Source organism: Fulvivirga maritima, from assembly GCF_021389955.1.
In the GTDB taxonomy this organism is placed as follows: Bacteria; Bacteroidota; Bacteroidia; order Cytophagales; family Cyclobacteriaceae; genus Fulvivirga; species Fulvivirga maritima.
In genome coordinates, this window is sequence record NZ_CP089980.1 from 4759651 (window position 1) to 4817321 (window position 57671).

At 38.5% G+C, this 57671-nt stretch carries 46 protein-coding genes (2 of these 46 only partly in view); 26 read left to right on the forward strand and 20 right to left on the reverse strand.

Translation table 11 applies throughout. The features are described 5' to 3' along the window. From hemN to LVD15_RS20065, 4 genes are all read left to right on the forward strand, one after another. A protein-coding gene (gene hemN / locus LVD15_RS20050; protein WP_233776989.1) for an oxygen-independent coproporphyrinogen III oxidase crosses the window boundary here: on the forward strand, positions 1-596 show its end. The gene continues 769 nt to the left of window position 1, outside the view; 596 of the gene's 1365 nt are visible here — the last part of the coding sequence; its start codon lies off the left edge, out of view; it ends in the stop codon at positions 594-596. A 462-nt stretch (positions 597-1058) separates the two neighbouring features. After that, entirely contained in the window at positions 1059-1799 is a 741-nt protein-coding gene (locus LVD15_RS20055; protein ID WP_233776990.1) for an SDR family oxidoreductase, read from the forward strand. Positions 1800-1820: 21 nt separating this feature from the next. After that, a complete protein-coding gene (locus LVD15_RS20060; RefSeq protein WP_233776991.1) occupies positions 1821-2735 on the forward strand; it encodes a helix-turn-helix domain-containing protein in 915 nt (304 codons plus the stop codon). Positions 2736-3114: 379 nt separating this feature from the next. Beyond that, the gene (locus LVD15_RS20065) at positions 3115-6633 is read left to right on the forward strand and encodes an amino acid adenylation domain-containing protein (RefSeq protein ID WP_233780991.1); all 3519 of its coding nucleotides are present in this window, start codon (positions 3115-3117) and stop codon (positions 6631-6633) included. 187 nt (positions 6634-6820) lie between these two features. Here LVD15_RS20065 and LVD15_RS20070 read toward each other — a convergent pair whose 3' ends face one another. After that, a complete protein-coding gene (locus LVD15_RS20070) occupies positions 6821-8305 on the reverse strand; it encodes a calcineurin-like phosphoesterase C-terminal domain-containing protein (RefSeq protein ID WP_233776992.1) in 1485 nt (494 codons plus the stop codon). Between the two features lie 341 nt (positions 8306-8646). Here LVD15_RS20070 and LVD15_RS20075 point away from each other — a divergent pair, with 341 nt between their 5' ends. From LVD15_RS20075 to LVD15_RS20115, 8 genes are all read left to right on the forward strand, one after another. Continuing rightward, the gene (locus LVD15_RS20075) at positions 8647-9504 is read left to right on the forward strand and encodes a universal stress protein (RefSeq protein ID WP_233776993.1); all 858 of its coding nucleotides are present in this window, start codon (positions 8647-8649) and stop codon (positions 9502-9504) included. Between the two features lie 104 nt (positions 9505-9608). Beyond that, entirely contained in the window at positions 9609-11759 is a 2151-nt protein-coding gene (ccoN, locus tag LVD15_RS20080) for a cytochrome-c oxidase, cbb3-type subunit I (protein ID WP_233776994.1), read from the forward strand. Between the two features lie 191 nt (positions 11760-11950). Further along, entirely contained in the window at positions 11951-12925 is a 975-nt protein-coding gene (locus LVD15_RS20090) for a cbb3-type cytochrome c oxidase N-terminal domain-containing protein (protein ID WP_233776996.1), read from the forward strand. Between the two features lie 17 nt (positions 12926-12942). Further along, complete coding sequence (gene ccoG, locus LVD15_RS20095; protein ID WP_306416739.1) at positions 12943-14268, forward strand: cytochrome c oxidase accessory protein CcoG; 1326 nt, start codon at positions 12943-12945, stop codon at positions 14266-14268. Positions 14269-14420: 152 nt separating this feature from the next. Beyond that, positions 14421-14855, forward strand: a complete 435-nt coding sequence (locus LVD15_RS20100) for a FixH family protein (protein WP_233776997.1) — start codon at positions 14421-14423, stop codon at positions 14853-14855. A gap of 26 nt (positions 14856-14881) precedes the next feature. Next, the gene (locus LVD15_RS20105; protein ID WP_233776998.1) at positions 14882-15571 is read left to right on the forward strand and encodes a sulfite exporter TauE/SafE family protein; all 690 of its coding nucleotides are present in this window, start codon (positions 14882-14884) and stop codon (positions 15569-15571) included. Between the two features lie 1163 nt (positions 15572-16734). After that, positions 16735-17607 (forward strand): helix-turn-helix domain-containing protein, encoded by an 873-nt coding sequence (locus LVD15_RS20110; protein WP_233776999.1) that lies wholly within the window; start codon positions 16735-16737, stop codon positions 17605-17607. Between the two features lie 63 nt (positions 17608-17670). Continuing rightward, positions 17671-18459, forward strand: coding sequence for an MBL fold metallo-hydrolase (locus tag LVD15_RS20115; RefSeq protein WP_233777000.1), 789 nt, complete (start codon positions 17671-17673; stop codon positions 18457-18459). Between the two features lie 20 nt (positions 18460-18479). Here LVD15_RS20115 and LVD15_RS20120 read toward each other — a convergent pair whose 3' ends face one another. Further along, a complete protein-coding gene (locus LVD15_RS20120) occupies positions 18480-19466 on the reverse strand; it encodes a helix-turn-helix domain-containing protein (protein WP_233777001.1) in 987 nt (328 codons plus the stop codon). Positions 19467-19707: 241 nt separating this feature from the next. Between LVD15_RS20120 and LVD15_RS20125 the strand changes: the two genes are divergently transcribed. The 3 genes from LVD15_RS20125 to LVD15_RS20135 are packed head-to-tail and all read left to right on the forward strand — an operon-like array spanning position 19708 to position 23381. Next, positions 19708-21291, forward strand: coding sequence for a S8 family peptidase (locus LVD15_RS20125; protein WP_233777002.1), 1584 nt, complete (start codon positions 19708-19710; stop codon positions 21289-21291). Between the two features lie 44 nt (positions 21292-21335). Beyond that, the gene (locus tag LVD15_RS20130) at positions 21336-22304 is read left to right on the forward strand and encodes a hypothetical protein (RefSeq protein WP_233777003.1); all 969 of its coding nucleotides are present in this window, start codon (positions 21336-21338) and stop codon (positions 22302-22304) included. Between the two features lie 30 nt (positions 22305-22334). After that, positions 22335-23381 (forward strand): hypothetical protein, encoded by a 1047-nt coding sequence (locus LVD15_RS20135; protein WP_233777004.1) that lies wholly within the window; start codon positions 22335-22337, stop codon positions 23379-23381. A 64-nt stretch (positions 23382-23445) separates the two neighbouring features. Here the strand turns inward: LVD15_RS20135 and LVD15_RS20140 are convergent, their stop codons facing one another. Genes LVD15_RS20140 through LVD15_RS20165 form a run of 6 tightly spaced genes read right to left on the reverse strand, consistent with a single transcriptional unit; the run spans position 23446 to position 31824 of the window. Then, positions 23446-24210 (reverse strand): LytR/AlgR family response regulator transcription factor, encoded by a 765-nt coding sequence (locus LVD15_RS20140; protein WP_233777005.1) that lies wholly within the window; start codon positions 24208-24210, stop codon positions 23446-23448. Continuing rightward, positions 24185-25225 carry a sensor histidine kinase gene (locus LVD15_RS20145; protein ID WP_233777006.1) on the reverse strand — a complete coding sequence of 347 codons (1041 nt, stop codon included), beginning with the start codon at positions 25223-25225 and terminating at the stop codon, positions 24185-24187. The genes LVD15_RS20140 and LVD15_RS20145 overlap by 26 nt, the downstream gene beginning before the upstream one ends. 16 nt (positions 25226-25241) lie before the next feature. Next, entirely contained in the window at positions 25242-26255 is a 1014-nt protein-coding gene (locus LVD15_RS20150) for a DUF6268 family outer membrane beta-barrel protein (RefSeq protein ID WP_233777007.1), read from the reverse strand. 29 nt (positions 26256-26284) lie between these two features. After that, positions 26285-29386: an efflux RND transporter permease subunit gene (locus tag LVD15_RS20155; protein WP_233777008.1), complete on the reverse strand. Its 3102-nt coding sequence runs from the start codon at positions 29384-29386 to the stop codon at positions 26285-26287. A gap of 10 nt (positions 29387-29396) precedes the next feature. Further along, positions 29397-30455 carry an efflux RND transporter periplasmic adaptor subunit gene (locus LVD15_RS20160; RefSeq protein ID WP_233777009.1) on the reverse strand — a complete coding sequence of 353 codons (1059 nt, stop codon included), beginning with the start codon at positions 30453-30455 and terminating at the stop codon, positions 29397-29399. Between the two features lie 7 nt (positions 30456-30462). Continuing rightward, positions 30463-31824 carry a TolC family protein gene (locus tag LVD15_RS20165; RefSeq protein WP_233777010.1) on the reverse strand — a complete coding sequence of 454 codons (1362 nt, stop codon included), beginning with the start codon at positions 31822-31824 and terminating at the stop codon, positions 30463-30465. Between the two features lie 281 nt (positions 31825-32105). On the opposite strand from LVD15_RS20165, the gene LVD15_RS20170 reads away from it, so the two are divergent. From LVD15_RS20170 to LVD15_RS20185, 4 genes are all read left to right on the forward strand, one after another. After that, positions 32106-33392: an acetyl-CoA hydrolase/transferase family protein gene (locus LVD15_RS20170; protein ID WP_233777011.1), complete on the forward strand. Its 1287-nt coding sequence runs from the start codon at positions 32106-32108 to the stop codon at positions 33390-33392. Positions 33393-33585: 193 nt separating this feature from the next. After that, on the forward strand, positions 33586-34140 hold the full coding sequence (locus tag LVD15_RS20175; protein ID WP_233777012.1) for a YceI family protein: 555 nt from the start codon (positions 33586-33588) through the stop codon (positions 34138-34140). A gap of 59 nt (positions 34141-34199) precedes the next feature. After that, positions 34200-35468, forward strand: coding sequence for a hypothetical protein (locus LVD15_RS20180; RefSeq protein ID WP_233777013.1), 1269 nt, complete (start codon positions 34200-34202; stop codon positions 35466-35468). Between the two features lie 126 nt (positions 35469-35594). Beyond that, positions 35595-37130, forward strand: a complete 1536-nt coding sequence (locus tag LVD15_RS20185; RefSeq protein WP_233777014.1) for a carboxylesterase/lipase family protein — start codon at positions 35595-35597, stop codon at positions 37128-37130. A 91-nt stretch (positions 37131-37221) separates the two neighbouring features. On the opposite strand, the gene LVD15_RS20190 is transcribed toward LVD15_RS20185, so the two are convergent. Both LVD15_RS20190 and LVD15_RS20195 read right to left on the reverse strand, forming a co-directional pair. After that, positions 37222-38754: a SulP family inorganic anion transporter gene (locus tag LVD15_RS20190; RefSeq protein ID WP_233777015.1), complete on the reverse strand. Its 1533-nt coding sequence runs from the start codon at positions 38752-38754 to the stop codon at positions 37222-37224. 321 nt (positions 38755-39075) lie between these two features. Then, on the reverse strand, positions 39076-40281 hold the full coding sequence (locus tag LVD15_RS20195; RefSeq protein ID WP_233776251.1) for an IS4 family transposase: 1206 nt from the start codon (positions 40279-40281) through the stop codon (positions 39076-39078). A gap of 293 nt (positions 40282-40574) precedes the next feature. Here LVD15_RS20195 and LVD15_RS20200 point away from each other — a divergent pair, with 293 nt between their 5' ends. From LVD15_RS20200 to LVD15_RS20210, 3 genes are all read left to right on the forward strand, one after another. Continuing rightward, a complete protein-coding gene (locus LVD15_RS20200; RefSeq protein ID WP_233777016.1) occupies positions 40575-41231 on the forward strand; it encodes an NUDIX hydrolase in 657 nt (218 codons plus the stop codon). Between the two features lie 101 nt (positions 41232-41332). Then, positions 41333-42697, forward strand: a complete 1365-nt coding sequence (locus LVD15_RS20205) for a sugar MFS transporter (protein WP_233777017.1) — start codon at positions 41333-41335, stop codon at positions 42695-42697. A gap of 11 nt (positions 42698-42708) precedes the next feature. Beyond that, positions 42709-43698 carry a type I phosphomannose isomerase catalytic subunit gene (locus LVD15_RS20210; RefSeq protein WP_233777018.1) on the forward strand — a complete coding sequence of 330 codons (990 nt, stop codon included), beginning with the start codon at positions 42709-42711 and terminating at the stop codon, positions 43696-43698. A gap of 68 nt (positions 43699-43766) precedes the next feature. Here LVD15_RS20210 and dapA read toward each other — a convergent pair whose 3' ends face one another. The 8 genes from dapA to LVD15_RS20250 all read right to left on the reverse strand — a co-directional run bounded on the left by dapA (position 43767) and on the right by LVD15_RS20250 (position 52845). After that, positions 43767-44654 (reverse strand): 4-hydroxy-tetrahydrodipicolinate synthase, encoded by an 888-nt coding sequence (gene dapA / locus LVD15_RS20215; protein ID WP_233777019.1) that lies wholly within the window; start codon positions 44652-44654, stop codon positions 43767-43769. Between the two features lie 7 nt (positions 44655-44661). Then, positions 44662-45174, reverse strand: a complete 513-nt coding sequence (locus LVD15_RS20220) for a DUF6913 domain-containing protein (RefSeq protein ID WP_233777020.1) — start codon at positions 45172-45174, stop codon at positions 44662-44664. A gap of 3 nt (positions 45175-45177) precedes the next feature. Next, a complete protein-coding gene (gene ligA / locus LVD15_RS20225) occupies positions 45178-47184 on the reverse strand; it encodes an NAD-dependent DNA ligase LigA (protein ID WP_233777021.1) in 2007 nt (668 codons plus the stop codon). Positions 47185-47287: 103 nt separating this feature from the next. Beyond that, the gene (locus LVD15_RS20230) at positions 47288-49159 is read right to left on the reverse strand and encodes a M1 family metallopeptidase (protein WP_233777022.1); all 1872 of its coding nucleotides are present in this window, start codon (positions 49157-49159) and stop codon (positions 47288-47290) included. 91 nt (positions 49160-49250) lie between these two features. Then, the gene (xseB, locus tag LVD15_RS20235) at positions 49251-49448 is read right to left on the reverse strand and encodes an exodeoxyribonuclease VII small subunit (RefSeq protein ID WP_233777023.1); all 198 of its coding nucleotides are present in this window, start codon (positions 49446-49448) and stop codon (positions 49251-49253) included. After that, a complete protein-coding gene (gene xseA / locus LVD15_RS20240; protein ID WP_233777024.1) occupies positions 49429-50682 on the reverse strand; it encodes an exodeoxyribonuclease VII large subunit in 1254 nt (417 codons plus the stop codon). The genes xseB and xseA overlap by 20 nt, the downstream gene beginning before the upstream one ends. Positions 50683-50770: 88 nt before the next feature. After that, positions 50771-51691 carry a universal stress protein gene (locus LVD15_RS20245; RefSeq protein ID WP_233777025.1) on the reverse strand — a complete coding sequence of 307 codons (921 nt, stop codon included), beginning with the start codon at positions 51689-51691 and terminating at the stop codon, positions 50771-50773. A gap of 71 nt (positions 51692-51762) precedes the next feature. Then, positions 51763-52845 carry an aminotransferase class V-fold PLP-dependent enzyme gene (locus LVD15_RS20250; protein ID WP_233777026.1) on the reverse strand — a complete coding sequence of 361 codons (1083 nt, stop codon included), beginning with the start codon at positions 52843-52845 and terminating at the stop codon, positions 51763-51765. Positions 52846-53052: 207 nt separating this feature from the next. Between LVD15_RS20250 and LVD15_RS20255 the strand changes: the two genes are divergently transcribed. Genes LVD15_RS20255 through LVD15_RS20265 form a run of 3 tightly spaced genes read left to right on the forward strand, consistent with a single transcriptional unit; the run spans position 53053 to position 55584 of the window. After that, positions 53053-53910, forward strand: coding sequence for a UDP-2,3-diacylglucosamine diphosphatase (locus LVD15_RS20255; RefSeq protein ID WP_233777027.1), 858 nt, complete (start codon positions 53053-53055; stop codon positions 53908-53910). Beyond that, complete coding sequence (locus LVD15_RS20260; RefSeq protein ID WP_233777028.1) at positions 53907-54905, forward strand: glycosyltransferase family protein; 999 nt, start codon at positions 53907-53909, stop codon at positions 54903-54905. The genes LVD15_RS20255 and LVD15_RS20260 overlap by 4 nt, the downstream gene beginning before the upstream one ends. Further along, the gene (locus LVD15_RS20265) at positions 54895-55584 is read left to right on the forward strand and encodes a response regulator transcription factor (RefSeq protein WP_233777029.1); all 690 of its coding nucleotides are present in this window, start codon (positions 54895-54897) and stop codon (positions 55582-55584) included. The genes LVD15_RS20260 and LVD15_RS20265 overlap by 11 nt, the downstream gene beginning before the upstream one ends. On the opposite strand, the gene LVD15_RS20270 is transcribed toward LVD15_RS20265, so the two are convergent. Both LVD15_RS20270 and pdxH read right to left on the reverse strand, forming a co-directional pair. Further along, complete coding sequence (locus LVD15_RS20270) at positions 55577-56845, reverse strand: glycosyltransferase family 2 protein (RefSeq protein ID WP_233777030.1); 1269 nt, start codon at positions 56843-56845, stop codon at positions 55577-55579. The genes LVD15_RS20265 and LVD15_RS20270 overlap by 8 nt on opposite strands. After that, on the reverse strand, positions 56818-57462 hold the full coding sequence (gene pdxH, locus LVD15_RS20275; protein WP_233777031.1) for a pyridoxamine 5'-phosphate oxidase: 645 nt from the start codon (positions 57460-57462) through the stop codon (positions 56818-56820). The genes LVD15_RS20270 and pdxH overlap by 28 nt, the downstream gene beginning before the upstream one ends. An 87-nt stretch (positions 57463-57549) precedes the next feature. Between pdxH and LVD15_RS20280 the strand changes: the two genes are divergently transcribed. Continuing rightward, a protein-coding gene (locus LVD15_RS20280) for a MiaE family protein (protein ID WP_233777032.1) crosses the window boundary here: on the forward strand, positions 57550-57671 show its 5' portion. Its footprint extends 463 nt past the window's final position; only the first 122 of its 585 coding nucleotides appear in the window; it begins with the start codon at positions 57550-57552; its stop codon lies beyond the right edge, outside the window.

The window sequence follows — 57671 nt, forward strand, 5'->3', positions numbered from 1 at the left end:
ATACAGAAGCAGATTTACCTGATAGTGGGGAGAAGAGGAAGTTATATGAATCAGGGAAGGCGCTTTTATTAAAGAACGGATATCATGATATAGGAATGGATCACTTTTCCTTACCAGGAGATGACCTGTACAAAGCCTATCAATTAAAAACATTACACAGAAATTTTATGGGCTATACAGCCAATCATACTGATCTTATGATTGGGCTGGGAGCAAGCGCTATTGGTGATGCCAGAACAGCGTACGCACAGAACGTAAAAACTGTGGAAGAATATAAAGAAATAGTGGCTCAAGGAGAACTGCCATTAGAAAAAGGACATTTCCTCACAGAAGAAGATATACTAGTGAAAGAGTATATTCTGAGCATAGCCTGTAAAGGTGAACTTTTCTGGGGATATAATCCTGATATTTTAGATTTCAATGCATTATTTCAGTTAAACGCTATGGCTAAAGAAGGCTTAATTAAGCTCTATGATAATGGCATGAGATTAACTGAACTGGGTATGGCCTTTTTAAGGAATATATGCGCTGTGTTTGATAAAAAACTTCAGGATAAAAAAGAGAACAATGTGCCTCTATTTAGTAAGGCTATTTAGTAGGAGTATTGTTTCATTACTTTTCTATTACAAGGTCGCCACACGGCGACCTTTTTTTATGCCTTGTCGTAGCTGAATCCTCTAAAACTATTCTCATACTTACAACCGTTTCGGGAGTTAACATTTTGTTCAAACGCATAAGAGAAATGACTTAATCTACTTCCTAACATCCAAGGGCATCTCAGCGGCAGGCGAGATGTATTTGGAATACCCACTGTTTATCTTCCATCTCTGTTGTTCTCACTGCTAAGCCACCATTATATGGTCTGTGAGATTCCGGCTCTTCACTTTGTTTCTGCTGGGATGACGGTAATAAAATTCGAAGAAATGATTACTACGAAAAAAGTAAATGCCTTGCAAAAATAAGCTCACTTGCACTTATAACTACAACATACACCAACCTGGCTACATTTCTATGGGGCACAACCTTCATGTTTGCACAAACAAAAAGGATAAATCATTATGCGAAACATTAAAAATCAGGTGATAGCAATTACAGGTGCAAGTGAAGGAATAGGTAAGGCAATAGCTTTAAAGCTGGCTGCTTATGGAGTTAAGGTAGCGCTAGGAGCCAGAAATGAACAAAGGCTAGGGCAAATTGTAGATGAGATTAACAGTAAGGGAGGAGATGCCATTTTTGTTAAAACCGATGTTACTCAGAAAGAGGATATGGCTCAATTAGTGAAAGAAGCAGTGAAGCATTTTTGCCGATTAGATGTTATTATAAATAATGCAGGAGTAGCCACTTTGAGCCTTATTGATGAGCTGGATTTGGATAATTGGGATAAGATGATTGACGTAAATATAAAAGGTGTTTTATATGGTATGGCAGCTGCTATACCTGTATTTAAGCATCAAAATGCTGGTCATATTATTAATATCATATCCACTTCAGGCATTAAAATTACACCTACACAAGGAGTGTATGCAGGTACTAAAAATGCTGTTCGCACTATTGCAGAGGCTTTCAGGCAAGAATCAGATGGAAGTATTCGCATAACGGGTATATCACCAGGCTATATCAATACTGACTTTGCTGCTAAAGGCGTGGCTACTGAAGAGCAAAAAGGAGAGATGAGAAAGGTGGTGAGTCAAATAGCCATTAGTCCTGAAGTTATTGCTGATGCTGTCATTTATGCCATCAGTCAGCCTAAAGAAGTAGAGGTAGGGGACATAGTTATTCGCCCATCGGTTCAAAATTGATAATTTTGAGTTTAGAGAAGTATGAAGGAGAAATCAGAAATACATTATTTTAAGAGTATATCGCAATTACTTCAAGAGTTGCAATTACCTGCTCCTAATCATCCGTTAATAGCATTGGTTAATTATAATGGGGTGAAAGTGCAACAGCTGGAAAGGGGTCGGAAAAATTGCATTGATTTTTATAAAATCTCATTTAAGCTCAGTTTTAAGGGGCAGACAAAATATGGCCGTGGATATTATGACTTTGAGGAAGGTGGATTGGCTTTTTTACAACCTCGCCAGATAGTTGCCTCTCCTGATAATCTGGGTGACTATGAAGGGTGGGCACTCTACTTCCATCCTGACTTTATTAGAAATTATGCTTTGGGTAAAATGATGAATAAATATGGTTTCTTTGCTTACGATGTTTCAGAAGCCTTGTTTTTGTCCGCTAAGGAAAAAGAGGTTATTTCAGATTTATTTAACTCCATAGCTAAAGAGCTAAGCGGTAATATAGATCAATACACTCAAGATGTATTGGTATCTCAGCTTGAATTGCTGTTAAACTACAGTAACCGGTTCTATAACAGGCAGTTTATTACACGCAAAACGGTTAATAATGATATAATCAATAAGCTGGATAAGTTGTTGGATAATTATTTTAATGCAGGAGAAGGGTTGCATAATGGAGTACCTTCAGTATTGCATATTAGTGAAGAGTTACAATTATCACAACGCTACCTTAGTGACATGATTAAGTCCTTAACCGGCCTTACCACACAGCAATATATTCAAAACAGTATGATCGAGAGGGCAAAGGATAAATTATCCACTACTAAGCTATCGGTGAGCCAAATAGCTTATGATTTAGGCTTTGAGCACTCTCAATCTTTCAGTAAACTTTTTAGGGCCAGTACACAACTCACCCCTCTACAATTCAGAAAGTCGTTTGATTAGTCTGACAATCTATAAAATATCGGGCCTGATTTTACCGTTCGAACTATAAATATAGGTAGGCTTAAATAACTAAAATCTTTTGAAATAAAGGGAGGTTACTAGGCCTATTTATAAATAGAGGTCGCATTTCATATATCCCATTGTCGGGATTTTTCTCTGTTTTACCGGATTTGTACTAATGGTGTGCAGCTTAGCTATATACCTTTGTATTAGTTGTTTAAGTCCATTTTCAATGGTTTGTCCATCTATTGTAAGCGTAAGAAATAACTAGTATTAAATAAAATTGGTATATCAGAAAAGAAAATTCTAATGAGTAAATCTGAATCGACCTAAGCCCAGTGTAACAAAACGAAAGATAGAAGATCATAGTGCTGAAAGCATTTGCTCACTATTACATCAGCAGGCAAGTCTAAATCCTGAGCGGATAGCTATTATTGATAGAGAAAAGCAAATTACTTTTAATCATCTTAAGGAAAGGGCCAATGCCGTATCGGGTGAACTTGCGTTTAGAGGATTAACTACTGGTGATTTGGTGGGAGTGTGCATGGACCGTAGCTGGGAGCTTGTAGCTAGTTTGTGGGGCGTATTAAAAGCTGGCTGTGCTTATGTACCGCTAGATCCTGCGTACCCTCACGAACGAGTACGTTATATGATGAGGCATTCTAAAGCACGGGCCGTAATAGTAGATGGAGAGGCTACGGCTGAGCTTTGTGACGAAGTGAGTGAACAGCTTTGGCTGAAGGATATAGGAGCAAATACTTTTGACAATGTTGTAGAACCTGCAGCAGATGATTTGGCTTATGTTATTTATACCTCAGGGTCTACAGGTGAGCCCAAAGGAGTGGCAATAGAGCATAGGAATGTAGTAGCTATGATTCAGGCTATGGCTGACCTTGTAGATGAAAAGGATCTTGATGGAGTGTTGGCAGCTACTTCTGTTTGTTTTGATCCTTCCGTAATGGAGATACTCGGTACCTTGTCATTAGGAGGAACTGTGGTGATGGCCAAAAACATGCTTGACCTACCTCAATTAGATTCTGCAAAGCAAGTAAAAAGCTGTGTGGTGGTGCCATCTGCAATACAGGCATTGATATCTACAGGATGGGTGCCGGAGAGCATTCGTACTATTATTTTTGGAAGCGAAGCGCTTAAACTTCCATTGGTAGAAAAGCTGTTTTCCTTAAAACCTGATATTCGAATTTTTAATGCCTATGGATCGACCGAAGATACAGTATTTTCCACTTCAATAAAGATAGAAGAAGGAATACAAGCAGTTACTATTGGTAAATCGGTGCCAAATTCCAGTTCTTATATTTTAGATGAAGCTATGAATTTAGTGCCTCAAGGTGAACCTGGTGAGCTGTATTTAGCGGGTAATAAATTGGCAAGAGGCTATTTATATGATGAGCCTCGTACACAAAAGAGGTTTATTAGTACAGAAAACTATCAACATATTTCGGCAAAAAGAATATATAAAACTGGCGACCTCTGTCGGAAATTAGCGAATGGAGAGATTGAATTTTTGGGCCGTGTGGACCAACAGGTGAAAATTAGAGGCTTTAGGGTGGAGTTGGAAGAAATAGAAACAGCCTTAGAAAATTTCACGGGAATAGATCTTGCCGCTGCAGTGGCAGTAGAAGGAGGGGCTGGGCAGAATATGCTGGTGGCTTACATAGTAAGTAAGGATAAGTCTATAACTGATGTAGATGTGAAAACATTTTTATCGCAAAGAATGCCCAAATATATGATTCCACAAAAGGTGGTTAGGTTAAATGAATTACCTCTGTTACCAAATGGAAAACTAGATCGGAATAAGCTTTCAAGTATAAAAAATGAAGGTGTTGAAGCGATAAATGCAGAAGTGTCAGAAAACGATTATAAAGGAAATCAAAATTCTCTAAATAATCAGAAATCGGCCATTTTTTCAATTATTCAGAAGGAAACAGTTGCTTTACTTAATATTACAGATGCCCATCTAGTCACTGAGAACCAATCATTCGATAGTTTGGGAATAGATTCTCTTACTACCTTCGAGCTTAGTAGCAGGCTTTCTAAAGCTTTAAATTTGCGTTTACCAGCTACTATTGTATTAGAGCATGCTACTCCGGCAGATTTGGTTGACTATATTTTAAGTCAAAAGGGTATAACCCAAGAGTTTCAACATAAAAATAACAATACAAAGGCACCAGATTCATTAACTGATTTTCAGGCTAATATACGATCAAGTCATCCTACTTTTCAGGCAGCTAAAGTGTCAGCGTGGTCAGCTACTGACAAAGGTAAGTTAGTGCAAGAGGTATTGCGCATGGTTAATGATCAGCGAAGAAACCCCTACAGCAAGGTGCTCAAAACAGGAAGTGCCACTCGGGGTTTGGTGAGCGATGCTTATAATGATGAAGAAAAAGAGGCCATAATATGGACTACCAACTTATATCTTGGGCTTAATAGAGATAAGGAAGTGATAAGTGCAGCCTCTAAGGCACTTCATAGCTTTGGCACTGGTATGGGTACTTCAGCCGCAGCCTCAGGCATGACAGATCTTCACCTGGAATTCGAACAAGAATTTGCTGAATTAACAGGCAAACCCTCGGCATGTCTTTTTCCTACAGGATATACGGCTAATGTGGGGGCTGTTGCAGGAATATTAGGTAGAAATGACGTGGTAATAATTGATCAGTTATTTCATGCCTCCATCGTTGATGGCGCCCGATTGTGTGGAGCTACTATCAGAACGTTTCAGCATAACAATGCTTCAGATTTGGAAGCGGTGATTAAATCAGAAGTATCTCCTTACCGATCAGTAATGGTTGTTTTGGAAGGGGTTTACAGTATGGGAGAGGGAGCTGCACCAGTAGCTGATATAGTGAGGGTAGCCAAGAAATATGGAGCACTTGTATTAGTAGATGAAGCTCATTCATTTGGCTTTTATGGTAAAGACGGAGCGGGTATCTGTGCCGCCCAAGGAATAACCGAGCAGGTAGATTTTATAATGACGACCCTAAGTAAAGCCATGGGTAGTATTGGTGGAGTGGTAGCCGCTTCACAAGAACATGTAGACCTTATCAAATCTTCATCGAGAGCATATATTTTTCAGGCTTCGGTGAGTCCGGCGGATATGGCTGCAGCGCTTACTTCTTTGCGAAGACTTCGCTCAGATAGTGCACTTAGGGATAGGCTTTGGGATACTACCAGGTATATGCGAAAGCGATTTGAAGCTGCAGGTTATGATCTTGGCACGGGAGATGGCCCTATAGTTACGCCACACTTTAGTGATAAGGATAAACTCTATGCCATTGTACAAGAGATGTATAAACGTGGGGTTCAGACTTCTGCAGTTACCTATCCTATCGTGGAAAGTGGTCGTGGTAGGTTGAGGTTTATTTGCTCTGCAGCACATACTAAAGAAGACGTTGACTTTACGTTACAGGCACTAATTGAAGCTGAGCATGAAGTAGACTTACAATTAGCTCAGAAAGAACCGATAGCGCTTGATGGTTCTGATGGAACTGAAAATCTGAAAGAATGGGGTAACTCTTTTAGTAACTATGTAAAAGATTGGATTAATAATCATTTGAAGTTAATTCCCAATCTGGCTGTTTCGGTTAATTATAAGGATGAAAGTGTGAGTATTTTGCTTAAAGACAATGAAGTACTTGTCACCAATCAAAGGAATGAGGATATTCCTCACTGTACCTTAAATTTAAAGGACCAAAATGCATTAACTAGCCTGAGTAATTCAGATGTTCAAGACTTATTGCAAAGTATAAGTAATGGCAATTGTGAATTAAAGGGGCAAGTGGAGCCTTTTGTTTGGTTCATTGCACGCCTGGTAGAGCATAAAAACAACATGTCTATTCTATGCGCACAGGAAGAGCTTAGTTATGCTGGTTGTAATTAGATACTGATTTAAGTTAATCAACTGAAAAAATAGGAGATGGTAAATGAGATGTTTTAAAACTCACTTACCATCTTTTTTTGTGTTTTCATCCACAGAACAGCAGCCTGTCTAAACACAGCATCCCATAGTCCGGAGATTACTTCGTCATATCTGCCTCGTAATCAATGGATAGGGAAGGTTATCATAATTACTCCCAGTCAAGTACTGATTGTCCTGTAGCGTCTAGACCAAGCTTACCTTCTTTGGCTCGTACTTTTATAAGGTAGCTTCCAGGTTCTAAGTCTGCAGGTATTTCGATTCTCCAGAGGTGATCACTTTTATCTTTAGGCTCCCACATTTTGGAGATTTTATCACTATCATATCTGCCATTTTGTTGTAATGTATAGGCTTTAGTTACCAATGGAGCCATGCCCTCGAATTTATGCATCGGCTGCCAGTTTTTTCCATCAAAGCTAATCTCTACTTTGGTGTTCTCGCTCCCAGCAAAAACATTGGCGTATATATACTCCTTTTCAAAACTATTAAAAACCGTATCCCAATCGTTATTTTCTGGTAGGGTAATGCTCATCTGGTAGTCAGCAGGTTTCCCTGAAGCCTTGTATTGAAAGGTTTCATTACTGGTGTTTAATAGCCAATATCCTTTAAGCGTACCATCGTTCATTATGGCTAGTGGTATGCCTCTTTCGTCATGAGGGCCGCTCCACCAAGAGCCGCAAACAGCACCAGCTACCAGTTCATGGATAGGCTCTTGTTCTGCTCTGTCAAAATATTTTTGATACTGCGTATGCGTATGTCCGGTTGCCACCATTACATGCTCATATTTATCAAATAGTTGTATTAGGCGATCTTTATCCTCCATTTGTTCTAGCGGCATATGCATAAATATGCGGACATGGCTATAGTTGGATTTAACCTGGCTTAGCAGGTTTTCTATGAAGGTAAACTGGTCATCATCAAGCTTTCCTTTGTAGCCTTTATTTTCTTGCGGGTATATATTGTTAAGTACTACCGCTAATTCAGTTCCAAATTCAAAAGCATAGTAGGAGGGACCAAAAGAGCTTTCAAAGGTATTATCTCTATAACTGATTTTTTCTGCATTGTAATCTTGGTCATGATTTCCCATTACATAGAATACGGGGGCGCCAATCAGCCCTAGGCTCTCTGCTAATGGTTCATGTAAGTTACTTTTATCAAAAGTGATATCTCCTAGCGGAATCACATACCCTAAATCTTTGCCTGCCAACTCATCTGTAACCAATTTGCTCATATGGTGTACATCATCTATATATTTTACCTGGGTATCTCCCAGTATGGCTACGGTCATATCCTGAGGTTCATTATGTGTATATAGAGGAAAATTGTATGATCCTGTGCCCACCGCGTTTTCAGGGATGTAGTTTTGTGGGCGGTGGTCTACCATGGGTGAGATATACTGTGTGGGCTTGATGATAAATATTTGATTACCATCTATATAAGATATTTTGTACTCTCCTTTATCATTAGTTTTTACAATGTCTTTTCCATTAGAAACCAAAACGCCTGCTAGTAGCTTTTCGCCTTTGTCCCATTGCTGGTTACGGTTTTCATCTACATAAACTTTACCTTTTATTGGTTTAGCCAAGCTGGTATTTATAAAGGCAATGATTGAAATTAGAACTACAAGATTCTTCATTATATAAAAGTGGTTATTCTTAGAAGGCCAATCTTAATTTAAAAAAATCTTCATAACGGAATTCTATAAGTTATTTTTATTTGAATTTTCTGAAATGCTCCAGATCAAAGGGCATGTTGCTCAATAACCCACAAAGATTAAGATATAAATAGAGTGTAACTGTCATGTGTAAGTTTTAAGAGATTAAAATGGATTGTTTGGCAGAAAGCATTTGTAATAACAAGCTTATGAAATTATATTAAGCTGACTTTAATCAGTAAGTGTTACTAATAGGAATCATTTCCATTAAAGCAGAATTTGGATTCTTTTGAAGCAAGGTTTTACTTCAAAAAAATACTGCCATGAAATCAAAGTTTAATACCATACTCGTGCCGGTTAATTTTTCAGATTATGCCGCGCATGCTATGGATTTAGCTATAGAAATAGCTAAAAGGAAAAATTCTAAGATATTACTATTACATGTAATAAATGTGCCTGATTATAGAGGTGTGGTAGAGGGTGTGAAGATAAACTTCCTTGATTCTGTTCGTTTTGTTACCTCACAGCACCTGGATGGGTTGGTATCAAAAGCTAAAGATCATGGAGTGGAAGCATCTCATACTATGGTAGCTGGCTTGCCAGGAGCAGAGATAGTAAAATTTGCCAGAGAAAAGCAGGTTAGTCTTATTGTGTTGGGTTCTAAAGACTACAAGCAAATGGATGAGATGCTGGGAGGTTCGGCTACTGAGCGTATTGTAAGGTATACGGATTGCCCTGTAATTACAGTTAAAGCCCCTATAGAACTCGCAACTGTAAATAACATCGTATTTGCCACAGACCTGAAGACAACCCATACTTTCATCACTTTTGAACTTAAGAAGCTGATAGAGCTCACCGGAGCTAAACTGCACATCTTAAAGGTTAATACCCGCGAAACCTGGATGCCTGATGTGGAGATAGAACGGCAGTTAAAAACCTTTAATGAGATCCATCGCTTTGAAAACTTCACCTTTAAAGTGTGTAACAGCGAGACTATTGAAGATGGTATAGTGCATTATTATGAAAAGGTAGGTGCCGAGGCGGTAGCCATGTCTATTCATAGTTTGTATCATCAGCCATCAAGAAGTAGTAACTATTTTATCACTGAAAAAGTATTGCAAAGTGGTCCGGGTATGCTCTGGACTTGTGCTAATGAAACATCAAGGAGCTGGGGCTCATAGAAAAAACTGACAAAAATCAATTTCTGGTTGAATCTACATCAATACAATGCAGATTGGGACCTAGTACTTTCGTATCGTCAAAATTTTGTAACAAAACTTCGCTTATGGAACTTGAGAAATTCAGCTATGATAATAAAATCGTGCGAGCGTTTATCATAGCTACTGTAGTTTTTGGACTGGTAGGAATGCTGGTGGGGCTTACGGCTGCCATTCAGCTTTTTTATCCCATTTTTAATTTTGATACTCCATATACTACATTTGGTCGTATCAGGCCTCTTCACACTAATGCAGTAATCTTTGCATTTGTGGGTAATGCTATGTTTGCAGGTATTTACTATTCCCTGCAGCGCTTGCTTAAAGCCCGCATGTTTTCAGATGCACTGAGCTGGATTAACTTTTGGGGCTGGCAATTGATAATTTTAGCAGCTGCTATATCATTGCCTTTAGGATTTACCACATCAAAAGAATATGCCGAGCTGGAATGGCCTATTGACATCGCCATTACCATTATTTGGGTGGTGTTCGGTATTAACATGATTGGTACTATTATTAAAAGAAGAGAAAAACACATGTATGTAGCCATTTGGTTCTACATTGCTACTTTCGTTACGGTAGCTGTGCTGCATGTTGTTAACTCTTTTGAGCTGCCTGTTGGCTTTATGAAAAGTTACAGCTGGTATGCAGGTGTTCAGGATGCTTTAGTACAATGGTGGTATGGTCACAATGCGGTGGCTTTCTTCCTTACTACTCCTTACCTGGGCCTCATGTATTACTACTTGCCTAAGGCAGCCAATAGACCTGTATACTCATACAAGTTGTCTATTATTCACTTTTGGTCGCTCATATTTATCTATATCTGGGCAGGACCTCACCACTTACTTTATACTTCATTGCCAGATTGGGCACAGTCATTAGGTACAGTTTTCTCAATTATGCTTATTGCTCCAAGTTGGGGAGGTATGTTAAATGGTTTACTTACTTTAAGAGGTGCTTGGGATAAAGTACGAGAAGATCCCGTTTTGAAATTTATGGTAGTAGCAGTTACCGCATATGGTATGGCTACTTTCGAAGGACCTATGCTTTCGCTTAAAAACGTAAATGCTATTGGCCACTTCACTGACTGGATTATTGCTCACGTACACATTGGAGGTTTAGGATGGAATGGTTTCCTTACTTTCGGTATGCTTTATTGGTTAGTACCTAAAATGTGGGGCACCAAGTTATTCTCTACTAAATTGGCTAACGTACACTTCTGGATAGGTACTTTAGGTATCATCTTCTATGCGTTACCATTATATGTAGCAGGTATCACTCAGAGTTTAATGTGGAAAGAATTTAACCCTGATGGATTCTTAGAATATAAAAACTTCCTTGAAACAGTAGTTCAGATTCTTCCTATGTACATGCTTAGAGCCGTAGGTGGAGGATTATACTTAATAGGTGCTATTATGATGACCTTTAACTTAATCCAAACTGCTAAGAAAGGTAGCTTTATTGCAAGCGAAGAAGCTGCTGCAGCTCCTTTAGAAAAGCACAAAGTACAAAAAGGTGGCCACTGGCACAGTGTATTAGAAAGAAAACCAGTTTTATTTACTGTACTTACCGCTGTAGCTATATTAATAGGTGGTATAATAGAAATGGTACCTACATTCTTAATTAAGAGTAACGTACCTACCATCAGCAGTGTGAAACCTTATTCACCTCTGGAGCTACAAGGTAGAGATTTATATATAAGAGAAGGTTGTGTAAGCTGTCACTCACAAATGGTAAGACCATTCCGTTCAGAAACAGAGCGTTATGGTGAATACTCAAAAGCAGGTGAATATGTTTATGATCACCCATTCCTGTGGGGATCTAAGAGAACAGGTCCTGATTTGCACAGAGTGGGAGGGAAATACCCTAACAGCTGGCACTATTACCACATGCTGGACCCTTCAGCAGTATCAGCCGGATCTATCATGCCTCCGTATCCTTGGTTATTTGAAAATACCATTGATAAGTCTACCACAGCAGATAAAATTAGTGCTATGCGTACACTTGGAGTGCCTTATGAAGAAGGTTATGAAGATATTGCTAACGACGTTTTAGATGAACAAGCTGAGCTTATAGCTAAGAGCTTGAAGGAGCAGGATGGCATAGAAGTAATGCCAGAGACTGAAATTGTGGCCCTTATTGCTTACTTACAGCGATTAGGTACTGACATTACCGTAAAAACGGAATCTCAATCATCAGAATTAGAAGAATCAAACGAGTAAGATTATGTTTAAGCACTATTTTGAACAAATACACAGCGTGGAGGTATGGCCTATTATATCATTATCCATATTCTTCATCTTCTTTCTCTGTCTTATCCTATGGGTAGTTAAAGCTGATAAAGGTTATATCAGTAAAATGAAACAGTTACCGGTAGACGATGCCACATTGTCAACTCCAAAATCTGAAAATTATGAGTAGAATTTTATATACATTAAAAAGACCATTGATCGCCATGATGCTGCTCCTTATAGGGCAGCAGGCATGGGCTCAAGAGAGTGCTTCTTCGGGTGGTACCACGTCTGTATACTTTTATATAGTTGTAGGGTTTGTTTTTGTTACAGCTCTAATTGTGTTAAGAGTAGCCATGATTATTCTCAGGTTGCTCAGGTTTATGGTGAAAGACCAAGCCAGAAAGCAGGCAGAAGCCCGCGGTGAAGTATTTGAAGAGCCAGTGAAGAAAGACTGGTGGAGTAAATTCCTTACTCAGGCTAATGATGCAGTGCCTATTGAGGAAGAAGAAGCTATTATTCTTGATCATAATTATGATGGCATCCGTGAGCTAGATAACCATTTACCACCATGGTGGAAAGGTATATTCTATGTGAGTATTGTATTTGCAATTAGTTATTTGGCTGTTTATCATGTGTTTGGTACTATGCCATTACCATCAGAGGAGTATGCTATAGAAATGAACGAAGCTCAGGAAGCTGCTTTGGCCAGACAGGCCAATATGCCTAAGAGCAATATAGATGAGACAAATGTGGAGCTGGTTACAGATCCTGCATTATTAAGCAAAGGAAAGCAAGTATTTATAAATAACTGTGCAGCCTGTCATAGAGAAGATGGTGGTGGAGGAATAGGTCCTAACCTTACAGATGAGTACTGGTTGCATGGTGGTGGTATACATAACATATTCGCTACTATAAAACATGGTGTTCCTGAAAAAGGTATGATCTCTTGGGAACCATTGCTTTCTCCTACTCAGATGCAGAACGTTGCTTCTTTTGTGATCAGTCTGGCAGGTTCAAATCCTGATAATGCTAAGGATCCTCAGGGAGAACTTTACGAATCTGGAGAAGAGGTAGAAACACAGGATAATGCTGTGGATTCTACTGCTGTTGAGGTAGACTCTGTAGCTGCCTCTACTGCACAAGCTGCTTTATAATTTAAATTTATTTAGAAATGAGTAAGCAGGCTAGTTTGGATAACCTCTATGAATATGATGAGGAGTTTAAAGATACCATTGCCACTGTAGATGCGCAAGGTAAGCGTGTATGGGTGTATCCTAAAAAGCCATCGGGCCACTATCATAATAGACGAATAGTAGTTACTGTAATATTGCTCAGTATACTATTTTCAGGCCCTTTTATTAGAATTAACGGAAGACCATTTCTATTACTTAATATTTTTGAGCGCAAGTTTGTAATCCTGGGCCAGGCTTTCTGGCCCCAGGATTTTTTCCTTTTAGCGCTTTTACTGATCACATTTTTCGTTTTTGTGATCTTGTTTACAGTAATTTTTGGTCGTGTATGGTGCGGATGGGCATGCCCTCAGACACTATTTTTAGAAATGGTATTTCGCAAAATAGAGTACTGGATAGATGGAGATGCCAATAAGCAAAGGAAGTTGAAAAAGGCTCCCTGGAATGCCGAGAAAATAAGAAAGAGAGTTCTTAAGCATGCTATTTTCATTATTATTTCTTTAATGATATCTCATACTGTGATGGCCTATCTAATAGGTATAGAGCAGGTGAAACAAATAGTAAGCCAGCCTCCATCAGAGCATTTGGCCGGTTTTATAGGGCTAATGGCTTTCACAGGCATATTTTATGGTGTGTTCTCATGGTTTAGAGAGCAAGCATGTGTTGCAGTTTGTCCTTATGGCAGGCTTCAGGGCGTGTTATTAGATAAAAAATCTATAGCTGTAATGTATGACTGGGTAAGAGGTGAGCCTAGAGGTAAGTTAAAGAAGAAACAGGAAGAAGCGCCTAAAGGTGATTGCATTGACTGTAAACTTTGTGTACATGCTTGTCCTACAGGCATCGATATCAGAAACGGCACTCAGCTAGAATGTGTGAACTGTACCGCTTGTATAGATGCTTGTAATGAAGTGATGCAGAAAGTGAATCTGCCTACAGGTTTAATTCGCTATTCTTCTTATGAGGCAGTAGAAAAGGGTAAGCAAAAGATCTTTACCAAAAGAGCAGCAGCTTATTCAGTGGTTTTGGTGCTATTATTGAGCTTTTTTGGTTTTTCTTTAGCCACCAGGTCAGAAATAGAAACTACAGTGTTGAAGGTGCCAGGACAGCTCTACCAGCGTACTGATGATGGTCATATTACCAACTTGTATAATATTCAGTTCGTCAATAAGACGTTCGAAGACATGACGCTTGAGTTAAAGGTGGAAGATGAACCTGATGCTGAAATCTCCAAAGTAGGAGCAGGAGATCAGTTAGTACCTTCCAATGGTCTTTCAGAAGGGGTGTATTTTTATAAAAATGCCATCTGAAAAGATAAAGTCAGCTAAGACTAACCTTACCATAGGCGTATATAAAGACGGAAAGCTGGTTGAGAAGACTGGTACCAAGTTTTTAGGTCCTGTAGGCAGGTCTAATTAGCTGAATAGATGATTTTAATGATCAGAAATAAAATTGTAAAATAATGAACTGGGGAACAAGAATAGTTATTGTATTTGTGTGCTTTGTAGCACTTATAGCTACTATGATTACCATTTGCATGAGGCAAGATGTAAGCTTGGTAGCGCAGGACTATTATGTGCAGGAAATTGCTTATCAGGATCAGATTGATCGTATTAAAAATGCGAGTAGTCTGGGCGGAGATCAGCTGTTAGTAGATTATGATAGGGGCAGTTCTGTATTATCATTAAATATTCCTAATAAAACTATTAGTAATGGTGAGATCCATTTTTTCAGACCATCAGATGCTTCTTTAGATAAGAAGTACATCATTAGGCTTGATGAAAGCGGAGCTCAAAATTTTGACCTTACGACCTTTAAAAAAGGTCTTTGGAAGGTTAAAATCAACTGGAATAGAGATGGTAAGGAATATTATGAGGAGCAAAGTATAGTTATTTAATTGACAAGATTTAACTGGGGAGACTGATGTTATCTGGATTTTTGGCAGGTTTTATAGGTAGTGTTCATTGTGCTGTTATGTGTGGACCTTTATCCATGGCAGTGAATGGTCAGCGTAATTTTTTGCAGCAATTCATCTATAATTCAGGCCGATTAACCACGTATGTTTTACTGGGTGTGACTTTTGGTTTATTAGGTCGTGGTTTATCTATTTTTGGCTGGCAGCAAGCGCTGTCAGTAGTGATGGGAATCGTAGTGATTATTTTTGCCCTGTTCCCCAGATATCAGCATAAGCTATTACAATCTCCTATGTATGGAAAAATAATTCAACCTCTGCGAAAAAATTTGCAGAAGGTTTTAAAGAGTAAAAACCCGTTCACTTATTTTGTTATAGGCATGTTGAACGGTCTTTTACCCTGTGGTCTGGTGTATATGGTTTTATCAGTAAGCGTAGCTACGGGTACAATACAGGGCGGAGCTTTAGTGATGTTGGGCTTTGGCCTGGGAACCTGGCCCATGATGTTCGGTATCACCAGACTACTTTCTTTTATTAAAAGTCAGAAAGCATTTTCTATTCAATATGTAATTCCCTCATTGGCACTCATCATGGGGGCGTTACTTATTCTAAGAGGCCTTTCTCTTAACATTCCTTATGTTAGCCCTGTAGTTTCTACCCTGGGGTTAGATTGGGGCATTCCAGGGTGTAGCATGCCATAGTTGCACAAAGGCTTATAATTTTTGGTTGTATTTTCTCCAACGACAAATCTTTTTTCATATACCTCCTACATTAACCATTGCCTTTTATATAGCTATTATTGGTTCCAACCACAACACTAGAATTAACACAATCTACTTCCTAAAATCCAGGGTCATTTCGACGAAAGGAGACATCTATGTATTCATCTAGCATAGGCTTTTCAAACATCTGCTGGCTTGGTTCATCCACAGTCTACATTCCATCGCTTGTGTTCTTTACTTTTTTACAATCGATCAAAAAAGTAACAAAAAACTCTTTCTTGCTGTGAGGTCTTCCGATCACAGAAGCATTTCATAGTCATGAACTGCCACTAAGGACTTGAGAAAAGCCTGTTTTTCAAACCTCTTTCACCTCACGACGGTACAGCAAGATGAAATCACGGGCGAGTCACATTGAGACCTAACATTGGTTTCAACCGCACCATTAGAATTGACATAATCTACTTCCTAAAATCCAGGGTCATTTCGACGAAAGGAGACATCTATGTATTCATCTAGCATAGGCTTTTCAAACATCTGCTGGCTTGGTTCATCCACAGTCTACATTCCATCGCTTGTGTTCTTTACTTTTTTACAATCGATCAAAAAAGTAACAAAAAACTCTTTCTTGCTGTGAGGTCTTCCGATCACAGAAGCATTTCATAGTCATGAACTGCCACTAAGGACTTGAGAAAAGCCTGTTTTTCAAACCTCTTTCACCTCACGACGGTACAGCAAGATGAAATCACGGGCGAGTCACATTGAGACCTAACATTGGTTTCAACCGCACCATTAGAATTGACATAATCTACTTCCTAAAATCCGGGGTCATTTCGACGAAAGGAGACATCTATGTATTCATCTGGCATATGCTTTTCAAACATCTGCTGGCTTGGTTAATCCACAGTCTACATTCTATAGCTAGTGTTCTTTACTTTTTTGCAATCGATCAAAAAAGTAACAAAAAACTCTTTCTTGCTGTGAGGTCTTCCGCTCATTGAAGCAATCCCGAGATTACTTCGTCATATCTTCCTACTAATCACCAGATGACGTAGCTGCTTCCCAAAAAATAGTGGTGCTTAATACCACTAACATTCCCGGCGTTTATTCGTAAGTGGTTATATGTCATTCTAATAATCATTCCTTTGAAAACCATCAGATTTACAAAAACGGCTTGTAGTGTTGATTTTCTGCTTAACGTACTGAGTGGAAAGGAGCTGGTTGAGAATTATGCAGAAAGGGATGCTTATTGCTCTGATTCTTTTGAGGTGTTGTTTTTCAATAAGGCGGCAGGCTCATTATTGGTTAATAATAAAGAATATCAGGTTACAGATAATACGCTTGTATTTCTTTCACCTTTTCAAAAAAGACAATGGAAATTGGAGCCTGATTCATCAGATTTCACCTTGCTAATCTTTCAGGAAGAGTTTTTAAATGAGTTCTTCTCAGATAAGTTATTTACTTACAGGTTATTATATTTCTATCAGCTGGAGCACCCTTGTATGCTTGGCGTAGATGTCAGAAGGATTATTAATTATCAGGAGCTGGTATCAGAGATTAAATCCGAATTGGTGAACGTTCGTCCGGATAGTCAGCATATTATCAGATCGCTGATTTATTACCTTCTTCAGAAAATCAATAGGAGGTATGCGCTTGAATATGGGCTGGCCATTGATGCTCCAGGTGATGATTATGCCTTCCAATTTAAAAAATTAATGGAGCAGCATATCTATAAAAAGCAGCGGCTTGCTGATTATACGGACCTCATGGGCATAAGCCGAATAACGCTTAATACATCAGTAAAAGCCAGGTTTAATGTCACAGCTTCTCATTTGCTAAAGCAGCGATTGTTTTTTGAAATCCAGAATTTACTTCTTTATTCTGATAAGTCTGTATCACAAATAGCACAGGAGCTAAATTTTTCTGAACCCAATCATCTTATGCGGTTTTTCAAAAAGCAATCAGGTATGACTACCAGTGAGTTTCTGCAAAGTTATCAAAATGGTATAGAGGCATAATATTTTGGTAGCAACCAGCAAGATAGGTTGATATAGCTTTGCTGTGAAACAAATATTAGAGCTATGTCCAATCATATAAAGATACAATTGGTAAGAAATGCCACGTTATTTATTCACTATGCTGGCCAGCGATTTTTAATAGATCCTATGATGGCAGATAAAGGGGCTTATTCAGGTTTCCCGGGAACAGAGCGTGCTGAGCTTAGGAATCCTCTAGTGTCATTACCATCACCGGTAGAAAATTGGCTTGATCCTGATGTAGTACTACTCACTCATTTGCATCCTGATCATTGGGATGTGGTAGCGTCACAGCGCTTGGCTAAGGGTTTGCCCATTTATACCCAAAATAAAGAAGATGCCCTAAAAATAAAAGAGGAAGATTTTAAGGATGTGAGTGTTTTAGAAAATGAAAATCAATTAGCGGAGGTGCAGTTGTTTAAGACGGCATGTCAGCATGGCTCTGATGAACTATTTGGAGTGCCAGAGCTGGCTGCGAGAATGGGAGAGGTGTCAGGTTATGTTTTAAAAAAGGCCAATGAAAAATCTATTTATGTAGTAGGAGATACCATTTGGATTGACGAGGTAGCAGACGTATTAAAAAGTCATCAGCCAGATATAGTGATTATGAATACCGGCAATGCACAGGTGAATGGTTTTGGTAATATTATCATGGGGAAAGAGGATGTGCTAAAAGTCCATAGGTTAGTGCCTCATGCTATTATTATAGCCATTCATATGGAAGCCATCAATCATTGTATATTGAGTAGAAAGGAGCTGAAGACATTTGTAGCTCAAAACGATCTTACAGAATATGTAATGATTCCTGATGATGGTGAGGTATTGGAGTTTTAACTCAGAAGGCTTCAGTCTCTTTACACTGTGAACTTGCTTACAGCTTCTACTTTATCTCTAAGCCTGTTAAAGAACCTTATGCGTTCTCTTTGATTGGTGCTACTAATGAGTGTGGCGGTAGATAGAAAATTTTCATGCATCTGAAGGGTTCTTTTACAGAAATTTTCATGCTGAGTGACCATGTTGTCTATTATGTTGTGTGCCTTATATACTGAAAGCTGGGTGTTTAGGTCCAATATAACCGTGTTATCGCCAATTAAGATGTCACTGTGATATAGGTAGTAGTTTTTTGTGCTGGTATCAGGTTCATTTCCAAATGTAAACTTACTGCCAGTGTCAGCCTGTTCTTCACAGTGGTCAATTAGTGATTGTAGTTTTTCCAGTAATACTAAAAAATCATTTTCATCAGAGAAAAATCCCGAATCATTATAAAACTGGATTTGATTAAGTGTACTGGTAAGCACACCGTCATTCCATAATTCTGAAGTGTTAATAGTATTGTAAGAACTAAGAATGTCTTCCGCCAGGCTTATGATTTCTTCGTTAATATTTTCAACACTAAACTTACTATTTCTTAATTGAGGAAGTTGGGCTACTGATTTTTCCCAGAAAAAGCCTTTAAAAGCAGAAAGCTCCGGTATTAATAGGTTGTAAAACAAGGGTAAATCTTTAGAAGAATAAAATAATCTGCAATCAGGTGTGTCTGACAAAGCACCCATTTCAGATTTTAAATTACGGAGATATTCTACATAATTAAACTCCAGGTCATTGTGCCAAACCGGTTGAAAATGGACTTTAGTAGAGTTTTTACAAATAAAAGAATCAATGGAAATGTTAAAATGATTGCAAATTTTAGATAGCTCATCAAGGTTGAGGTCAGTATCGCCTCGTAACCTTCTGTAAACGCTATCTGTGCTAACGGCCAATAAATCACATAATTCTGTTACTAATAAAGAATCATTTCTGGTTGATTTAAGGTGATCAAAGATATCCACCTGTATACTCATTATTGATTTTTAATAAAATAGGTTTAGGATTATTAATTATCACAAAATAGTCATTTATATGTTAATAACCATCTTGATATATAATATTATTAAGATTAAATAAATTGAATAAATGGAAATGGGAGTGGATTAAGTAAGGTGTGTATTTATTTTTCAATAAATATTAAAGGTTTCGTAACAATATTTGATTTTCGTAACTATCAATCTCTCAATATCTTGGGTTCATAATTAATCAACCATTATGAACTTATCTACCAAAATTCAATCGCTCCTTATTTTAGTTGGGGCGCTTTCTTTATGGAGTTGTGAAGATTCCATGATAGCAGAACCTGATCAAGCTCAGGTAATAGATCAGGTTTCAGGTATGACCTTTCCAAATATTGTGGTGGAGGCCAATAATCGAAAAGCCCTAACCATTGGGGAGATCAACAGTATAATACCTGCTTTGGCTACCGAAGAATCTCCCTGGAGAAACGTTAGCAATCACACTTTGTGGAGCGCGGTGAAAGCTGGTAAGGGTGTGGTGACTATAGGAGTAAAGTCAGTTGACAATTGGGCAAATTTGGCCGCAGAGTCTGGTTGGGATCAGTTGACCTATGCCAAGGAGTATACCAAGGCCTACCTGAATTATATTAATGAAAATGAATCATCAATCTCATTTGAATCATACGATGGCTTTCCCGTAATATGGGCTGAAATTACTGATTATGATATGCTGGCCAAACTCAGACAGCTACCTACAGTTCGGTACATAGAGCCTGATGGCTTTGATCTGGAAGCTAATGAAATGATCAATGCCCGTCAGGCTAGCAGTGGAAGTGGCTGTGCTGATGATGAGAATTATGCTAACCAGTCCGACCGTTATACCATACCTCCTGGTACTAATTATAAGGTTTCATGGCATCTATATACCCATAATATTCCTGCAGCATGGGATTACGCGGAAGGTGAAGATATCATGATTGGAGTGGTGGATACAGGCGTGGGAGAAGATCAGGCTCAACTTAGAGGCAACTTTGGTAGTGGCAGAACAGTGAAGCTTTCTCGCACTACAGAGGCTTTGCTAAAGAAAAACCGACATCCGTACGATGATTGTGGACATGGCACTTCTATGTCAGGCCAAATGACCGCGCCAAGAAACAGTATAGGTGCCATGGTAGGGATAGCTCCCAGAGCCGATTTGCATAGTGTGAAAATTGCCAATGGCGTAATAATAGAAACCACTAAAGAGCGCAAGGCTTTTGTAAAGGCAGTTAAAAAACTGGCCGATGATCCTGCTGTGAAAGTAATTAATATCTCTGTAGGCCGACTGAACGGTAGAGATGATATGAAAGATGCCCTGGACTATGCAGATAGCAAAGGAAAGTTGGTAGTATGTGCCGCTGGTAGTGTTTTAGGTCTTAAAATTTTCCCAGCTAGCTATAGCAAAACCATTGCCGCTACCGGAGTGGTATATGACCCTCAAGACGATCCTCAGGGTATAGACCTTGAAGTAATTAATTCTGATGGAGTACACAATGCCAAAGGCGACCATGTGGACTTTGCGGTCTATCTAAAAAGAAAATCTGATGGAGATTATGCGCTAGGTTTAAACAGAACCAATTATAAGTCTAAAAAGGCCTTAGGCTCATCTGCAGCTTCTGCTACAGTTTCTGGCATAGCAGCCCTTATTTGGTCAGCAAACCCAAGCCTAACTAAAGCGCAGGTAGTAAATATTATGAGAAATGCGGCCAGCTACAAAAGATACACTGGTGCACCAAGCAGTAATTACGGCTATGGAATCATTGATGCTGAGCTGGCGGTAATAGCCGCTGCCAGCTATTAACCCCGAATTTTAATCAACACTATAATTTACTTAAACCTTATTTTATGAAAAAAGTAACTCTTTTTTTCAGTGCTATGCTATTGCTCATAGCTAGCTGTTTTACCTCCTGTGAAGATGCTCAGGATATGGAAAAACCTTTAGATCAGCCAGTTAGTATGCAAAATGATCTTTTAGTATTTAAAACACATGCTGATTTCGAATCTACGTTGGATTATCTTAAAAACAATCAGGACAGGCTGAACCACTGGGAAGCACAGTTCAAAGGTTTTCTTTCTTTAAGGTCATCTTACTTAAAGTTTGAGGAACAATTGAGTCGTACTAATGATGATTCAGAAGTAGAAGAGCTGCTTGAGGCAAACAGGCATTTGTATTCAATAAGAACAGTAAATGATGAAACTGAATTATTGCCACTGGTAGATGATGAGCTAATAGCTACGCTATTTAATGCAGAGGGTTTAGTAGTAGTAGAAGGTAAGCTTATGAAACTTACTGATGATCAGTTGTTTGAAAAGGAACTGTCAGATAAATCCGATTTAAAATCTTCATTAATTGAATTTAAAAATGCTATTGAGTTAGGCAAGGCAGAGAAATCTCCGGTGGTGAAGACAATAGTTCAATACGATATTAAAACAGGGAGGCGAATAGAAACCTGTGAAAACAAGTATTCTAAAAAGAGGCTTAAAGGTGAAATCTTTAAAAATCAGGTGGGAGGATTATTTTCTTCTGTAGGGGCAAGAACCAAACATCAAAAGAAGAGATTGGGACTCTGGACTGCCGCTAAAACCAAACAAGTTAGATTAAAGATAGAGGGTGAATACTCTCAGGAGGCACTTGGCGACATTATATATGTGCCTATTTCTTATGACAAAACAGAAAGTGATGAAAACAAGATTTCTAAGACCTTCGAATTCTGTGTAAATGTCACCTGTACATTCGGTATCACTTATATGCAAAACCTACACTGGTGCAGGTGTGATGATGACGAAACAAGAACCTGCGAAACAGAAATATAATTTAATCAAATAGTCAACCTTAAATTTAAAATGATGAAAAATCAACCATTAAAGCTAATGGCTAACTGGGCCTGTATTGCCGCTATTTTGCTGGCTATGTTTATGATCTCTTGTGAGGATCAAGATGAACAAAACCTATCTGAAAACTTACAAGAAGTAAGTTATGCTATGTCGGATCAATATTCTGTAACCGTAAGATTAGATCCTAATCTGGTTCATAGCTCATATGCATTCAAAACGTTAGATGAACATGATGAGTATCTTAATAATCTTGAAGAAAGTAGTAACGGGGTTATAACTGTAAATAAGAAGATGTATGAAACCTTATCTCACTACTTTGATCCTTATCAGATTGCAGTAATTGATAATAACTACGAAATAGAAGTAGAAGGAGAGGTATATAAAGTAGATCATGAGGCTATTTACAAGAAGGTAGCTAATACCTGGGAGTTATACTTATTCTATGGAGAATCAGGCAAAGTAGATTTGGAAGAGACGGCTAAGGTGCATGAAAGTGCTAATAATCTGGAAATGTTAGCTAGTTATAACTTCAAAAGTCCTGTATCTAGAAGAATATATGAAAGGCAAGTACTAAATGTAAATAGTGGAAAGTTGGCAGATAGAGATGAAATTGAATATCCTTTAAGAAATCCAGATGGTAGTACTAAAAGAGTTCAATATAGAAAGGTAAATAATGGAACTATTTATTCAGCAGAAATTAGATGGAGGTGTTGGAATGAGTCTTACAATAAATGGGGCAAGAAGGCAAAAGGAGGTACTATTACAGAGATCAAAAGGATGGAAGAGGGAACAAGCGCAGTGTGGAGATCTTTAAGTAATGATGCTAAAATTGGAACTTATCTTATTAGTGGAATGGTAGAAGGAGTTGGAGGAAGAGTGACCGTTAAAGTAGACGGAGGAAAAGGTTCTTCCTCAGCATCGAATCGGTGGAGTGTTAGTAAGGATAAGGTTAAAAGAGAAAAGAATAAATCAGCTAAAAGTACACATAATGGAGAGGTTAGAGACAGTAGTACCGGCGAACTAGAAGTAGGAATGAGTGATATAAAATTGAATTAATCCCAAAAAATAATTCTAGTAAGAGGCTAACTCAAAGTATTATTTTGAGATGGCCTCTTATTTTTTAACCTCCACTTAACCACTTCAGAAAGAGTGGTGTCTTTTCTTTGCTAATGGTAATGCTCTCTTTTACAGGTACTTTTACATTTACCCATAACCTCCTTCCCAGGTGATTAGATACATCTATTATGCTCTCCCTATGAATGATAGACTGCCGGTTAGCTCTGAAAAACTCTGGGCCTAAGGTGTTTTCCAATTCCTCCAGGCTCTTTCTGGTAGTGTAGCTCTTTTTTTGAAAGGTGACCAGGCAAACGGCTCCCTCATGTAAATAAAAAACCGCTATATCTTTGGTTTTGACAGGTATGATTTTGTCCTGGTAATGCACTAAAATGGATGCGGGTAACTGTATACCTTGTTGGTTTTGAAATAACTCTAAGATAGAATGTGTGTCAATATTTTTAGCAGGACTCACCTCTGTAAGTCTGGAAAACTTGTCTAGTGCAGCTGAGACCGAAGCCACTGTGAAGGGCTTGAGCAGGTAATCTATGCCATTAGCTCTGAAAGCTTCCAGAGCATATTCATTATAAGCAGTGCAGAAAATGACCGGAGCGTTGATTTGGCATTTTTTAAATATATCAAAACTCAGCCCATCACCCAGTTGTATATCACTAAAAATTAAATCAGGCTCTTCATTATGCTGAAAGTATTCGATACCATCTTTTACAGATAAAATTTTGGCAGATATTTCCAGTGAGCTATCAATTTTAACAATAGTACTCGCCAGATCCTCAGCTGTTAATCTCTCATCTTCTATGATTACTATCTTCATCGGTTAATAATTTAATGCTTACCGAAAATTGTTTGCCATCATCATTAATAATTATTTCATCATTGCTAATCAGTTTATAGCGCTCAGAGAGGTTAAATAAACCAATCCCTGTAGAAGCCTCACTATATTGCTTAGGTTGGACATTGTTTGATACGGTTAAATATCCATTTTCTTCCTTTACAATGATTTCTAAAGGCGATTTTTCTGTAAACTCATTATGCTTCAGTGCATTTTCAAGTAATGTTTGTAAAGCAAAGTAAGGGATAAATTTACAATCCTTTACGTTATCATCCTGAAGAAAGAAAGTGTAAGTTAAAGCACTGCCAAACCTGAGTTTTTGCATTTCCATATACTCATGACAGAGTTTCAGTTCATTCGATAGCTTTACAATTTTAGAAGTAGGATTAGAAATAGATTCCCTAAGAAAATTAGCCAAATGTACCAGATAGGATTCTCCCTGCTCTGCATTGATTTTATAGAGAGATTTTACTGTGTTAAGTGAGTTGAATAAAAAGTGAGGATGAATCTGTTGTTTCAATAGCTGATTAGCCGTTTCTGATACCAGTGATTTTAATCTCAGGTTTTCCAACTCTGACAAGTGTTTCGATTTATTTAGATATACATATTTATAGAGAATTATAAATATAGTAGCCTCCAAATACCCTCCTAATGTAGATATGATAAACATTTTAATAGAAGACCAAAAATGGACTATATCAGGAAAGAGGTAAGAAAATATGAATGAGCAGAAATAGCTGACTAAAGGCGCCAGTAGATAAGCATACACATAAGTCCTTTTATTCTTTTTGGAAAAAGCATTATACCCATGACGAATGAAAATGACAGAAATTAATAATCCTACCAAAATTAAAGTACATATTCCTCGGCTGGTAAGGGCTATGGACTTATGCCATTCTATATCCGTAAGTATAAAAAATAAAGAGGTGATCAAATTAATCAGCAGAGTGGTGACTATGTTGATCTTTAATAGTTGCTTAAAAGAAGGCCGTTCCATTATTTAATCTACCTGTCTATTTAAAGAGTCCTTTCCAAAAGGGTAGGAAGGAAAGTTCAAATTTAACATAAGGAGTCATTTTTTGATGGTTTTTTATAAATGGATCTGAGATTTTGTTTTGCTCGAGTACTTTGGAAGAAAATACGGAGTTAATCCCACTGCTAAATGAAAATATCATTTTAGGGGTGATCAAGCGCTCATAAGTGAGGCCAGATTGTAGCTCTAATGAAGAATATAAAGATTCTTTAGGTAGAATGTTCTCTTCGAATTGGAGAAAAGCCAGGCTGCCAGAAAGTTTGTTGCTAAATGCAAGGGATGATTTGTCATTAAGCTGTTTTCTCAGATTAATTCCGCTAATACCTAGAGATAGCTCCAAAGAAGGGTCAAATGTATGTGAATACATTATAAAAGGTATAACCGGCGAAGGTGATGAAGGGTCTGAAGAGAGAACAAGGCCAACTGAAAAATGGCTCTTTTTAGTTCTTTTTATGCTTGATAAAAACAGGCCGGTAGCCATTAAACGATGTTGACCTGTTTCCGGATCTACTATACCTGATAGGTTGATATGAGAAACTAATGGTTTGCTGAAAATAGTGTCCATCCGGGATATTGTTAGTGCTCCCTTGGCTAGATACTTGTTAATATTTCTCTCTTCAAAATCTATCAGTGTATTATAGCTTTGAATATCATCTAGCATAAAAACCTGATGCTCACCGCCTACAGTAGCGGAGATCTTATTTTTTCCTACGCTAAAGAGGTGAAAAGAGGTTTGAGCAGAATAACGTTGAATTTGAATTTGTCCGTCTAGTAAAGGAGAATCATATAATTCAGAATCAAAGTTGTTTTTGGTAATTACCTCAGCAGAAAATGAGGCCTGCCTTAATGAAGGATTTTTAATGGACATTTTAGATAAATAGGCCATTTTAACCGAATCTTTGATATGTTGCATTTGATCAGCCTGTGCAGACTGACCAAATGCATTTATTTTTAATACTATACATAGTAGTATAATCAAGGTCGAAATTTTCATGTGATGTTGTGTTGTTGATGTTGAATTTCTTATTCCTCACTGGCTTTTGATCTTTGTATTCTGCCTTTGAGTTTATCAACTATGAAATACATACAAGGCACTACAAATAGGGTGAAGATCATGGAGCTGCTAAGCCCTCCGATAATTACCCAGGCCATGCCGTTTTTAATCTCAGCGCCGGCTCCGCTGGCTATAGCAATAGGTAGCATACCCAGTATCATAGCCAAAGTAGTCATGAGGATGGGTCTTAGTCTTTCTTTGCCGGCTTCTACTAATGCTTCAAACAGAGGTTTACCTTCAGCCTTGAGCTGGTTGGTAAAGTCCACTATCAGGATGGCATTTTTTGAAACTAATCCCAATAGCATAATTATACCTATTATTGAAAATATGTTTAATGTCTCCATGGTCAGGGCCAAGGCCAGTAGGGCACCTATCAGCGCTACAGGAATGGAGAAAAGCACCACAAAAGGATAGATTACACTTTCATATAAAGCCACCATAATCAGGTATACTAGCAGTATGGCTGAAATCAGCGCTAACCCTAAACTCCCGAAGGCATCTCCCTGGTTTTTAACATCGCCCAGGTAATCAATGGAGATACCAGCCGGAAGTTGTAAATCTTTCACCTTGGCCTTAATATCATTAGCTACGGAGCCCACAGGTCTGCCAATCACGTTCGAGTTTACAGTAATGGAACCCATTCTGTTACTTCTTTGTAGAACGCTCTCACCTAGAGTATACCTAACCTCGGCAAACTCACTGAGAACGAAGTTGGCACCTTCGTTATTGGTAAAAGATAAGTTTCTTACATCACTTATATCAGCCCTGTGTTGAGGCTCCATGCTAATGTTTATATCATACTCATTGCCTTCATCTTTTAATACATTTTGCTTATTTCCACTAAAGGCATTTTGTAGCGCAGCACCTACCTGGCTGGCATCAAGGCCTAAGAGTGTCATTTTATCTCTATTTAGGTTTACCTCTATTTCCTGCTTTTGGTCCTTTACGGAAAGCTTTACATACTGCGTGCCTGGCACATCAGCCACAATGGCCATTATTTCTTCGGCTGTTTTTCTTACATTTTCCAGGTTAGTGCCTAAAACGGCAATCTGAATAGGGATTTGGCTAGACCCTCCAGAAATAGAAACAGCAGATGAAGTGACCTTTACACCAGGTATTTCCTGTGTAAGTACCTGTTTCATTTTTAAACCAAACTCTTGAGATGACATATCTCTTTCACCTTCATCTACCAGTGATACGGTGAGCTCAGCCATGTTACTGTTGTTACTGGTACCCGCTACACTACCACTTACAAAACCAATGCTGGAGAATACCTTTTCTACTTCTTTTTGTTCGAGTATGATTTTCTCCGCTTGCTGAGTAATAGAGTTAGTCTGATAGATAGAAGCGGTGGGTTCTAATTCAAGGTTGATATTAAGTTCACCTTGATCTGATTCTGGTATAAAGGCAAACCCTATAAAACCCTTACCAACTAAAAACAGCGAAGCCACTATCAGAAGAAAAACCCCAGATAGGAGCCATCTCTTTTTATTGAGAATATAAGCCAAAGACTTACCATAGGCTTCTTTAGTGTCAGTAATGAAGTTTTCAAAACTCAGGTTTATTCTTCCCCAAAGGTTATCCTTTGAGAGGTGTTCCAGTTTGCCAAACCTGCTGGCGAGCATAGGTGTAACTGTAAATGAAACAAAAAGACTCATCAAAGTAGAAAATACCACCACCAGAGAGAACTCTTTCAAAATGGAGCCTATTATTCCACCACTGAGTGCTAGAGGAAGGAACACCACCACATCTACCAAGGTGATGGCCAGGGCGGTGAAACCTATTTCATTACGACCATCAAGCGCGGCTTTCATTCTTTTGGAACCCATTTCCATGTGTCTATAGATGTTTTCCAGTACCACAATGGAGTCATCTACCAAAATACCTACTACTAATGATAGTGCCATGAGGGTCATTAGGTTCAGTGAAAAATCAAAGAAGTAAATAGCTATGAAAGTGGGAATAATAGAGCAGGGGAGGGCTACCATTACAAATAAAGAACTTCTAAAACTATGCAGGAAGGCCAGCATTACAATACCCACTATAACTACAGCAAGGCCCAAATCTTCTATTACGGCATCAGCACTGGCCAGGGTATAAGTACTCTGGTCACTAGAGATTGAGAATGCTAACTCATCACCTTCATATTCCTGCTCCAGGTCTTTAAACTTTTCTTTTACCAGAGCACTTACATTTACGGCATTGGCATCACTCTGCTTAATAATTTGAATACCTACTGAAGGGAGTCCATTAATTTGGTTGAGAGCCGTAACATCTGCAGTGGCATCCATTACTTCAGCTACATCTTCCAGATAGATAACACTGCTGTTATTTCTATAAACGATTAATTTTCTGATCTGCTCTACATTGGTAAGGTTGGCATCATAGCGAATGGAAACTGCCCTGTTATCAGTTTCTATTTTACCTGCCGGAAATGACTGGTTAGCTTTGGTTATAGCCTGAGAAACCTGATCGATGTTAAGATGGTAGGCATTGAGCTTAGAAGGCGATACATTCACTTGTATTTGCCTTTCGCTACCACCAATAATATTTACAGTACCTACACCTTGCAGGTTTTGAAGTACTGGTTTAATCTCATTATCAATAAGGTCATATAATGATCGTGGTGTTCTGTTAGAGGTAATACCCGCTTTAATAACCGGAGTTTCGTCTAAATTTACTTTGGAGATCAAGGGCTTATCAGCATCTTCCGGTAAGTCGTTAGCTATCTGATCAGCCTTTCGTTGTATGTTACGCTCGGCTTCATCAAGATCAGCATTACTTTTAAGGTTTACTGATATTTGAGAAACGCCCTCTTGCGAGGTAGAGTTGATTTTATCAAGCCCTTCTACCGAAGAAAAGGCATCTTCCAGCTTTTTAGTTACCGAACTTTCTACCTCAGAAGCTGAAGCTCCGGGGTAGGTAGTGGTAACTGATACTGTATTAACCTGGATATTGGGTAGTAGGTTATAGTTTAGTTTAAAATACGTCACTAATCCGAAGAGTAGCAATACCGTAAATATTACCACTATGAGAAGTGGCCTTTTAATGGCAATTTCTGAAATAGACATAGTAGATGGGTTAGTTAGCTATTCGAACTTGGGTTCCGTCTTGTAAGTTGATTTGCCCTGTGGTAACTATGATGTCACCAGCTTGCAGCCCTTGTAGCACTTCTATATAGTCTTGCAAATCACGCCCGGTTTCGATTTGCTGAAGAACGGCCTTATCATCTTTAACTAAATAGACAGAGGCTTTATCTAAATTTTCCATTAAAGCACTGCGCGGAATAGCCAGAGTAGTCTCATTGAGCGATTTAGAAAGGTCTGCATACACAAAGGTGCCTGACTTTAAGGTGGCTTCCGCCGAATTTTCTAAAGTCACTTCTGCGGGGTAGTTATGACCATCATCGGTAGTGGGGCTTATAAAAGTAAGCTTGCCATTAAACTGTTTGCCAGGAAAAATATCCGTGGTAATTGTAACCTGCTGACCTTTAGATACCTGATAGGCCTCTGTTTCAGTAAGGTTAACTTCTACCTTAAGACTGCTAAGGTTAACTACTTTGGTTAATTCTGTTCCTGCACTGGCATAAACTCCTTCTTCTATAGGTTTAGTGGCTATAGTGCCGCTGATCGGGGCTTTCACATAGGCATCACCTACTTGCTTTTTTAGTTGATCTATTGTATTGAGGGCTTCATTATAACTCTGTTGGAGCTCATCTACCTTTTCTTTGGTAGCGGCCTTACCTTCGTACAGTTCCTTGTAAGTCTCTAGGTCATTCTTAAGCTTAGCTGCCTGAGTTTTCGCCTTTTCTAGCTCTAGCTGGTTAGTTCTATTGTCTATTACTGCTAAGGTTTGACCAGCTTTAACTTCATCTCCAAGCTCAAAATTGATCTTTTGAACTATGCCTCCAATAGGAGTTAGAATGCTGTTCTCTTTACTGGCTATGATATTACCTGTTTTTATGATGGTATAGGTGATAGGTCTTTGGCTCGCAGTATCTGTTTTCACAGGAATTAGAATGGCCTCAACTTCTTTAACCTTATTTTGCTCATTGATTTTCTGCTTATTGAAAAAGAGTTTAACTCCAATGAATACCAGCAGAACTACACATATAAGCCCAATGATATATTTTCTTTTCATAATTAGTTTATTGCAGTGATTTGTAGAATGATTTTAATGTGCCCTTGGCTTTCTCGAGCTCTATAAGTGCTTCATAATATGAGTATACTGACTGGATATAATTGTTTTGAGATTCTTTCAAAGTCCTTTGTGTTTCCAGCCAGTCGGTAAGGTCAGTTACACCTTTGTTGTATTGAAGGCTGGTGGCTTTAAAGGTAGATTGTGATAATTCCAGTGTGCGTTTATCATTTTCTAAATTTCCACTAGCTTGTAGCAATTGATTTTTGGCGTTTTCATATTCTAGTGTATAGTTTTCTTTATCTAAAGCAATATTCTCCTGAGCATTAAGGAGTTCATAATGCGCTTGTTGTACTTGAGCTTTTTTAGAAAATCCCGTAAAAAGAGGTATTTGAGCAGAAAGCCCTATAGCCGCATAGTCATTTAAACCTTTGAAGGTTTCGTTAGGCTCATCTCCAAAACCAACCGTTCCATAGCGAGCATAGACGCCTATTTTAGGCAATCCTTTATATTTCAAGCGTTGTTCATCTATATATAACTGCTCTATTTGTGCATTTGAGATATTATAATTAGTGCGTTGAGTGGGGTTAAACACCTCAAAATCATCGGTAGAAGCCAGAGGAGTGATATTCAGATCTAAAGATGTGGTGTCTACCTCTATTGGTAATTCCAAGGGTAGCCCCATTTCGTACTTCAGTTGATTTTTGGATACTTTAAGGGTGTTTTTGGCTACATTTAGTTGAGAAAGAGTATTTCGATAGTTTACTTCTATTTTGTTAGCATCTATTTCAGTAAGTACACCTTTGCGTACTTTAAGATTACTCACTTCTACCTGTTCCTTGTAGGTTTTAAGATCTTCGGTTAAATAATTAATTTGCTCTAGGCTTACCAGTACTTCATAATATGCGGTACTGATGTTATAAATGATATCTTCATCATTAAGCTCCTTATTGAGTTCGGCCTCTTTTCTTATATATTTATGCGCTTTGAAAGAAGTGATTAATGATTGATCATACACCGTTTGATCAAGCTGGGCAGAAACATTTAAATTGAACTGCTTTGTGAAAGCTATTTCTCTGTCTTCGGCGGCTCCTATGGCTTCACCCGGAATTACTGACTTTTGGACTTTAAGATTATCATCAAAAGTACCTTTGAGGTTTACCTTGGGTAAGTAAGCCGCGGCACCTTCACGTATCTGGGCATCTGCCTTCAGAATATTGTTTTTGTATACTTTATTACTCCTATGGTTTTCAAGGCCATAATCTATGCACACTTTTAAACTATAAGGCTTTTCTTGAGCATGAGGCTCCTTGGGTATCAGTAATGTTAGTAAGGTACTAACTACTAAAATGAGCTTATTTATCGAGATCATGGGGCAAAGTTGAGAGGGAGAGGAGGCAATTGAAAATAGCTATGGATTGAGCCTGACAATCTTCAGGGTAAGGCTTCCAAAATGAAGCATGAAATTCTTTGCCGTCTCTTATAGATTGGCCTTGTTTGTAACCTGCCGGGGCTAATGCCGCTCCTGACGGTTTTCACTAAGAATTATGATAGAAGTCATATGTTAGGGGCGAGTGAGCATTTAGCTTTGGAGAAGAAAAAGAGGGTTATTACCCCTAAATTATAAATGTGCTTATAAACCTGTCATTACTTATGAAAAATGAATTAAAAATCGTTAGGCCAGAAGAAGCCGTAAAAGACATAAAATCAGGTAACCGAATTTTGATACAAGGAGCAGCCATGACTCCTACCGTATTGGTAGATGCGCTTTGCGAAAGGTATCATGAATTAGAAGATGTAGAGGTAATACATATGCATACTGAGGGGGAAGCTTCTTACACATTGGAGCCATATAGATCCTCTTTTAAAATTAATAGCTGCTTTGTAGGTAAAAACGTACGAGAAGCAACTAACAGTGGTTTTGGAGATTATATTCCTATCTTCTTAAGTGAAGTACACTTACTTTTCAGAAGAAACATTTTACCTCTTGATGCTGCCTTCATTCAGGTGTCTCCGCCAGATAAGCACGGTTACTGTTCACTTGGTACATCAGTAGATGTAGTTATCCCTGGTTTAGAAACCGCTAAGATGGTGATAGCTCAGGTAAACCCAAGAGTACCTAGAACTCATGGTGATGGTATTATCCACGTAAGCAAAATTGATTATGCTATTGAAGTAGATAAACCTTTACACAGTTCTGGTGGCAAAGCTCCTTCTGAGATAGAAGAGAAAATAGGTAAATATGTAGCTGGCTTGGTAGAAGATGGAGCTACTTTACAAATGGGTATAGGTGGTATTCCTAACGTAGTACTGGCTAACCTTCAAGGTCACCAAAAGCTGGGTATTCACACAGAGATGTTTTCTGATGGTGTGCTTCCTCTTATAGAGTCAGGAGTAATAACCGGAGAAAATAAAGTGGTGAAACCAGGTAAAATAGTAAGTTGCTTTGCAGTAGGTACTCAGAAGTTATATGACTTCATGGATGATAACCCACTCATAGATATGAAAGAAGCAGCTTATACTAATGATACATCTATCATTAGAAAAAATCCTAAAGTAACTGCTATTAACAGTGCCATAGAAATTGACTTGTGTGGTCAGGTTTGTGCAGATACTATTGGAAAAAGACAATATTCAGGAGTAGGCGGTCAGATGGACTTTATAAGAGGAGCTTCATTATCTCCTGGTGGTAAAGCCATTTTTGCCATGCCTTCTATTACAAATAAAGGTATATCTAAAATCGTTCCTTATCTTAAAGAAGGAGCCGGAGTAACTACCACAAGAGCTCATGTTCACTACATAGTTACAGAATATGGAGTAGTTAACTTGTTTGGTAGAAACCTCAAACAAAGAGCTCATGACCTTATTTCTATCTCTCACCCAGATCATAGAGAAGAGCTGGAAAGAATGGCTTTTGAAAGATTTAAAGTGCTGGTTTAAGCATATGAATTTAGTATTTAGGTTTTCATTAGAACTCTCTGACACACGTGGTCAGGGAGTTTTTTTTTGGAACTGATTTTTGTCAGAAAACTAAGGGATTTTATTTAGACTAAATCATTTCATCGCCTGATACTAGTCATATTTTAGCTACAAATCTACCCGTATCATTGTACCAACAAAAACAAAGAACGTTATGAAAAGATCAATCTATCTAACACTAATATTCAGTATGGCTGTACTAACAGGTATGGCACAATCTTACTCATTAAATAATAAAGCATCTAAGGTGGAAGTACTTGGAACATCAACTCTTCATGATTGGGAGATGACAGCTGAGGAAGTGAGTGGAAAGGCAAATTTGGAAGTGAGCGGAAGTAACGTTACAGTAAACTCTCTTTCAATAGATGTAAAAGCAGAAAGCCTTAAAAGTGGTAAATCATCAATGGATAAAAATGGTTATGAAGCTTTAAAAACTGATGATTACCCTACCATTAAATATGTGTTCAAATCAGTAAAGTCAACAAGCGGTAATCAGCTTACAACTACTGGTACACTTACTTTAGCCGGAGTTTCTAAAACTATCACTATGCCTGTAACAGCTCAGGTATCTGGTAACACAGTAACTTTTAAAGGTAAATACACTTTCAACATGACTGCCTTTAAAATTGAGCCTCCTACAGCATTAATGGGAACAATCACTACAGGTGATGAGGTAACAGTAGAATTTAATGTTCAATACACTAAGTAATCAATAAACAACTAATAAGATTTAATAATCAGACAAACAATCTTTTAACTTATACTACAATGAAAACGTCCATAAAATTAGCATTAGTGATCTTCTTCGCTGGCATAGCTAGCTTCGGATACGCCCAGGTAAACAGAGACTTGCAGTTTTACCGTCCCGCAGGACAAGAAGGACTAAATGTCTTTGAAACAGGAAAGCAAGATACAGTACCTTATACAGGATTGAAAGTGAGAGTAGGCGGTGACTTTGCTATGCAGTTCCAGGCTTTAGATCAATCAAATGATGCAGATAACTTAGTAGACTTAGGCACTAACCTTAACTTGCCTAACGCCAACTTAAACATAGATGTACAACTTTATGATGGTGTTAGAATGCACTTAAGAACTTATCTTTCAGCAAGACACCACGAAGAATCTTGGGTAAAAGGTGGTCACATCCAAATGGATAAATTAGACTTCATTAAACCAGGCTTCTTAGAAGGAGTAATGAAATATGCAACCATTAGAATTGGTTTAGATGAGGTGAACTACGGTGATGCTCACTTTAGAAGAAGTGATAACGCAAGAGCAATTTACAACCCATTTGTAGGTAACTATATCATGGATGCCTTCACTACAGAAGCATACGCAGAAGTAAGAGGTCAGTATAACGGATTCTTAGCTGTAGTAGGTATAACTAACGGTAAACTGAATCAAAATGTGGTAGTGAATGATAGTACTGATAACAAACTGTCTTTCTTCGGTAAATTAGGTTATGATAAACAACTTAATGATGACTTAAGAGTAAGATTAACAGGTTCATTATACACTAACCAAGGTAAATCAAACGGAGCATTCCTTTACGGAGGTGACCGTGGTGGAGCAAGATATTACTCAGTGATGCACACTGTAGCTGACGGTGGATCAGACTTCGACGGTAGATTAAACCCTATCCAAAATAGAGAAAATGCACAGTTAACTGCTGTTCAAATCAACCCATTCGTAAAATATAGAGGAGTAGAGTTCTTCGGAATCTACGAACACACTTCTGACGGTGTAGCAGACGGAGGATTTACTCAACTAGCTGCTGAATTAATCTACAGATTCGGTGGTCAGGATCAACTGTACATAGGTGGAAGATATAACACTGTAAGCGGAGAGTTTTATGACGGAGCTCCAACAGCTAAAGTAAACAGATTCAACATAGGTGGTGGATGGTACTTAACAGACAACATCATGGCTAAAGTTGAGTATGTAAACCAACAATATGATGATAACGGCTGGGACGGATCTAAATATCAAGGTGCAGAATTCGACGGATTTAATGTAGAGGCTGTCATTGGCTTCTAAATAGTTAGCGTTTAGGTAGTGAAAAGGGGCTTCGGCCCCTTTTTTCGTTTCTAAGGATTATTAACTCATCCTGGGGAGGGTAGGTAATATATTTTTTGTTAGTTTTATTACAGACCAATCAATCTCATGATGAAAATTATATTTACCCTACTTTTTATAATTGTATATGCTTTACAAGGTATACAAGCCCAAGTACCAAAGCCGGTTAAACTCACCATAGAAAATGGTAAAATCGAAGGCTTTAATGATGATGAGCAACACGTAGATAAGTTTCTGGGTATTCCTTATGCACAACCTCCTGTAGGTGAGTTAAGGTGGAAAGCACCACAGCCTTTAACGGACTGGAGTGAAACCAGAGATACTAAAAAATTTGGACCAACTCCAATGCAGGCAGATGTTTTTGGAGATATGGTGTTTCGCTCTGAAAAAATGAGCGAAGATTGTCTTTATCTGAACGTCTGGACTCCTGATAGTAGAAAGAAAAATGCCGCTTTACCAGTGTTAGTTTATTTCTATGGTGGCGGTTATGTGGCAGGAGGAAGCTCTGAGCCCCGATATGATGGAGCCTCTATGGCGCAGAAAGGCATAGTAACGGTTACGGTGAATTATAGGCTTAACATTTTTGGTTTCTTTGCCCATCCACAATTGAGCGAGGAGGCTGCTTATAAAGCTTCTGGTAACTACGGCTTGCTAGATCAAGCTGCTGCTTTACAGTGGGTGAAAGATAATATCAAAGCCTTTGGCGGTGATCCTGATAGAGTTACGATAGCAGGAGAATCTGCGGGCTCTATTTCTGTGAGTTCACAAATGGCTTCTCCATTATCCAAACATCTGATTGCTGGAGCTATAGGAGAGAGCGGAGCGGCTATTAAGCCCACATTAGCTCCGGTTTCTTTAGAAGAAGCAGAGAGTATAGGAATGAAGTTCGCTACTACATTCGGATATTATTCTTTGAAAGAATTACGCAAAGCCAGTACAGAAGAAATTTTCGAAAAATATAAAAAATCAGGGTTTTTTGGTTTTCCTTCGGTAATAGATGGGTACTTCTTTCCTAAAACTTTACCGGAAATATTTAAAGCAGGTGAGCAATCACAGGTTCCACTATTGCTAGGCTGGAATTCTGCGGAAATTCCCGGTATGGCTTTTATGCAAGGTCAGCCTTATACAGATGAGGCTTATATCAAAAATGTGAAACAGGCGTACCCTGATACCTATGAAGAAGTGCTGAAATTATACCCACATACAAGTGAGGAGGAAATAGCCCTTTCGGCTACAGCTTTAGCTTCTGACCGATTTATATCATATAGTACCTGGAAATGGTTTGATCTTCATCGTAAGCATAGTGATCAGCCTGTGTATAGGTATTTGTTTTCGCAAATTAGACCCAAGGCGGCTAATGAAGAAAAACAACCTATCGGAGCTCCGCATGCCTCAGAAATACCTTACTGTATGGGTAATTTATACTTAATGGATGAATTTAACTGGACTGATGCCGACAAGAAAACTTCTGCAGTAATGCAGCAGTACTTTGCTAATTTTATTAAAACAGGAGATCCTAATAAAGGAGACCTTCGTAAGTGGCCTGCTGCTAAGCCTGAAGATGGTACGCCGCCAGTAATGATTATCAATGCTGATTCTAAAGGTGGAAGAAGCTCAAAATGATGGCCGATATGAGTTCTTAGATCGAGCCTATGGTAATGACAAGTAACAAAAAAGACGGGTGATCATCGCCCGTCTTTTTTGTAAGAATTATTTAAGCCAGTTTATCTGTAGCAAGATGGTAATCAGGATCTTCCAATACATTCACATCTATGATTTGATCTGCATTTTTTAATAATGTCTTACAATCAGGGCTCAGGTGTTTTAAATGAACCGTTTTACCTGCTTTTTGATATCTTTCCGTTAGTTTGTTTAGCGCTTCTATGGCAGACATATCTACCACACGGCTCTCAGCAAAATCTATAATTACTTCTTCAGGGTCATTAGCTATGTCAAACTTCTCATTAAAGGCAGTAACAGAACCAAAAAACAAAGGCCCTTTTATTTCATAATGTTTTACTCCATTGGCATCAATTGTTTTTCTGGCTCTTATGCGTTTAGCATTGTCCCAGGCAAAAACTAATGCCGCTATAATTACACCTATAACCACAGCCAGTGCCAGGTTATGCAGCACTATAGTTACCAGCGTAACCATTACCATCACAAAGATGTCTGACTTAGGCATTTTGTTAAATATTTTAAGGCTGGCCCACTCAAAAGTACCTATTGATACCATGATCATCAGTCCTGTAAGAGCTGCCATGGGTAGCTTACCCACTAAATTGGCCCCGAACATAATGAACATAAGCAATAACACAGAAGCTACTATGCCTGATAGTCTGGCCCGGGCTCCATTAGAAATATTGATAAGGCTTTGACCTAACATAGCACAACCGCCCATTCCAGAGAAAAATCCTGAGGTTACATTAGCCAATCCCTGTGCCACCGCTTCTTTGTTGCCACGTCCTCTGGTTTCAGTAATTTCGTCTATAATATCTAGTGTAAGTAAACTTTCTATTAATCCTACACCTGCCATAATTAGAGCATAAGGAAAAATAATACGTAATGTCTCAAAACTATAATCTATGTTAGGAATGTGAAAAGGAGGGAAGCCCCCTTCAATTGAAGCAAGATCACCTACGGTTTTGGTATCAATGTTAAAAATGGCCACTATGCCAAATATGGCGAAGATAGCTACTAATGAAGCAGGAACTACTTTTGTTATTTTAGGTAATCCCCAAATGATGAGCATAGTTATAAGTACCAGCCCCAGCATTATATATAGAGGTTCACCAGTCAGCCAATTTTCGTTTTTGTCTTGAAACTGGGCCAGCTGTGCTGTGAAAATGATGAAGGCCAGTCCATTTACAAAACCATATACCACTGGCTGAGGCACTAATCGAATAAGTTTACCCAGCTTTAAGAATCCGGCCACTATTTGTATAAGACCGGCTAGTACTACGGTAGCAAAGATATACTCCACCCCATGACTTAGAGATAAAGAGGCAATAACTACAGCCACGGCACCGGTGGCTCCGGAAATTTGCCCGGGGCGCCCACCAAATATGGAGGTGATGAGTCCCATCACAAAAGCGGCATATAAGCCGGTAAGTGGTGAAAGTTTAGCCATAAGCGCAAAGGCTACCGCTTCCGGTATAAGGGCGATGGCCACGGTCATACCAGAAAGTACTTCCGTTTTGTAGTCTACACGTTGTGTAAGATCAAAAAGGTTGAGATACTTTTTCATTTATAAAAGTTCAAATAAAAAGGATGTATTAAAATACTTATTAGAAAATAGCGTATTCAGAAAAACATGAAAACAGCAAAATATTCATGCGGATGCTAGTGCATCAGTGCGGAGTAGATATTGAAGTGAATATTGCTTTTACAGTCATATTTTAAAATTATAAGAATTGCGAAGATACTACTTTTAATTCAATAACGAAGTTTATAGGATTATTTATTGAATTAAAAACCACTAGTGTCCGACTAAACTCTGGTCTAAGAAATTTTAGCGATTCTAAGCAAAAATAAAGTGGTTTTCTTCTAATCTGGAAAAGTGAGCCCTCTATGGACTAAATAAAGGGTATTGATTGGTTTTATATATTGTTTTTTGAAGTTCTAGGTCTGGATTGTTTAGAAAGCGGGTAAGGTGAACATAGGCCATCAAGTGAAACCTTACCAATGAGACCATATTAGAGAAGGCCCATCTTTTTTTGATCTGTTTTCGGACTACTTCCATCAATAATAGACAGATCAGGGCACTCCAAATTTGGATCTCAATAGCATTTTGGTTGTCCCCCAGAAAATATTTGAGAGGAAAGTTCTGCTTCAGCTTTTTAAATAAAAGCTCTATCTGCCATCGGTATTTATAAATGGCCGCTATTGTGGCTGCTTCCAACTCCATATTATTGGTCATAAACACTAATAATTTATTATTGAGGTCATCATAATAGGCTATTCTTCTATTTTGAAGCTCTTGCACTTGTCCATCAGTCTTGAAACTGATAACAACTTTTTCATCCTTAAGTACACAAAAGTCTTTATCTTCAGGCAGTTCTAGCTCATCTATTGATTGATATCTGGCATTTTCCTTCATTCTAGTAATGTAAAATATCCCTTGATGACTCCATTGTGCGTATTGTCTATAATCGATATACCCTTTATCCATCACCACATAGGATCCTTCTGGGAGTTGTAATTGCTTTAAAAATGTATGATCATGCTGACTTCCCTTGGTCAACCGTACTAAACATGGCATTAATTCTGCCGCATGAATCATTACATGAGCTTTAATGCCTCCCTTGCTTTTGCCATCTTTTCTAGGGCGTCCTGCTACCTTGAGAATATCTTTAAACAGACTAATAATCGTTGAATCAACAATATAAAGTTTATTGAGAACTTCCATTCTCAAGCGGCTGTCCGGCAAAAGGTGCCGATACTTTTTAAACAATTTCATGTAAATGTCTGCAAAGACTATACTACTGCGTTTTTTGTTGCTATCTGATAAAGTGGAACGTCTGGGTATAAATTGAATACCTAAATGGATCAGCTTGTTTTGGCAGGCCAAAAGCCCCGTAGTAAGCTCTCTGAGAGCACTTGCCCCACTGAAACAGCAGTATAACATGCTTACTAGGTGATGCCAAGTATTCAATTTCTTGTAATATCTGTCAGATTGGTATTTTGATATTATTTGATTTAACACCGATTTATCTATCAGCGATAATAGTTGAGAAAAGATTGGCTGTCCGTAGAAATATGTATTTTTACTCATGTGTGATTTTTTGTTGTGGTAAACCGAAAATACACATTATGGGGCACTCTTGAAATTATTCAGAGGCCCCTATCTTTTTTCTCGGACACTAGTGATTAAAAACTAAGTGATAGGCCCGGTTGTCTATACTTACACGATAAATAAGGAAATGGAGGATTTCTCGAAAATTTTATCAACTTTGTGATTAAACAAACAATAAGGTGTATAGAATTAATACAATTAATTTTCAAGCTGGACTTTCTGTTGATTGCGTTATTTTTGGATTTCATGAAAACCAGCTCAAGGTGTTGCTCATGAAGCTCAAGAATATGGAAGTCTGGGGCTTGCCTGGAGGTTTTGTGAGAAAGGATAAAAATGTGGATGATGAGGCCGAAGCCGTACTCGAAGAAAGAACAGGTCTTAGAGATATTTTTCTTCGTCAGTTTTACTTCTTTGGTCATTTAAATAGAAATGACGCTCAGCATGTTCAAGATTTGATAGAAAATGAAGTGGTTGATCCTGCCATGGAGGAGTGGTTTCAGCAACGCTTTGTTTCTGTTGGGTATTATGCGCTGGTAGAATATTCTAAAGTACAGCAACCCATACCTGATGATACTTCTGCCTATTGTAGCTGGGTGCCTATTACAGAGCTCCCCGAGTTAATTTTGGATCATGAGTATATAATTAAAAAGGCACATAATACCTTAAAAAGAGAATTGAATTACCAACCTATAGGGCTCAATCTACTGCCCGAGTTATTTACTATGCCTGAGCTGCAGGCTCTGTATGAAACGGTACTCCAAAAGGATCTGGATAGAAGGAATTTCAGAAGAAAAATGTTGGCCTACCAAATTCTTGTAGATACTAATAAAAAGAGAACCGGAGTAGGGCATAAGGCCCCAATTCTTTACAGCTTTGACAAGCTCAGGTACTTCGCCGCAATGAAAGATGGTTTTAGTTCTGGTTGGTAATATAAGATTTTGCTTTAATAAAACGATTTAGCATAAAAATCTGTAAATTTATGCCAATGTATTACCTTTGGTAATCGATTGAATACTTACTACAAAAACTTATGAATAAAAATACTAAAGCGCTGGCCATACTCACGCTGCTGTTCTTTATGTGGGGGTTCATTACCTCTATGAATGACATTCTTATTCCATATATGAAGGAGGTCTTTGAGTTATCTAATTTTAAATCCCTTCTGGTACAGAGTGCATTCTTTTTAGCCTATTTTATTGGTTCTTTAGCTTATTTTATTGCTTCCTTGAGTTTGGGCGATCCTATCAATAAACTGGGGTATAAAAAGACCATTACTTTTGGATTGATACTATCAAGTATCGGGTGTTTACTTTTTGTGCCTGCTTCTATGGCTGAAGTATATGCCTTGTTCTTACTCGCGCTGTTTGTGTTGGGCTTAGGACTTACGGTTTTGCAGATATCATGTAATCCTATAGTGATTTTATTGGGTAAGCCAGAAACTGCATCTGGTAGACTTAACCTTACTCAGGCATTTAACTCATTAGGTACCACGCTGGCACCTGTAGTAGGAGGATTTTTCATATTTAAATTCTTTGCTTCTGATGGTGTGCTTACCGCAGAAAATGTAAAAATGCCTTATTTAATGTTGAGCGGTTTGTTCATAGTGGTGGCGTTGCTGTTTTCTATGAGTAAAATTCCTTCTTTTAAGGATGATGATGATACCAATCATGGCTTTACTATTCTAAAATTTGCTCAGGTAAGGTGGGGTATGTTCGGTATCTTTTGCTACGTGGGTGCTGAGGTAGCTGTAGGTAGTTTAATGATTGGCTACTTAGGACATGATAATGTATTAGGGCTTGATCACTTGGAGGCGAGTAAATATTTGGCCTACTATTATTGGGGTGGAGCTATGATTGGCCGCTTTTTGGGAGGTATCAATATTAATGATCAGCCATTAAAGAAAAAGGCTTTATTTTCATTAGGAATTATATTTTTAATAACGCCGCTTATAGTATACCTGTCAGGTTTGAGCATTAGCGAAATGTGGCCTTATTTCATTTTCATAGGTATTAACCTGGCACTTTTCCTTTTAATAGGCAAAAACGCCAGACTTATGCTGGGTGTATTCGCATTGGTGAATATTTCATTTCTTGTAATCACTATTTTAGAAGTACCAGGTATGATGGTGTGGCCTATTTTATCTATAGGTCTGTTTAACTCTATCATGTGGTCAAACGTATTTTCTTTATCTACTCAAGGCTTAGGAAAATACACCAGTCAGGGGTCATCTTTATTAATTATGGCTATTTTAGGGGGAGCGATCATTCCTCCACTTCAGGGGCTGGTAGCAGATCATTTTACCTTAGGATATTCATTTTTAATACCTATGCTTTGTTACTTCTACCTGTTTTTATATAGTGTTCGTTATAACAAAATTTATACGCAAATCGACTAACTTATTTTAATATGTCAGAGCAATTGTATCCATTGAAATTCAAAACCATTTTTAAAGATAAAATTTGGGGTGGTACAAAAATAAAGGATGTGCTTCATAAGGATTATTCTCCACTGCCTAACTGCGGAGAGACCTGGGAGCTTTCAGGGGTAGAAGGTAATGTTTCTTTTGTGGCTAATGGCCGTTTGGAAGGAGAGCCGCTTACTACTCTTATCGCTAATTATAAGGATAAGCTGGTAGGGAAGAAGGTGTATGAGACTTACGGAGGACAGTTTCCGCTGCTTATCAAGTTTATAGATGCTAATGATGACCTTTCTATACAGGTTCACCCAGATGATAAGTTGGCTAAAGAAAGGCATAACTCTTTTGGTAAAACTGAAATGTGGTATATCATCCAGGCAGATGAAGATGCTACACTTATTACCGGCTTTAATCAGGAAGTAGATAAAGAAGCCTATTTAGAGTATTTTAATAGTGGTAAGTTAACAGATATTCTTAATAAGGAGAAGGTAGCTGAAGATGATGTGTTTTTCATACCTGCGGGTAGAGTGCATACCATTGGTAAAGGAATTATGCTGGCAGAAATTCAGCAGAGCTCAGATGTAACTTATCGTATTTATGACTTTGACAGAACTGACGATAAAGGCAATAAAAGAGAGCTACATGTAGAAGAGGCAGTAGATGCTATTGATTATAAATTTTATGATGAATATAAATCTAATAAGCCTGTAGAGCTAAATAAAAATACCGCTTTGGTAGAGTGTCCTTTCTTTGAGACTAATAGAATGGTGATAGATGATGAAATGAAGAAGGATTATTCTTCTTTAGATTCTTTCGTGATTCTGGTTTTCCTGGAAGGAGAAACTACTATAACAGCAGGAGATTTTAAAATGCAAGCTACGTTGGGAGATGTGGTGCTTATACCGGCAGAGGTGAATGATATAGTGCTTACACCATTAGCAAAAAGCAAAGTATTAGAAACGTACATTCCTAATTTTTAAAATAGGAATATATAGATCATAAAAAAAGCAGCTCAAGGGCTGCTTTTTTATTTCTGATAGTACAGGTTTTATACTGTTACTGCTTGTATTTCAGTTAATCTTTTGGCTATTACTTCTTTTAATTGCTCAGAAGCAGGTACAAGAGGAAGCCTTACATAGTTTTCACAAATACCTAATTCAGCCAATAATTGTTTAATGCCCACCGGACTGCTTTCGCTATACATGTGAGGGTTAATTTCTAATAGCTTAAAGGCTTCTTTAGAGGCTTTGCTGAAGTCTCCTTCAGTTACAGCTACTTTAATGTTATGGAAGATATTAGAAAAGGCATTGGCCAAAACCGAAATAACGCCTGATCCACCTATAGAATATAAAGGTACCGTAAGCATGTCATCACCAGAGATCAGCATGAAGTCTTCAGGCTTATATTTACAGATATTTAGTGCTTGCTCCATATTACCTGAAGCATCTTTAACACCAATGATATTTTCATGCTCAGCAAGTCTCAAGATAGTCTCAGCAGACATATTTGAGCCTGTTCTTCCAGGAACGTTATAAAGAATAACCGGTACAGGACTGGCATCAGCTATTTTAATGTAATGCTGAAATATGCCTTCTTGTGAAGGTTTGCTGTAATAAGGACTTACAGAAAGAATGGCATCTACTCCTGAAAGATCAGTTTCTTTAGTGATTTTCAGTGTAGCATTAGTATCATTAACGCCGATACCATAAACTATAGGAAGTTTATCTTCATTGTTTTCCTTAGTGAAGTCTAATATTTTGGCCTTGTCTGCCAGTGATATGGTGGAACCTTCTCCTGTAGTACCTAAAACAACATAATAGTCTACTCCTTGCTTAGCGGTGTAAGACAGCAGTCTTTTATAGCTTTGGTAATCTACGTTATCTTCTTTATCAAAAGGAGTAACAAGTGCTACCCCCGTTCCATATAATTTAGACATTTTTATATTAGTTCAATATTTTTGTATACTTATACATCTCATTTACAAGTTCGCGTGTGCTGTTGCTCGGCGTATCAATCATTAATTCGAAAAACTGTCTGTCAGTTTCATCAAATTTACCTACCCGGCACTTGGCCTTGCTCATAGCTAAAATGTTCTTAATGAGCAGGTTACTTTTTGTGTCCAGATAGAAAAGGTAATCGAAAGTGGCGTTAACAAATTTATGAACCTGCTCTGCCGTAAAGTTACCCCAAAAACTGATATCTTTTGTAGTGAAGAAATCAAAAAGGAATTCGAAATTTTCCAAGCCCTTAGGTAAGAGCGTGAGAACATTAACCTTTTTGCCATCATCTTCAAGGGACTTTTTGAAGTCCTTGACTATATGATGTTTTTCCAGGTCTTCACTGGTATATATTATGCCGATACTCTCAGCATATTGATAATTAGTGCTCAAGCGCTTGGCTTTGTTACTTTTTAGTAGTGAGCTGGTTTTATATGAGAGTATTTTTTTATTTAACATTCATCATTTGATCATGGCGTCAAATTCATCTTCAGAAATTATTTGGACACCTAATTTTTCAGCTTTTTCGCGTTTTGCTGGTCCCATTTTATCTCCGGCTACCAGATAGTTAAGTTTACCCGAAATTGAGCTCACCACTTTGCCTCCATGCTGCTGTATCAGTTCTTTGAGCTCGTCTCTGCCATATTTAGAAAAGACCCCCGAAATTACAAAAGTTTTATCGGTTAGACTATCCGAAAGGGTAGTGGTTTCTTTTTCTATTATTTCTAGTTGTACGCCTGCTTTTCTAAGCCTTTCTATTTCTTCGCGGTTTTGCTCTGACTCAAAGTGATTTATAATACTTCCGGCTATGCGTTCACCTATTTCTGGTACAGCTATGAGTTCATCAAAGCTGGCCTTCATTATGTTATCTATGTTTTTAAAATAGGCTGCCAGCTTTTCTGCTACTGTTTTGCCAACATAACGTATGCCTAAAGCAAAAAGTACGCTCTCGAAACTAATTTCTTTAGAGGCCTCAATTCCTTTTAAAACCTTTTTAGTACTCTGATCTTTAAAGCCTTCCAGCTGAAAAATTTCATCATAAGTAAGCTCGTAAAGGTCAGCAGGACTTTTTACAAGCTCGTTTTCATATAGCAGGTGTATTGTTCTTTCTCCCAGGCTGTCTATATCCATCGCCTTTCGTTGTATGAAATGGGCTATTCTGCCTTTAATTTGTGGTGGGCAACCTTGTGCGTTAGGGCAGTAATGCACTGCTTCGCCTTCTATACGAATAAGCTCAGTGCCACATTCAGGGCAGTTTGTTATGTATTCTAATGGCTGAAGCTCCGGTGTACGAGCAGTAAGGTCTACTCCGGTCACCTTAGGAATTATTTCGCCTCCTTTTTCTACAAACACCATATCACCAACCCTAAGGTCGAGCCTTTGTATTTCATTGGCATTGTGTAATGAAGCTCTTTTTACGGTAGTGCCGGCCAGTAATACCGGATCAAGCTCGGCCACAGGCGTTATAGCTCCGGTACGTCCTACCTGATAGGTAATAGACTTTAAGCGGGTAGCTGCATTTTCAGCTTTGTACTTGTAAGCTATGGCCCATCTAGGGCTTTTAGAGGTAAAACCCAGCTGCTGTTGCTGTTCTATGCTGTTTACCTTTATTACTATTCCGTCTGTTTCCAGTGGGAGTTCATGCCGCTTAGTTTCCCATTCGTTAATGTATGCAAGCACTTCTTCTATGTTTGTACACTTCTTATAGGTAGGAGAAAGGTTAAAACCCATCGTTTCCAGCTTTTTAATAGCTTCTTCGTGGGTGTTGATATTAAGGTTGTCTCCATTTAAAGCATATAAGTAGCAATCAAGCTTCCTTTTAGCTACAGCGGCAGAATCTTGCATTTTTAATGATCCTGAAGCCGTGTTACGGGCATTCGCATAAGGTTCTTCACCTACTGCTTCTTTTTCTTTATTGAGCTCAGCAAATACCTTTTTAGGCATAAAAGCCTCGCCTCGCGCTTCAAACTCTGCAGGATAGTCGCCTTTTAATCGTAAAGGCATGCTTCTGATGGTTCTTACATTGTGCGTAATGTCATCACCTTTTGTTCCGTCACCACGAGTGACTCCTCTGGTGAGTACTCCATTTTCATAGGTAACGCTTAGTGCTATACCATCAAACTTGAGCTCACAGATATATTCATAGCTTTCGCCTTCCAATCCTTTAGCCACACGTTTGTCAAAATCTTCCAAATCTTCTTTAGAATAAGTGTTGCCTAAAGAAAGCATGGGTGTTTTATGAAAAACGGTATTAAACTCCTTAGTAATAGTACCGCCTACACGGTGAGAAGGGGAGTCTGGGTAGTTATATTCAGGGAATTGCTTTTCTAGTTCTACTAGCTTATTGAGCAGGGTATCAAATTCATAATCAGATACTTCAGAAGTATCATTCATATAATACTGCTCATTATAATGGTTGATTTTTTTTGAGAGTTCTGCTATCTCTATTTGTGCTTCTTCCTTAGTCATTTCATCATGGGTAATGAACGTAAAACTAATTAAAGTATGCATAAAAAAGAAAGATGAGCCCCGGGAGGAACTCATCTTTCGTAAATGCATTTATGAAGTACTATTACTTGGTGGTATCTTCATATGCCTTAGTGGCTTTTTCAAGATCTACAGTGTTGTTAGAACGGTCAATATCTGCCATTCTTTGAGTACGATCAATCTCTATTTTTTTAATTTTTGAAGTGCTGCTATTTATCTTTAAAGTGTAAGTAGGGTAGGTCCATGGCCATGGCGACTCTGTAATGCGAGAAGCAGTTTTGTCTTCTACATCTTTTTCTCCTAACATAAGTCTAAGAGGTATGTAATATATCTCTGTAGAACCGTCTTCATACTCTACATATAGGTCAATAGGCATCATCATTTCGCCTACTTTTTCAAGGGTTACATAGGTAGCATCACCTTCGCCCACTACGCTTTTAATACCATAATCTATTTGGTCAGTAGTGTATACAAATTTCTCTTGGTACCAGTCTAACTGTAAGCCTGATACTTTTTCAATTGTTCTAATGAAATCAGAAGAAGTAGGGTGTTTGAATCTCCAGTCATGGTAGTATCTCTTCATTCCTTTCATAAGCGTTTCCTGACCTACCACGTAGCTAAGCTGGTGTAAAAATACTGCGCCTTTAGCATATGAATTAATGCTGTAAGATCTGTTAGAGTGGTAGTGATCAGCATGAGTGGTAAGAGGCTCTTCTTTTCCACTTTCAGCCATCATAAAGTAAGCTCTGTATGAGTTAGAGTGCGGGTCAGCATCACTGTTAGGATCCATCAAATATTGCATAGTAACTGATGATGCGTAAGAAGTGAAGCCTTCGTCCATCCAAGGGTACAGGCTTTCGTTGGTAGCTAATAAACCTTGGTACCAGCTGTGCAGCATTTCATGAACGGCTGTTCCTAAAAGGCTGTTTAGGTTTCTGTCGCCTGATATTAATGTAGCCATTGGGTACTCCATACCTCCATCACCACCGTGAATGAAAGAGTACTTTTCATAAGGATACTTGCCGAAGTTTTCACTTACAAATTGCATAGCTTTTACCATGTATTCTGGTAATCTCTCCCAAGCATCTTTGTTCTCACTGTTTTCCTGATAGATAAAGTGAAGCACTGGACCATTAGGAACCTGAGCAGTAGTATGGGTATAGTCAGGATCTGCAGCCCATACAAAGTCATGCACTTTTTCTGCTTTGAAGTTCCAGGTAAGCGGTTTGTCAGAGGTTTTTACTTCTGTACCTTCTTTTTCATATCCATGACCAATTTTGTCTGGGTTTTGAAGATAGCCTGTAGCACCTATGGTGTAAGTAGGATCTATAGTGATTTTAACATCAAAATCTCCCCACACGCCATGGAATTCACGGCCAATGTAAGGATCAGTGTGCCAGCCTAGCTCATCATACTCAGCCAGTTTAGGGTACCACTGACTCATAGAATACCTGATGCCTTCTGAGCTGTCTCTACCTGAACGTCTTACCTGTAAAGGAACCTGAGCTTCAAATTCCATTTTGAAAGTGGCTTTTTCGCCAGGTAAAATAGGTTTGTTAAGTCGCACAGAAAGAATAGTACCTTCTACTTTATAAGTTACGTCTTTACCGTTTTGCTTTAATGATTTAATATGCTGGTATCCTATCTCCTCATCAGAGAGCTTAGAGATACGATCACCCACTCTTCTATCAGGATCTTCTATGTTTAGCGAGCGAACATCCATCATACTGCCGGGTTGGAAGGCATTGAAGTAAAGATGATAAAATACTTTAGTGAGTGTATCTGGAGAGTTATTATAGTAGGTTAGTTTTTGATCTCCGGTAAACTGGTTGGTTTCAACATTCATGTCAATGTCCATCTCATATTCTACCCGCTGCTGCCAGTAGGTAGTAGAGGCCGATTGACTTTTGCCTATCAGAGGGATAAGCAAAAAGATTAATGTCAGTTTTTTATACATGTGCATATAATCTGTTATTTGATTTAAGTTTCTAATTACCAAAGTAAACGATTGTGATGATTATTCAAATCAGAATTATAAGGGCGGTTGGTTATTCCAGCTCTTCTAATGTTTCTGATAGGTTTTCTTCTGTCGTTTTTAGTTTGCCTTTACATTCTTTTATAAGGCTGGCGGCGCGTTTCACTAACTCAGCCAGCTCGTCAACATCAGGCTCACCATTTTCAATTTTATCTACTATAGACTCTATTTCTTCTACAGCACTTTTATAACTAAGCTTTTTCTTCGCCATTTTTCTTTTTACTTGATTCTACTGTACTTGTAATAATATGATCACTACTTTCTGAAACAATAACATCACCCTTTTTCAAGGTTGTATTTTTAATGAGTTTGCCATTAACGGTAGTAATGGTGTAGCCCCGCTTGAGTACATGCTGAGGATCCAGAAATTTCATGGTATTGTCAGCGAGGTCTAGCTTCTTATGTTGTTGATGAAAATAGCTTTTTGTGGCTGATTTCACCTTATAAAGAAGGTTGTTCAGCGAATAGTTAGAAGAGGCTATTTTCTCTTTACTAATAGCCTTGACCTGGTAGCCCAGGCTGCTCAGTCGTTGGGTTTCCAGATTTATCTTTTGGTTTACAGAATGATACAATCTGGAAAAGTATTCATCTAACTGATCTTCAAAAGCCATAAGGCCGCTAATGAGAAATTCGGCCACTGCTGTAGGTGTTTTTAAGCGGCTATGAGCTACTAAGTCAGCAATGGTTTCATCTCTTTCATGACCGATACCCGTGAGTACAGGGATGGGGTACTGAGCTATATGTGCAGCCAGTTCATAGTCATCAAAGCAATCCAGGTCTACCTGGCTACCGCCCCCTCTGATGATGATGAGCACATCATAGTTTTCTATCTGGTCATGGGCCTGCATCATAGCATTAATAATGGAAGGAGCCGCTTTATCTCCTTGCATGATCGCTTTATAGAGTTTGATGTTAAATTTATAGCCCCTGGAGTTTTTCTCTATCTGGTCCATAAAGTCTCCAAAACCAGCGGCAGTAGGGGAGCTGATAATGGCTATTCGCTGTGGCACTGGCGGTAGCGTATGGCTTCTGTTCATGTCAAAAACGCCATCAGCCACCAAACGATCTATAATTTCTTTTCTTCGGCGTGCCCTTTCTCCCAAAGTGAAGTTAGCATCGATGTCTTTGATATTAACACTAAGGCCATATAGTTCATGAAACTGAACCGTTAAATTACAGAGTATTTTCAGGCCGGGTTGTAGTGCCTGGCCAGTCATGCCCTCAAACCAGGTGGAGAGGTTGCGGTAGGTGTATGACCAGATGGTGCCGCGAATTTTGGCCGTAACCCGTTCGTTTTCTTTATCTACCAATTCCAGGTAGCAGTGCCCGCTCTGGTTAGTGCGCATTTCCCCGATTTCGGCCACCACCCAGTAAGAAGGCTCTAGCTGGGAGTCTAAGGTGGTCTTTATCAGGTTATTTAATTCTTGTAGTGATAGGTGCTCCATAAAAAGGAGCACAAAATTATTTAATAATTATCAACATCTATAAGCTTTCATCAATAATGATGAACATAATCATGGTAAAAAGCTCTGATTATATCTCTCTGAGGCTTTCTATGATACCGGCATTTTTGCCTTTGTACCTTACCACAAGCAGCGGTTGATTCATTTTTTCATTAACCATTTGCTCTGCCAGGCTACCTAAAAACAGGGCAGCAGCAGCGGTTCTTCCTTTTGCGCCTATTATTACAAATCCTACCTTTTCAGAATCAGCCAAATCATAAATATCACTGGCCAGGTTATCATTAGTATCTAATGCGTACTCATCACGAACCGTAAGGCCTCTTTTATCTATTTTTTTAATGAATTTCTGGAAGTTATCCTGAGCATTCTTTTTCATTATCTCACCAAACTCCTCAAAAGTTTTGCCTGTATAATGATAGCCGGCAGGTACAGCATAAACGTTCTGGCAAATGATTTCACTAGGCACACCAGTTCTAATAGCGAAGTCAATGGTTTGATCGACCGCTAGCTTGGCATAGTTAGAAAAGTCAATAGGCACTAAAAGCTTATCTACATTAGGAACGGCATTATCCGGTACTATAAGCAGGTTGCAGTTAGCTCTTCTGGCCAGCCTTAGGGTAGTAACTCCCGTAGTCTCGTGAGATTTTTTCTGCCCTACAATAATCAGGTCTGTCTGACTCTTATGAGCAATTTCCAGAATAGCTGGGGCTTGCCCTTTTTTAACCTGGAAGATGATTTTAACTTTTTTCTCAGCGTGGAAGTGTTCCTTTACCACCGCTTTCATCTTCTCTTTTCTGTCTTTAAGGGCATTTTCTTCCAGATCAGGAAATTCCTTGCGTACGCTGGAAGGGATGTTAAGACGCTTAACCATATTCACAAAAGTGATCTTCTCGGCAGAAGTATGATCAGCCATGAAAGATGCAAACCTTACAAGTGTTGCATCCATTTCACTGGTATCTAGCCCTACAAGTACATTTTTAAATGGTTCCATAAATTAATATATGTTTTGACCCATGCAAAATTATCTAATTGCAATCATTTAGAAACTTAAATAAAACTTAATTATTTGAAATTTCTAACTAATTCGTCCGCAATTAGTTCTACGCTTTCTTTTGAATGGGTAGGAAAATTAGCAATTCTTATATGTTCTTTTTTAAATTTACCATAACCACTGCCTAACACTATTCCTTTTTGATTCAATAAGTTAATCACTTCACTGCTGTCGCATTTGGTTTCTGCTACCAGCGTGGTTTTAGATCGGTATTTTTCTTCTTTTATGAAAGGGCTTAGCTGGCTGCACTCTTCAAATGCCTGATACAGCACCGCCGCTTTATATTCAGTCTCTCTTCTTATTTGCTCTATGCCTTTGGTAAGCATGTCACCGGCTACTTTGCCTAGCAGGTAAATTCCTAAAACGTTAGGTGTTTCAGAAGTTTGATTTTTAACGGACTTCTCTAGCATGGAAGGTAGGCTGTGGTAAGAACCAATGATTTTATTCTCATTCATTTTCTCTTCAGCCTTAGCTATACATTTTTCATTCACAATCCATACGCCAAGACCAGCAGGCAGACCGAAGCATTTTTGCACTGAAAAATAGGCGGTATCTACTAAGCTATAGTCAACTGGTATATACGGAGCAGAAGAAACTACGTCTAGCGCTATGATTTGCTTTTCAAAAGCACTTCTGATCTGTTTGATGTCATCAAGGGGTTGAGCAGCTCCGGTGCTGGTCTCATTTTGGGTCATAGCTATTAGCTCAGTGCTTTCTGGTATGAGCACTTCTTCAGGCTTTACTACCTGCCCTTCGTCTACCTTTTTAGCTAAAGCATTAATTTGGTAGTTCTCAGCTATCTCATGAAAACGACTGGAAAATGATCCGTTTACAAAGTGAAAAGACTCCTTAGAAACGAGGTTCTGGATAGTCCTTTCCCATATTTCAGTGGCTGATCCGGTAAACAGCACATGGTATCCTTCTGGCAGCTGTAGCAGCTGTTTAATATTTTCTACTGCAGCCTGGTGTATGCTTTCATACGCCTTGCTTCTGTGTGATAGGGAGGGAACGCTTTCATTCAAAGCATTTTTAATATGTTCTTCAGCGGTGAAGTATAGCTGAGAAGGTCCCGGAGTGAAATATATTTTTTTCATTTTTTAACGCGCATTTAGGTTGCTGCCAAAATTAATTAACATAATTCATATTGAAATAATATAGATCACATTAATCGTAATAGTATCGTAATCAGCTAGTGAAGATGGAGTAATGTTTGGATTTTAGATTTGTATTGTATGGGTTTAAACAAAGATACCCTGTTGTTTAGGTTGAATATCTTCAGGGTATCTTTTTACTAAATTTTTATGAAAGAGATATCTAAACGCCCCGTAGATGTAGTAGTGATCTCAGATGTTCATTTGGGAACTTATGGTTGTCATGCAGAGGATCTGCTGCGCTATCTTAAAACTATAAAGCCCAAAAAGCTGATCCTTAATGGTGATATTATAGACATATGGCAGTTTAGTAAGCGCTATTGGCCTAGCTCGCATATGCAAATAGTAAAGCACATTACCGGCTTGCTTAGCAAAGGAACGGAAGTAGTGTACGTCACTGGTAATCATGATGAGATGCTCCGCAAGTTTGTAGGCTTTAAGCTAGGTAAGTTTAAAATTGTGAATAAGATAGTGCTGCGGCAAGGAGGGAAAAGAACCTGGATTTTTCATGGAGATGTTTTTGACATTACCATGCAGCATTCTAAATGGCTCGCTAAGCTTGGAGCAGTAGGATATGACTCTCTTATTCTGTTGAACACATTGGTAAATTTCATTTCTAAAAGTCTTGGAAAAGGCAAGATATCTCTGAGCAAGAGGATAAAAGATAGTGTAAAAAGTGCAGTGAAATTTATTGATGATTTTGAAGGTACAGCCGCAGATATAGCCATCAGTAATCAATATGACTATGTGATTTGCGGCCATATTCATCACCCACAAATGCGAGAGGTAATAACCGACAAGGGAGCTGTAACTTATTTGAATTCAGGAGACTGGGTGGAGAATTTTACGGCCCTGGAGTATAATGATCATCAATGGAGCCTTTATCAGTTTTTAGATGATGCTGTAGCCCGCGCAGTGGTGCTCAATAAGAAGGAGCGCAAAAAGGAACTCAATAACAATGACATATTTCAGACTATGGTCACCGAATTTTTAACAGTAAAAGTATGAAGATTCTATATGCAATACAGGGCACCGGAAATGGTCATATTAGCCGGGCTATGGATGTAGGGCCAGCCTTAGAAAAACATGGTGAAGTAGACTATCTGGTTAGTGGAGCTCAAGTAGAAATTAATCTTTCTCAAGAACTCAAATACAGGTCGCCGGGCATGAGCTTTTACTTTGGTAAACGTGGGGGCATCAACCTGAGTAAGACTTTTATGAAGAACTCAAGCATTCGATTTTATAAAGAAATCAATGATTTTCCTATAGATCAATATGATTTGGTAGTGAATGACTTTGAGCCTATCACGGCTTGGGCTGCTCGTAAGCGAGGCCGCAGAACGGTGGGACTCAGTCATCAGGGAGCATTGCTGTCAGACAAATGCCCCAAGCCAGTGTCAAGAGACATAGTAGGCAAGATGATATTGAAAAATTATGCTCCGGTTTCTCATAACTATGGTTTTCATTTCGATGCTTTTGATGCCGATATCTATACACCCGTAGTAAGAAGTTGCATTAGGAATGTAAAGCCAACAAACAAAGGCCATTATACAGTCTATTTGCCAGCCTATTCTGATGAAAAAATCATAAAAGTGCTTTCTAAGGTGAAAGGCATACAATGGCAGGTGTTTTCTAAACATTCATCAAAAGCCTACCAGCAAGGGAATATCAGCATTATGCCCATTAATAATGAGCAGTTTATCAATAGCATCACTTCATCTACAGGTGTGCTGTGCGGAGCTGGTTTTGAAACTCCGGCAGAGACCTTGTTTCTGGGTAAAAAGCTAATGGTAATACCCATGGAAGGGCAATACGAGCAACATTGTAATGCTGCCGCTTTAAAAGAACTTGGCATACCGGTAATGAAAAAACTAAAAGCGAAAAAAGTGCATAAAATAGAAGAGTGGGTGCAGTCTGGCGTGGTGTTACAAATGGATTATCCGGATGAGACGGAGGGAATAGTGAAGAGAATAATAGAAAAAGAAACGGGGTATGACAGATAAAAGCCAACACAAGATATTACTTGTGGATGATGATAAAGATATTCTTGACTTATTAAAGTACAACTTGCAAAAAGAAGGGTATGAAGTAGAAGTGGAGAAAAAAAGCACTAAATCAATAGAAACAGCTACCAAATTTCATCCTGATTTAATAGTGCTGGATATTATGATGCCTAAAGTCAATGGTATTGAAATATGCCGCCAGTTAAGAGAAATTCCCGATTTTAAAAGCACCTATATTTTCTTTCTTACGGCCAAAGGCGATAAAATACTTCAGACCCAGGCCCTGGATACGGGCGGAGATGATTATATAGAAAAAATAACCGGTCTTAGGGCATTGACGCATAAAATAAGTACTGTACTTAAAAATAACCTGGTAATAAGAAAGAGCATCAAAGAAATTACTTATGGAGATTTTAGAATAGAAAGGGCCTCTAATAAAGTGTATTTTAATAATAAAGTAGTAGAGTTGCCTCGTTATGAGTTTGAGTTACTATACTTTTTTGCTCAAAATCCTCACAAAGCAATCACTCAAGACAGTTTGTTGAATAATATCTGGGGTTCTGATATATACATTTTCTCTAAGTCGGTAGATACTTATATCTCTAGCATTGCTAAAAAACTGGGTAAAAAGTTTATCGCTAAAGTGAGTGAAAATCAGTATAAATTTGAGCTTAGCTAAAGGCGCTATCATGTTTCCTGTATTGCAAAAGGAGGTCTTTACTATTGTCGGCTGGCTCCAGGCCTTGCATGCTTAATAGCTTTTTAGCTGCTTCCCGTATCGGTATGTTTGAGTGGTAATGATCTCTGGCAAAATGCACGTATTTTAATACCATAAAGCCATCAAACCACTGATAAAACTGTTTTAGAAAGGTCTCATCAGAAGCGGCATTTTTGTTTATTCTAGCTAGATTTTTAGTAAATTCTTTTTCATACAAAAATGCCTTGATAGAGGCAGGAAATGACTCAATAATAGCCTCAATATTGCTATTGTTAAAAAAGCCGGGAACATGATATATGAAGCCTTTTAACTCCTCGAAAATCTGAGGATGATAGGTATCCAGATTTTTGCTTTTTAGCCACTCATTTACCGCCTTACCGGTGCCAAAGGGCACTCGGTCAGATTTCCTGGGTGAGGGAATGACCTTAGTATTGTTGATCTCTCCAAATTGCCCTAGTGGAATGATTTTATGAAGAAAATAAAAGTCTTCTCCTGCTTTTCTTTTGTTCATTCCGCCTTGCTTTTGGTAGGCATTACTTCTTACAGCCATGCTGGAGCCAATGGTTTCATAGGCATACGGAAAACCAGCATATCTTAGTCCATTGACATAATATCGAAGAAAGAGCTCATAGTCAATAATGGCTTCATAGATCTCATCCGGGTAGTATCCCTCGAGTGGATGTTCGAAATAGATAGATGCTCCAGGACATTTCGGGTGATCTTGGAAATAAGCTATTACGCTTTGTAAATAGTTGCTGTCACAGCGGCTATCTGCGTCATAGCATATGATTATTCCATCGGGCTTGCTGATGCTTTCAAAGCGCCTGACAGCCTCATCCATGGCTATTTTACGAGCCAAACCTACGCCAGCATGCTTAGGCTTTAAATCATTAATATAGAGTGGAAATACTTTAAAAGCAGGCTCTGAATGAGTTTTTGCCCATAACAGAGCCTCTTCAAAGGCTTTGGTATTTATTGATGTAATGTCGTTAGTAGCATTGTTGGCTTCGTTAATTAAGATAATCACCTCAATGCTCAAACCTTCACGCTCACAGTTTTTTAATGATTCCAGGCTTTCAATAAGATTTTCTTCCTTGAAGCAGGGTATGGTTACTATAGCATCTAATTCTGCAGCAACCGGTTCATTAATAAGTGTTTCAGGATATGCGTAGCGCGATAAATACAGGTTCTTCATCAAGGAGCCAGCCTGTTTATTTGCCATCCGTCACCCTTTTGAGTGTATATAATTCTATCGTGCAGTCTGCTTGGTCTGCCTTGCCAGAACTCAATTAAAAAAGGCTCTACCAGGTATCCGCCCCATTGCTTAGGCTTGGGGAGCACTTCAGCATCCTTGTATTTTTCGGTCAGTTTTTTTTCTCTCTCTTCCAGTACCTCTCGTCCGGCTATCACCGTGCTTTGGGGTGATGTCCAGGCGCCTATCTGGCTGCCTTTTGGTCTGCTTTGAAAGTATTCGGTAGATTCTTCTTCACTTAGTTTGGAGGCCATGCCTTGTACGCGTACTTGTCTTTCCAGGTCTGGCCAGAAAAAGTTCAGTGCTACTGCAGGGTTGTTAGCCAGCTCTTTGCCTTTAGAGCTTTGGTAATTAGTATAAAAGCTAAAACCTTTTTCAGAAACCCCTTTTAAAAGGATAACTCGCGACGAAGGAAAGCCTTGTTCACCAATAGTGGCTACATTCATAGCAGTAGCTTCTTTGATGTCGCATTCAATAGCTTCATTGAGCCATTTTTCAAACTGTTTGATAGGATGAGCAAGCAAATCCTGTTCATCTAATGCCTTTAAGGCATAATCTTTACGTATATCGGCAATATTTTTATCCATAACCTTCTATTTTAGCCCAAATTTAAAATCTTTGTTAATTTAAAGACCATCAAATTTTAATAAATAAACGAATAACGTATATTATAAATGAAATTAAGTATAGAATTGGCCTGCGAAAGCAGTCAGGAGTGGGTAGATACGGTAATGTCAGATTTCGATTCTTTCTTACAGGATCATGCTAATTGTGAAAGGAAGGCCTCTGCTATGGC

Excerpts from the sequence above, each read along its gene's own strand:
- LVD15_RS20260 (WP_233777028.1), top strand. The coding sequence starts at position 53,907 with ATGAAGATTCTATATGCAATACAGGGCACCGGAAATGGTCATATTAGC.
- LVD15_RS20135 (WP_233777004.1), top strand. The coding sequence starts at position 22,335 with ATGATGAAAAATCAACCATTAAAGCTAATGGCTAACTGGGCCTGTATT.
- LVD15_RS20115 (WP_233777000.1), top strand. The coding sequence starts at position 17,671 with ATGTCCAATCATATAAAGATACAATTGGTAAGAAATGCCACGTTATTT.
- LVD15_RS20270 (WP_233777030.1), bottom strand. The coding sequence starts at position 56,845 with ATGGCAAATAAACAGGCTGGCTCCTTGATGAAGAACCTGTATTTATCG.
- LVD15_RS20130 (WP_233777003.1), top strand. The coding sequence starts at position 21,336 with ATGAAAAAAGTAACTCTTTTTTTCAGTGCTATGCTATTGCTCATAGCT.
- LVD15_RS20070 (WP_233776992.1), bottom strand. The coding sequence starts at position 8,305 with ATGAAGAATCTTGTAGTTCTAATTTCAATCATTGCCTTTATAAATACC.
- LVD15_RS20220 (WP_233777020.1), bottom strand. The coding sequence starts at position 45,174 with ATGTTAAATAAAAAAATACTCTCATATAAAACCAGCTCACTACTAAAA.
- LVD15_RS20060 (WP_233776991.1), top strand. The coding sequence starts at position 1,821 with ATGAAGGAGAAATCAGAAATACATTATTTTAAGAGTATATCGCAATTA.
- LVD15_RS20185 (WP_233777014.1), top strand. The coding sequence starts at position 35,595 with ATGATGAAAATTATATTTACCCTACTTTTTATAATTGTATATGCTTTA.
- LVD15_RS20250 (WP_233777026.1), bottom strand. The coding sequence starts at position 52,845 with ATGAAAAAAATATATTTCACTCCGGGACCTTCTCAGCTATACTTCACC.
- LVD15_RS20210 (WP_233777018.1), top strand. The coding sequence starts at position 42,709 with ATGTCAGAGCAATTGTATCCATTGAAATTCAAAACCATTTTTAAAGAT.
- LVD15_RS20265 (WP_233777029.1), top strand. The coding sequence starts at position 54,895 with ATGACAGATAAAAGCCAACACAAGATATTACTTGTGGATGATGATAAA.
- LVD15_RS20105 (WP_233776998.1), top strand. The coding sequence starts at position 14,882 with ATGTTATCTGGATTTTTGGCAGGTTTTATAGGTAGTGTTCATTGTGCT.
- LVD15_RS20180 (WP_233777013.1), top strand. The coding sequence starts at position 34,200 with ATGAAAACGTCCATAAAATTAGCATTAGTGATCTTCTTCGCTGGCATA.
- LVD15_RS20170 (WP_233777011.1), top strand. The coding sequence starts at position 32,106 with ATGAAAAATGAATTAAAAATCGTTAGGCCAGAAGAAGCCGTAAAAGAC.
- LVD15_RS20150 (WP_233777007.1), bottom strand. The coding sequence starts at position 26,255 with ATGAAAATTTCGACCTTGATTATACTACTATGTATAGTATTAAAAATA.
- LVD15_RS20140 (WP_233777005.1), bottom strand. The coding sequence starts at position 24,210 with ATGAAGATAGTAATCATAGAAGATGAGAGATTAACAGCTGAGGATCTG.
- LVD15_RS20245 (WP_233777025.1), bottom strand. The coding sequence starts at position 51,691 with ATGGAACCATTTAAAAATGTACTTGTAGGGCTAGATACCAGTGAAATG.
- LVD15_RS20160 (WP_233777009.1), bottom strand. The coding sequence starts at position 30,455 with ATGAAAAGAAAATATATCATTGGGCTTATATGTGTAGTTCTGCTGGTA.
- LVD15_RS20075 (WP_233776993.1), top strand. The coding sequence starts at position 8,647 with ATGAAATCAAAGTTTAATACCATACTCGTGCCGGTTAATTTTTCAGAT.
- LVD15_RS20255 (WP_233777027.1), top strand. The coding sequence starts at position 53,053 with ATGAAAGAGATATCTAAACGCCCCGTAGATGTAGTAGTGATCTCAGAT.
- LVD15_RS20230 (WP_233777022.1), bottom strand. The coding sequence starts at position 49,159 with ATGTATAAAAAACTGACATTAATCTTTTTGCTTATCCCTCTGATAGGC.
- LVD15_RS20190 (WP_233777015.1), bottom strand. The coding sequence starts at position 38,754 with ATGAAAAAGTATCTCAACCTTTTTGATCTTACACAACGTGTAGACTAC.
- LVD15_RS20055 (WP_233776990.1), top strand. The coding sequence starts at position 1,059 with ATGCGAAACATTAAAAATCAGGTGATAGCAATTACAGGTGCAAGTGAA.
- dapA (WP_233777019.1), bottom strand. The coding sequence starts at position 44,654 with ATGTCTAAATTATATGGAACGGGGGTAGCACTTGTTACTCCTTTTGAT.
- pdxH (WP_233777031.1), bottom strand. The coding sequence starts at position 57,462 with ATGGATAAAAATATTGCCGATATACGTAAAGATTATGCCTTAAAGGCA.
- LVD15_RS20090 (WP_233776996.1), top strand. The coding sequence starts at position 11,951 with ATGAGTAGAATTTTATATACATTAAAAAGACCATTGATCGCCATGATG.
- ccoN (WP_233776994.1), top strand. The coding sequence starts at position 9,609 with ATGGAACTTGAGAAATTCAGCTATGATAATAAAATCGTGCGAGCGTTT.
- LVD15_RS20145 (WP_233777006.1), bottom strand. The coding sequence starts at position 25,225 with ATGGAACGGCCTTCTTTTAAGCAACTATTAAAGATCAACATAGTCACC.
- LVD15_RS20200 (WP_233777016.1), top strand. The coding sequence starts at position 40,575 with ATGAAGCTCAAGAATATGGAAGTCTGGGGCTTGCCTGGAGGTTTTGTG.
- LVD15_RS20100 (WP_233776997.1), top strand. The coding sequence starts at position 14,421 with ATGAACTGGGGAACAAGAATAGTTATTGTATTTGTGTGCTTTGTAGCA.
- LVD15_RS20175 (WP_233777012.1), top strand. The coding sequence starts at position 33,586 with ATGAAAAGATCAATCTATCTAACACTAATATTCAGTATGGCTGTACTA.
- xseA (WP_233777024.1), bottom strand. The coding sequence starts at position 50,682 with ATGGAGCACCTATCACTACAAGAATTAAATAACCTGATAAAGACCACC.
- LVD15_RS20155 (WP_233777008.1), bottom strand. The coding sequence starts at position 29,386 with ATGTCTATTTCAGAAATTGCCATTAAAAGGCCACTTCTCATAGTGGTA.
- LVD15_RS20165 (WP_233777010.1), bottom strand. The coding sequence starts at position 31,824 with ATGATCTCGATAAATAAGCTCATTTTAGTAGTTAGTACCTTACTAACA.
- LVD15_RS20195 (WP_233776251.1), bottom strand. The coding sequence starts at position 40,281 with ATGAGTAAAAATACATATTTCTACGGACAGCCAATCTTTTCTCAACTA.
- LVD15_RS20125 (WP_233777002.1), top strand. The coding sequence starts at position 19,708 with ATGAACTTATCTACCAAAATTCAATCGCTCCTTATTTTAGTTGGGGCG.
- xseB (WP_233777023.1), bottom strand. The coding sequence starts at position 49,448 with ATGGCGAAGAAAAAGCTTAGTTATAAAAGTGCTGTAGAAGAAATAGAG.
- LVD15_RS20205 (WP_233777017.1), top strand. The coding sequence starts at position 41,333 with ATGAATAAAAATACTAAAGCGCTGGCCATACTCACGCTGCTGTTCTTT.
- ccoG (WP_306416739.1), top strand. The coding sequence starts at position 12,943 with ATGAGTAAGCAGGCTAGTTTGGATAACCTCTATGAATATGATGAGGAG.
- ligA (WP_233777021.1), bottom strand. The coding sequence starts at position 47,184 with ATGACTAAGGAAGAAGCACAAATAGAGATAGCAGAACTCTCAAAAAAA.
- LVD15_RS20120 (WP_233777001.1), bottom strand. The coding sequence starts at position 19,466 with ATGAGTATACAGGTGGATATCTTTGATCACCTTAAATCAACCAGAAAT.